The sequence below is a fragment of the Methylosinus sp. Ce-a6 genome (assembly GCF_009811655.1).
GTDB lineage: Bacteria > Pseudomonadota > Alphaproteobacteria > Rhizobiales > Beijerinckiaceae > Methylosinus.
Genome location: NZ_BGJX01000004.1, coordinates 55,112 through 109,201, shown reverse-complemented (window position 1 = coordinate 109,201; position 54,090 = coordinate 55,112). Strand labels below are relative to the sequence as shown.

55 protein-coding genes, 2 tRNA genes, 1 pseudogene and 1 riboswitch (2 of these 59 only partly in view) are annotated in these 54,090 nt (G+C 66.7%); of the genes and pseudogenes, 31 read left to right on the top strand and 27 right to left on the bottom strand.

Features of this window, described 5'->3' with window-relative positions; all coding sequences use genetic code 11:
• The 5 genes and pseudogenes from Mspo_RS04220 to Mspo_RS04200 form a co-directional block, all read left to right on the top strand.
• On the top strand, window positions 1-838 hold the 3' portion of the coding sequence (locus Mspo_RS04220; protein WP_159727151.1) for a S10 family peptidase. The gene continues 671 nt to the left of window position 1, outside the view; the window shows 838 of its 1,509 coding nt (coding positions 672-1,509); its start codon lies beyond the left edge, outside the window; the stop codon is at window positions 836-838.
• 386 nt (window positions 839-1,224) lie between these two features.
• Window positions 1,225-1,594: pseudogene (locus Mspo_RS04215) on the top strand (hypothetical protein).
• The gene (exbB, locus tag Mspo_RS04210) at window positions 1,591-2,385 is read left to right on the top strand and encodes a tonB-system energizer ExbB (RefSeq protein ID WP_159727149.1); all 795 of its coding nucleotides are present in this window, start codon (window positions 1,591-1,593) and stop codon (window positions 2,383-2,385) included. The pseudogene Mspo_RS04215 and the gene exbB overlap by 4 nt, the downstream one beginning before the upstream one ends.
• A gap of 6 nt (window positions 2,386-2,391) precedes the next feature.
• A complete protein-coding gene (exbD, locus tag Mspo_RS04205; RefSeq protein ID WP_159727147.1) occupies window positions 2,392-2,838 on the top strand; it encodes a TonB system transport protein ExbD in 447 nt (148 codons plus the stop codon).
• On the top strand, window positions 2,835-3,626 hold the full coding sequence (locus Mspo_RS04200; protein ID WP_159727145.1) for an energy transducer TonB: 792 nt from the start codon (window positions 2,835-2,837) through the stop codon (window positions 3,624-3,626). Before exbD ends, Mspo_RS04200 begins: the two co-directional genes overlap by 4 nt.
• 7 nt (window positions 3,627-3,633) lie before the next feature.
• On the opposite strand, the gene Mspo_RS04195 is transcribed toward Mspo_RS04200, so the two are convergent.
• Window positions 3,634-4,002: a VOC family protein gene (locus tag Mspo_RS04195; protein WP_159727143.1), complete on the bottom strand. Its 369-nt coding sequence runs from the start codon at window positions 4,000-4,002 to the stop codon at window positions 3,634-3,636.
• 201 nt (window positions 4,003-4,203) lie between these two features.
• On the opposite strand from Mspo_RS04195, the gene Mspo_RS04190 reads away from it, so the two are divergent.
• Together Mspo_RS04190 and Mspo_RS04185 are read left to right on the top strand one after the other, a co-directional pair.
• Window positions 4,204-5,649 (top strand): amino acid permease, encoded by a 1,446-nt coding sequence (locus Mspo_RS04190; protein WP_159727141.1) that lies wholly within the window; start codon window positions 4,204-4,206, stop codon window positions 5,647-5,649.
• A 92-nt stretch (window positions 5,650-5,741) separates the two neighbouring features.
• Window positions 5,742-6,422: a sensor histidine kinase gene (locus Mspo_RS04185; RefSeq protein WP_159727139.1), complete on the top strand. Its 681-nt coding sequence runs from the start codon at window positions 5,742-5,744 to the stop codon at window positions 6,420-6,422.
• Between the two features lie 88 nt (window positions 6,423-6,510).
• On the opposite strand, the gene Mspo_RS04180 is transcribed toward Mspo_RS04185, so the two are convergent.
• From Mspo_RS04180 to Mspo_RS04160, 5 genes are all read right to left on the bottom strand, one after another.
• Complete coding sequence (locus Mspo_RS04180) at window positions 6,511-8,961, bottom strand: glycoside hydrolase family 2 protein (RefSeq protein ID WP_159727137.1); 2,451 nt, start codon at window positions 8,959-8,961, stop codon at window positions 6,511-6,513.
• 115 nt (window positions 8,962-9,076) lie between these two features.
• The gene (locus Mspo_RS04175) at window positions 9,077-10,006 is read right to left on the bottom strand and encodes a DUF1839 family protein (protein WP_244613123.1); all 930 of its coding nucleotides are present in this window, start codon (window positions 10,004-10,006) and stop codon (window positions 9,077-9,079) included.
• A gap of 139 nt (window positions 10,007-10,145) precedes the next feature.
• Entirely contained in the window at window positions 10,146-11,057 is a 912-nt protein-coding gene (locus Mspo_RS04170) for an amino acid--[acyl-carrier-protein] ligase (RefSeq protein ID WP_159727133.1), read from the bottom strand.
• Window positions 11,058-11,060: 3 nt separating this feature from the next.
• Entirely contained in the window at window positions 11,061-12,218 is a 1,158-nt protein-coding gene (locus Mspo_RS04165) for an acyl-CoA dehydrogenase family protein (protein WP_159727132.1), read from the bottom strand.
• A complete protein-coding gene (locus Mspo_RS04160) occupies window positions 12,218-12,466 on the bottom strand; it encodes an acyl carrier protein (RefSeq protein WP_159727130.1) in 249 nt (82 codons plus the stop codon). The genes Mspo_RS04165 and Mspo_RS04160 overlap by 1 nt, the downstream gene beginning before the upstream one ends.
• Window positions 12,467-12,960: 494 nt before the next feature.
• On the opposite strand from Mspo_RS04160, the gene Mspo_RS04155 reads away from it, so the two are divergent.
• On the top strand, window positions 12,961-15,117 hold the full coding sequence (locus Mspo_RS04155; RefSeq protein WP_159727128.1) for a GumC family protein: 2,157 nt from the start codon (window positions 12,961-12,963) through the stop codon (window positions 15,115-15,117).
• Window positions 15,118-15,280: 163 nt separating this feature from the next.
• Here the strand turns inward: Mspo_RS04155 and Mspo_RS04150 are convergent, their stop codons facing one another.
• On the bottom strand, window positions 15,281-16,414 hold the full coding sequence (locus Mspo_RS04150) for a glycosyltransferase (RefSeq protein ID WP_159727126.1): 1,134 nt from the start codon (window positions 16,412-16,414) through the stop codon (window positions 15,281-15,283).
• A gap of 79 nt (window positions 16,415-16,493) precedes the next feature.
• Window positions 16,494-17,576, bottom strand: a complete 1,083-nt coding sequence (locus Mspo_RS04145) for a polyamine ABC transporter substrate-binding protein (RefSeq protein WP_159727124.1) — start codon at window positions 17,574-17,576, stop codon at window positions 16,494-16,496.
• A gap of 110 nt (window positions 17,577-17,686) precedes the next feature.
• On the opposite strand from Mspo_RS04145, the gene Mspo_RS04140 reads away from it, so the two are divergent.
• Window positions 17,687-18,142, top strand: a complete 456-nt coding sequence (locus Mspo_RS04140) for an MmcB family DNA repair protein (protein ID WP_159727122.1) — start codon at window positions 17,687-17,689, stop codon at window positions 18,140-18,142.
• Window positions 18,143-18,159: 17 nt separating this feature from the next.
• On the opposite strand, the gene Mspo_RS04135 is transcribed toward Mspo_RS04140, so the two are convergent.
• From Mspo_RS04135 to yajC, 7 genes are all read right to left on the bottom strand, one after another.
• Entirely contained in the window at window positions 18,160-18,702 is a 543-nt protein-coding gene (locus Mspo_RS04135; RefSeq protein WP_159727337.1) for an ActR/PrrA/RegA family redox response regulator transcription factor, read from the bottom strand.
• 94 nt (window positions 18,703-18,796) lie between these two features.
• Window positions 18,797-20,176 carry an ActS/PrrB/RegB family redox-sensitive histidine kinase gene (locus Mspo_RS04130; RefSeq protein ID WP_159727120.1) on the bottom strand — a complete coding sequence of 460 codons (1,380 nt, stop codon included), beginning with the start codon at window positions 20,174-20,176 and terminating at the stop codon, window positions 18,797-18,799.
• A gap of 94 nt (window positions 20,177-20,270) precedes the next feature.
• On the bottom strand, window positions 20,271-21,146 hold the full coding sequence (locus Mspo_RS04125; protein WP_159727118.1) for a squalene/phytoene synthase family protein: 876 nt from the start codon (window positions 21,144-21,146) through the stop codon (window positions 20,271-20,273).
• A 138-nt stretch (window positions 21,147-21,284) separates the two neighbouring features.
• Entirely contained in the window at window positions 21,285-21,665 is a 381-nt protein-coding gene (locus Mspo_RS04120) for an Mth938-like domain-containing protein (protein ID WP_159727116.1), read from the bottom strand.
• Between the two features lie 14 nt (window positions 21,666-21,679).
• A complete protein-coding gene (gene secF / locus Mspo_RS04115) occupies window positions 21,680-22,660 on the bottom strand; it encodes a protein translocase subunit SecF (RefSeq protein ID WP_159727335.1) in 981 nt (326 codons plus the stop codon).
• A gap of 11 nt (window positions 22,661-22,671) precedes the next feature.
• Window positions 22,672-24,264 carry a protein translocase subunit SecD gene (gene secD, locus Mspo_RS04110; RefSeq protein ID WP_159727114.1) on the bottom strand — a complete coding sequence of 531 codons (1,593 nt, stop codon included), beginning with the start codon at window positions 24,262-24,264 and terminating at the stop codon, window positions 22,672-22,674.
• Between the two features lie 252 nt (window positions 24,265-24,516).
• Window positions 24,517-24,987: a preprotein translocase subunit YajC gene (gene yajC / locus Mspo_RS20180; RefSeq protein ID WP_306344935.1), complete on the bottom strand. Its 471-nt coding sequence runs from the start codon at window positions 24,985-24,987 to the stop codon at window positions 24,517-24,519.
• Window positions 24,988-25,241: 254 nt separating this feature from the next.
• Here yajC and Mspo_RS04100 point away from each other — a divergent pair, with 254 nt between their 5' ends.
• Complete coding sequence (locus Mspo_RS04100) at window positions 25,242-25,598, top strand: hypothetical protein (protein ID WP_159727112.1); 357 nt, start codon at window positions 25,242-25,244, stop codon at window positions 25,596-25,598.
• A gap of 25 nt (window positions 25,599-25,623) precedes the next feature.
• Here Mspo_RS04100 and argE read toward each other — a convergent pair whose 3' ends face one another.
• The 3 genes from argE to Mspo_RS04085 form a co-directional block, all read right to left on the bottom strand.
• Window positions 25,624-26,799 carry an acetylornithine deacetylase gene (gene argE / locus Mspo_RS04095; RefSeq protein WP_159727110.1) on the bottom strand — a complete coding sequence of 392 codons (1,176 nt, stop codon included), beginning with the start codon at window positions 26,797-26,799 and terminating at the stop codon, window positions 25,624-25,626.
• Between the two features lie 9 nt (window positions 26,800-26,808).
• Window positions 26,809-27,201 (bottom strand): Co2+/Mg2+ efflux protein ApaG, encoded by a 393-nt coding sequence (gene apaG, locus Mspo_RS04090; protein WP_159727108.1) that lies wholly within the window; start codon window positions 27,199-27,201, stop codon window positions 26,809-26,811.
• A gap of 399 nt (window positions 27,202-27,600) precedes the next feature.
• Window positions 27,601-28,794 carry an O-succinylhomoserine sulfhydrylase gene (locus Mspo_RS04085; RefSeq protein ID WP_159727106.1) on the bottom strand — a complete coding sequence of 398 codons (1,194 nt, stop codon included), beginning with the start codon at window positions 28,792-28,794 and terminating at the stop codon, window positions 27,601-27,603.
• 55 nt (window positions 28,795-28,849) lie between these two features.
• Window positions 28,850-28,928, bottom strand: a riboswitch (SAM riboswitch).
• 157 nt (window positions 28,929-29,085) lie between these two features.
• Between Mspo_RS04085 and Mspo_RS04080 the strand changes: the two genes are divergently transcribed.
• The 9 genes from Mspo_RS04080 (at window position 29,086) to Mspo_RS04040 (ending at window position 36,703) form a co-directional block, all read left to right on the top strand.
• Entirely contained in the window at window positions 29,086-30,198 is a 1,113-nt protein-coding gene (locus tag Mspo_RS04080) for a 2'-deoxycytidine 5'-triphosphate deaminase (RefSeq protein ID WP_159727104.1), read from the top strand.
• Window positions 30,199-30,350: 152 nt separating this feature from the next.
• Window positions 30,351-31,475, top strand: coding sequence for a 4Fe-4S dicluster domain-containing protein (locus Mspo_RS04075; protein ID WP_244613121.1), 1,125 nt, complete (start codon window positions 30,351-30,353; stop codon window positions 31,473-31,475).
• The gene (locus Mspo_RS04070) at window positions 31,472-31,936 is read left to right on the top strand and encodes a cyclic nucleotide-binding domain-containing protein (RefSeq protein ID WP_201281620.1); all 465 of its coding nucleotides are present in this window, start codon (window positions 31,472-31,474) and stop codon (window positions 31,934-31,936) included. Before Mspo_RS04075 ends, Mspo_RS04070 begins: the two co-directional genes overlap by 4 nt.
• Window positions 31,929-32,771, top strand: coding sequence for an FAD/NAD(P)-binding protein (locus Mspo_RS04065; RefSeq protein ID WP_244613119.1), 843 nt, complete (start codon window positions 31,929-31,931; stop codon window positions 32,769-32,771). The genes Mspo_RS04070 and Mspo_RS04065 overlap by 8 nt, the downstream gene beginning before the upstream one ends.
• 3 nt (window positions 32,772-32,774) lie before the next feature.
• Entirely contained in the window at window positions 32,775-33,554 is a 780-nt protein-coding gene (locus tag Mspo_RS04060) for an oxidoreductase (protein WP_159727098.1), read from the top strand.
• A complete protein-coding gene (locus tag Mspo_RS04055) occupies window positions 33,544-34,836 on the top strand; it encodes a Ni/Fe hydrogenase subunit alpha (RefSeq protein WP_159727096.1) in 1,293 nt (430 codons plus the stop codon). Before Mspo_RS04060 ends, Mspo_RS04055 begins: the two co-directional genes overlap by 11 nt.
• A gap of 1 nt (window position 34,837) precedes the next feature.
• Window positions 34,838-35,359, top strand: a complete 522-nt coding sequence (locus tag Mspo_RS04050) for a hydrogenase maturation protease (protein ID WP_159727094.1) — start codon at window positions 34,838-34,840, stop codon at window positions 35,357-35,359.
• Between the two features lie 35 nt (window positions 35,360-35,394).
• Window positions 35,395-35,469, top strand: a tRNA-Gly gene (locus Mspo_RS04045).
• Window positions 35,470-35,578: 109 nt separating this feature from the next.
• The gene (locus Mspo_RS04040; protein WP_159727092.1) at window positions 35,579-36,703 is read left to right on the top strand and encodes a diguanylate cyclase; all 1,125 of its coding nucleotides are present in this window, start codon (window positions 35,579-35,581) and stop codon (window positions 36,701-36,703) included.
• 60 nt (window positions 36,704-36,763) lie between these two features.
• Here the strand turns inward: Mspo_RS04040 and Mspo_RS04035 are convergent.
• Window positions 36,764-36,848, bottom strand: a tRNA-Leu gene (locus Mspo_RS04035).
• Between the two features lie 162 nt (window positions 36,849-37,010).
• Between Mspo_RS04035 and Mspo_RS04030 the strand changes: the two genes are divergently transcribed.
• The 3 genes from Mspo_RS04030 (at window position 37,011) to Mspo_RS04020 (ending at window position 38,502) form a co-directional block, all read left to right on the top strand.
• Window positions 37,011-37,592: a YqaA family protein gene (locus Mspo_RS04030; protein WP_201281619.1), complete on the top strand. Its 582-nt coding sequence runs from the start codon at window positions 37,011-37,013 to the stop codon at window positions 37,590-37,592.
• Window positions 37,589-38,089, top strand: coding sequence for a disulfide bond formation protein B (locus Mspo_RS04025; RefSeq protein WP_159727090.1), 501 nt, complete (start codon window positions 37,589-37,591; stop codon window positions 38,087-38,089). The genes Mspo_RS04030 and Mspo_RS04025 overlap by 4 nt, the downstream gene beginning before the upstream one ends.
• Window positions 38,090-38,250: 161 nt before the next feature.
• Window positions 38,251-38,502, top strand: coding sequence for a hypothetical protein (locus tag Mspo_RS04020; protein ID WP_159727088.1), 252 nt, complete (start codon window positions 38,251-38,253; stop codon window positions 38,500-38,502).
• Window positions 38,503-38,739: 237 nt separating this feature from the next.
• On the opposite strand, the gene rlmN is transcribed toward Mspo_RS04020, so the two are convergent.
• A complete protein-coding gene (gene rlmN / locus Mspo_RS04015; protein ID WP_159727086.1) occupies window positions 38,740-39,912 on the bottom strand; it encodes a 23S rRNA (adenine(2503)-C(2))-methyltransferase RlmN in 1,173 nt (390 codons plus the stop codon).
• 79 nt (window positions 39,913-39,991) lie between these two features.
• On the opposite strand from rlmN, the gene Mspo_RS04010 reads away from it, so the two are divergent.
• A complete protein-coding gene (locus Mspo_RS04010; protein ID WP_159727084.1) occupies window positions 39,992-41,311 on the top strand; it encodes a glycosyltransferase in 1,320 nt (439 codons plus the stop codon).
• A 5-nt stretch (window positions 41,312-41,316) separates the two neighbouring features.
• Entirely contained in the window at window positions 41,317-41,685 is a 369-nt protein-coding gene (locus Mspo_RS04005) for a protease inhibitor I42 family protein (RefSeq protein WP_159727082.1), read from the top strand.
• 227 nt (window positions 41,686-41,912) lie between these two features.
• On the opposite strand, the gene Mspo_RS04000 is transcribed toward Mspo_RS04005, so the two are convergent.
• Entirely contained in the window at window positions 41,913-42,800 is an 888-nt protein-coding gene (locus tag Mspo_RS04000) for a methyltransferase domain-containing protein (RefSeq protein ID WP_159727080.1), read from the bottom strand.
• Between the two features lie 223 nt (window positions 42,801-43,023).
• On the opposite strand from Mspo_RS04000, the gene Mspo_RS03995 reads away from it, so the two are divergent.
• The 4 genes from Mspo_RS03995 to Mspo_RS03980 all read left to right on the top strand — a co-directional run bounded on the left by Mspo_RS03995 (window position 43,024) and on the right by Mspo_RS03980 (window position 46,157).
• On the top strand, window positions 43,024-43,560 hold the full coding sequence (locus tag Mspo_RS03995) for a L,D-transpeptidase (RefSeq protein WP_159727078.1): 537 nt from the start codon (window positions 43,024-43,026) through the stop codon (window positions 43,558-43,560).
• Window positions 43,561-43,946: 386 nt separating this feature from the next.
• Complete coding sequence (locus Mspo_RS03990; RefSeq protein WP_159727076.1) at window positions 43,947-44,450, top strand: YbjN domain-containing protein; 504 nt, start codon at window positions 43,947-43,949, stop codon at window positions 44,448-44,450.
• A gap of 5 nt (window positions 44,451-44,455) precedes the next feature.
• Complete coding sequence (gene proC / locus Mspo_RS03985) at window positions 44,456-45,280, top strand: pyrroline-5-carboxylate reductase (protein ID WP_159727074.1); 825 nt, start codon at window positions 44,456-44,458, stop codon at window positions 45,278-45,280.
• An 85-nt stretch (window positions 45,281-45,365) separates the two neighbouring features.
• Window positions 45,366-46,157, top strand: a complete 792-nt coding sequence (locus tag Mspo_RS03980; protein WP_159727072.1) for a TetR/AcrR family transcriptional regulator — start codon at window positions 45,366-45,368, stop codon at window positions 46,155-46,157.
• A gap of 22 nt (window positions 46,158-46,179) precedes the next feature.
• Here Mspo_RS03980 and Mspo_RS03975 read toward each other — a convergent pair whose 3' ends face one another.
• From Mspo_RS03975 to Mspo_RS03965, 3 genes are all read right to left on the bottom strand, one after another.
• Window positions 46,180-48,675 carry an esterase-like activity of phytase family protein gene (locus Mspo_RS03975; protein ID WP_159727070.1) on the bottom strand — a complete coding sequence of 832 codons (2,496 nt, stop codon included), beginning with the start codon at window positions 48,673-48,675 and terminating at the stop codon, window positions 46,180-46,182.
• A gap of 129 nt (window positions 48,676-48,804) precedes the next feature.
• On the bottom strand, window positions 48,805-49,119 hold the full coding sequence (locus Mspo_RS03970; RefSeq protein WP_159727068.1) for a hypothetical protein: 315 nt from the start codon (window positions 49,117-49,119) through the stop codon (window positions 48,805-48,807).
• Between the two features lie 111 nt (window positions 49,120-49,230).
• Window positions 49,231-49,422 carry a hypothetical protein gene (locus Mspo_RS03965; protein WP_159727066.1) on the bottom strand — a complete coding sequence of 64 codons (192 nt, stop codon included), beginning with the start codon at window positions 49,420-49,422 and terminating at the stop codon, window positions 49,231-49,233.
• Window positions 49,423-49,599: 177 nt separating this feature from the next.
• Here Mspo_RS03965 and Mspo_RS03960 point away from each other — a divergent pair, with 177 nt between their 5' ends.
• Window positions 49,600-50,289 (top strand): alpha/beta hydrolase, encoded by a 690-nt coding sequence (locus Mspo_RS03960; RefSeq protein WP_159727064.1) that lies wholly within the window; start codon window positions 49,600-49,602, stop codon window positions 50,287-50,289.
• 113 nt (window positions 50,290-50,402) lie between these two features.
• Window positions 50,403-50,615, top strand: coding sequence for a hypothetical protein (locus Mspo_RS03955; protein WP_159727062.1), 213 nt, complete (start codon window positions 50,403-50,405; stop codon window positions 50,613-50,615).
• 160 nt (window positions 50,616-50,775) lie between these two features.
• Here the strand turns inward: Mspo_RS03955 and Mspo_RS03950 are convergent, their stop codons facing one another.
• Genes Mspo_RS03950 through Mspo_RS03940 form a run of 3 tightly spaced genes read right to left on the bottom strand, consistent with a single transcriptional unit; the run spans window position 50,776 to window position 53,485 of the window.
• Window positions 50,776-52,143, bottom strand: coding sequence for an ATP-binding protein (locus Mspo_RS03950; protein ID WP_159727060.1), 1,368 nt, complete (start codon window positions 52,141-52,143; stop codon window positions 50,776-50,778).
• Entirely contained in the window at window positions 52,140-52,919 is a 780-nt protein-coding gene (locus Mspo_RS03945) for a response regulator (protein WP_159727058.1), read from the bottom strand. The genes Mspo_RS03950 and Mspo_RS03945 overlap by 4 nt, the downstream gene beginning before the upstream one ends.
• Window positions 52,916-53,485 (bottom strand): MarR family winged helix-turn-helix transcriptional regulator, encoded by a 570-nt coding sequence (locus Mspo_RS03940; protein ID WP_201281618.1) that lies wholly within the window; start codon window positions 53,483-53,485, stop codon window positions 52,916-52,918. The genes Mspo_RS03945 and Mspo_RS03940 overlap by 4 nt, the downstream gene beginning before the upstream one ends.
• A gap of 173 nt (window positions 53,486-53,658) precedes the next feature.
• Between Mspo_RS03940 and Mspo_RS03935 the strand changes: the two genes are divergently transcribed.
• A protein-coding gene (locus tag Mspo_RS03935; RefSeq protein ID WP_159727056.1) for a branched-chain amino acid aminotransferase crosses the window boundary here: on the top strand, window positions 53,659-54,090 show its 5' end (the start). The gene runs 456 nt beyond the window's last position; 432 of the gene's 888 nt are visible here — the first part of the coding sequence; the start codon lies at window positions 53,659-53,661; the stop codon falls past the right edge of the window.

Below are 54,090 nucleotides of genomic sequence, written 5' to 3'. Positions count from 1 at the left end.
CGCCTTGCGCGAGCGCGAGAGCGTCGGGATCGAAGGACTCGTGCTGATCTCGCCCGCGCTCGATTTCGCCTGGCTCGACAGTTCCCGCAATCTTCTCTCGCTTGCCGGCCGCCTGCCGTCCTATGCGGCGGTGGCGCGCGGCGCCAAGCAGCGCGCCGAGCTCGCCGATGTCGAGGGCTACGCCTCGGGCGAATTCCTCGTCGATCTGCTCAAGGGGCCGCGCGACAAGGAGGCGCTGGAGCGCCTCGACGCCAATGTCGCGCGCTTCACCGGGCTCGACGCGCGTATCGTGACGGAGGAGGGCGGCCGCGTCGCGCTGAAGACTTTTCTGCGTGATCGCCAGCGCGCCTCGCATCTCGTCTCGAGCGCTTATGACGGCGAGGTGACGGGCTTCGATCCGCGGCCGTTCTCGCGCGAGAGCGAATGGGCGGATCCCGTGCTCGACGCGCTCGCCGCGCCGCTCGGCGCCGCCATGACGCGCGTGACGATCGAGAAGCTGCAATGGCCGATCGGCGACGCGCGCTACGAGATTCTCAATCACAAGGTCGCGCGCGATTGGGACTTCGGCCGCGGCGGCCGCGCCAACGCCGAGGCGGTCTCGACGCTGCGCAACGAGCTCGCGCTCGACGCGCGGTTGAAAGTGCTCGTCGCCCATGGGCTCGCCGATCTGGTGACGCCCTATTACGCGAGCAAGCTGCTCATCGATCAACTGCCGGCCTTCGGCGAGGCGACGCGCGTGCGGCTCGTGACCACGCCGGGCGGGCATATGTCCTATATCCGTGACGATTCCCGCCGCCTGCTGCGCGACGAGGCGCGCAAGGCGATCGAAGGCAAGTGACGGTTCGCCTGTCGGCGGCGCTCTATGCGGCCGCCTGCCTGCGCCGGACATCATCTCGACCTACACGAAAAGTCATGCCGCGGGATGTTTCGTGGCGCGCGAGAGGCCGAGAAAATCGCTGGATTCTACACGCTTGCAGCGACGAGCGGCCTGCCGTCGCAGAGAAATATCACGGGCGAGGCCTCGGCCGCGCTCTGGCCGACGCAGCGAATTGCAATGTCGGCCTGCCACTCGGCGGCCGCCCGCACGGGGCTGCTCGAGCCCGTACGAAATTCTGAGACGCATCCGTCGTCGCGGGCGCCGGCCCCTTGGAAAAGTTTCAAACAAGGAGCCGGCGCCTTCCCTTGGCGCGACGAAACATGGAATGTGCGGCGATAGAGGGCATCATGCTGATTTGCGTCGCGGACGTAATGAGCAAGGAGACGGTCGCCCCATTCCGCGGCGTCATGGACGCGGCGCAATGGGAGGACGGCGCATCGACCGCGGGCGCGCAGCCGTGCAGCGCGCAGGACGTGAAGCTGTCCGCAGGCCATCTGGCGCTCTATTCATCGATCAGCCTGCATCTCGCGCAACGCGCGTTGCGCGCGCCGCGTCCTTCATCTGGCTTCAGAGCATGAGTTGCGACAATATGGTACGTTCGTTGCTAATTGAGCCGGACGATTCAATATTTCACGGGGGGCTCGGAGCGGGCGGCCGCGCTCGGCAAAGCCGACAGGCGTCTATCACAATCTCATTCGCATATGGGCGGAAGCATGAAACGATCATATCAGACGCTAGCGATCACGGCCTCGTCGCTCCTTTTCTCGACGTCCCTTTGCCTGGCCGAGGGGCGCGCGGATATCGTCAACCGTCCGCATGATCTCTCTGTGTCGAGCATGTTCCTCAACGCCGACATCGTCGTGAAGATCGTGATGCTCGGCCTCGTCGCCGCCTCCATCGGCACATGGACGGTGCTCATCGCCAAGACGATCGAGCTGCGCCGCGCCCGCGCCCGCGTCCGCGAATCGATCGAGAGGCTGCAGGAGGCGCGCGGGCTCGCCGAGTCGCGTCTCGCGCTCGGCGCCGCCGATCCTCTGGCGGGCGCGCTGATCGCCGAGGCGCTGCGTGAGTTCCGTCTCTCTTCCGATCTCTCTTTCGCCGGCGGACTGAAGGAGCGCGTCGCCTCGAGCTTCGCGGAGATCGAGCGCGCTGAAAGCCTCTCCATCCGTCGCGGCACGGGACTGCTCGCCTCGGTCGGCTCGACCGGTCCCTTCATCGGCCTGTTCGGCACGGTGTGGGGCATCATGAACAGCTTCATCGGCATTTCGAAAGCGCAGACGACCAATCTCGCCGTCGTCGCGCCGGGCATCGCCGAGGCGCTGCTCGCCACGGCGATCGGCCTCGTCGCCGCCATTCCCGCCGTGCTGATCTATAATCATCTCGCGCGCCAGACGAGCGCCTATCTCGAGCTCGTCTCCAATCTCTCGGGCGAGCTCTTGCGCATCGTCTCGCGCGACCTCGATCGCGGCGTCCAGCAGGCGCCTGCGGCCCTGCGCGCCGCGGAGTGAGCCGCCATGGCCGGCAATATCGGAGGATCGCCGCGCGGCGCGCTCGAAGAGACGCACGAGATCAATGTCACGCCCTTCATCGACGTGATGCTCGTGCTGCTCATCATCTTCATGGTGGCGGCGCCGCTCGCCACTGTGGATCTCCCCGTCGATCTGCCGGCCGCGAGCGCCGCGACGCATGCGAAGCCCGAAAAGCCGATCTATCTCACCATTCAGGCCGATCTCGCGCTGGCGCTGGGCGAGACGCCGGTCAAGCGCAATGATCTCGTCGCCTCGCTCGACGGGATCGCCGGCGGCGACAAGGAGAGGCGCATTTTCCTGCGCGCCGACACGGCCGTGCCCTATGGCGAGATGATGGCCATTCTCGAGCGCCTGCGCGCCGGCGGCTTCAGCAAGATCTCGCTCGTCGCGCTCGACGCCGGCGGGGCGACGACGAGCGGGTCTGCGAAATGAGCGTCGCCGCCGATCTCGGCAGTTCGGGGGCGAACAACCGCGTCTGGAGCGGGGCGGCGCTGGCCGCGCTGGCCGCCCATCTTCTCGCGCTGGCCGCCATTTTCGTCGTCTTCGAGATCGAGCCGGACGACGATTCGAGCGGCGCGCCGGCGATCGAGATCGGCTTCGCGCCGGCCGCGCCTCGCGTCGAGGATTCGTCCGACGCGCCGCCGGGCCCGCAGGCGGACGAGGCCGCCGCCGCCGCGCCCGCCGTCGCCGCCTCTCAGACCAAGGACAATGACGATCCCAAGATCGCGCGGGTCGAGGCCGACGACGCCGAATATGCGAATGTGCAAAAGCATGAGAAGCCGGTCGAGGAGCGGACCAAGCGCGAGGCGACGCCTGTGGTTTCCGCCGAATCCGCGGCTTCCGAGGCGGCTGCGCCGCCCAAAACCGACGCGCTCGCCGAGGCGCCGCGCGCCGTGGCTCCGGTCCAAGGCGCCGACAAGGCCGCCCGCGCGGCGAGGCTTACTTGGCAGAAGGCGCTGATGGCGCATCTCAATCGCGCCAAGCGCTATCCGAGCGGGGCCGGCCGGCGTTCCGCCGAGGTCGCCGTCGCTTTCATGCTCGACCGGCTCGGACATGTCGTCAGCGCCGGCGTCACGCGCCCGTCCGGCGACCGCGCCTTCGACGAGGCGGCGCTCGCCATGATGAAGCGGGCCGACCCCGTGCCGCCGCCGCCGCCGGCGGTCGCCGACGAAGGGCTCGGCTTCGAGGTGCCCGTGGTGTTTCGCGCCGACAAGCGCTGAAGGCGCGTCATTGGGGCGCGGTCATCAGCTCCATCAAATGGCCGTCGGGCGTCTCGAAATAGACGCCGCGGCCGCCGTTCCAATCATTGAGCTTTCGGTCGCTCCTGCTCCAGGGCGCGCTCCCATAGGGCCGCCCGGATGCGCGCACGCGTTCGAGAATCGCGTCGAATTCGGCGTCGGAAACATGGAAGGCGTAATGGCTCGCCGGGAAGGACGGCTCGTCGGCGAAGAGAAACGTCAGCGCCTCATTGACATGGACCGGGGCGAAATGACCCCCAGGCGGCTCGTATTCCAGCCCGAAGACCCGAGCGAACCAGCTGGCGGCCGCCGCCTTTTCGCGGGCCGGAACAATCGTGTGATTCAAGATGATCGTCATGAGCGTCGCGCCTCGGCGCGGTTGCGCCGTGGATAACGATCTCGTGAGCCTGCCGTTCCAGCCGCGGCGCGCTTCGTCGGCTTCGGCGTCTGGCGGGCAGGTCGCGTCCATGCTCGAGATTTCGACTGTTCGTCGCGACGTGGTAACGTTCTACGCGAGCCGCCGTTTGTTTGTTTTCGCAGGCGGATCGGAAAAGGGGGAATGGGCGTGCGGAGCGATGCGCTGCTGCGTGACCTCTCGAGGGTGAAGTCGATCGAAGCGCTGCAGTCGGAGGCCGGCGGGCGGAGCGAGCTGCGCCGCGTGCTGGGCCTGTGGCAATTGACCAGCATCGGCCTCGGCGGTCTGATCGGCGTCGGCATATTCGTTTTGACCGGCGTGGTGGCGGCGACGCAGGCGGGGCCGGCGGTCTCGCTCTCCTTCGTCATCGCCGGGGTCGCGAGCGCGGCCGCGGCGCTCTGCTACGCCGAATTCGCCGGCATGATTCCGGCGGCGGGCAGCGCCTATACTTACGCCTACGCCGTGCTCGGCGAGCTCGCGGCCTGGATCATCGGCTGGGACCTGCTGCTCGAATATGCGCTCGTCGTCGCCGTCGTCTCCATCGGCTGGTCCGGCTATCTGCAGACGCTGCTCGGCCAGCTCGGCCTCGCTTTGCCGGTGTGGGCCTCCGGCGCGGCCGGAACGGGAGAGGGGCGTGTCGTCGATCTCGCGGCCATATTGGGCGCGCTCTTCGTTGCTGGCGTGCTGGTGCTGCGCATCGAATGGGGCGCGCGCTTCAATGCGGCGATGGTGGTGGTCAAGACGGCCGCAGTCCTGCTCGTCGTCGCCGCAGGCCTGCCGCATGTGCGCGTCGAGAATTGGACGCCCTTCATGCCTTATGGCTTCGGCGGCGTCGTCGAAGGCGCGGCGGTCGTGTTCTTCGCCGTCTTCGGCTATGACACTCTGACGACCGCAGCCGAGGAGACGCGCGACCCGCAGCGTCAATTGCCCCGTGCGGTCCTGCTCTCGCTCGCGATCGCGCTCACGCTCTATGTGGTGATGTCGCTCGTGCTCACCGGCATGGTCCGCTACGACACGCTGAACAATCCGGCGCCTGTCGCCTCCGCCTTCACCGCCGTCGGCCTTCCTTGGGCGACCTTCGTGATTTCGGTCGCGGCGGTCGCGGGCATCGTCAGCGTCATGCTGGCCTTTTTGCTCGGCTGCGCGCGCATCTGCTTCGCCATGAGCCGAGACGGGCTCTTGCCCGCCTGGTTCTCGCATGCGCATCCGCGTTTCCATACGCCGCATCGTCCGACGCTGGTCATCGGCGCGCTGACGGCCGTCGTCGCCGGGCTCTATCCGATCCGCGAAGTGGCCGAGCTCGTGAATATCGGAACGCTTTCGGCCTTCGTGGTCATCTGCATTTCCGTGATCGTGATGCGGCGCACACGGCCGGACGCCAAACGCAGCTTTCGAACGCCGCTCGTCCCCTTCGTGCCGCTGGTCGGGGTCGCCTTTTCGCTCTGGCTGCTCTCCAAGCTGCCCGCCGTCGCCTGGGAGCGATTCGTGATCTGGATGGTCATGGGGCTGATCTTCTATTTCTCCTACGGGCGCGAGCGCAGCAAATTGGCGCGCGTTCCGGCCTTGCGCGCGCATTCCGCCGACATGTAGGTTGAAAACAGGGAAGTTGCGCTTCACATAGTTCTAAAAAGGGTCCGCGCGACCGCAGCTTTCTCCGACAACGCTCGGAGGGAACGGATTGCATGAGCGAAGTCGCGGGTGCAACCTCGGCTGCCGAGGACACGAACAAGATCGCCCGACTCGAGGTGGAGTTGGCCGAGGCGAGAGCGGAGCTGCGCGCCGAAAAGGATCGCTTTCGCGAGCTTCGCCACCGCGTCCGCAATGATCTTCAGGCGCTGGCGACTTTGATCTCCGCGCAATCGCGTCGCCTCGAGAAGCCGGAAGGCTGCAGCAATTGCGCCATGCGTCTGCGCAGCGCCATCGAGCTGCACAATGCGCTCGACGACGAGGACGACGCCGATATCTGCATGTCCTCCTATCTCTCGGCTCTTTCCGAAGCGCGGCGCAAGGCGTTCGACGATCGCATCGCCGGAGAGACGATCGCCGATGAAGATATTTTTCTCGATTATCGCCGCGCACAATGCGTCGGCTTGTTCTATGTCGAAGCCGTCACCAATGCGATGAAGCACGCTTTTCGAGGCGCAATGCGCGGAGAAGTGCATGCGCGCCTGCGCCGCATCGGCGACAGGCTCGTGTTCACGATCGCCGACAACGGCTGCGGCTTCGATCCCGCGAATGTCCCGAAAGGCGCCGGGCTGCAACTGATGCGCGGTCTCGCGCGTCAGCTGAAGGGCGAAGTCATCTTCGAGCGTCTGCCGAGAGGAGCTCTGGTGCGGCTCGACTTTCCGGAGCATGTGGGTTGAGCCACGCCTGCCTTTCGTCCGGAGCGAATTTCGGGAGTTCTAGAGCGTTTCCAGCCGAAGTGGACGCCGATTCGGCGCTGGAAAGACTCTAGCCGTAGCGGATCGCTTCGCCGTTCAGCGCTCTCACAATTCCGTTCGGGCGCCGCGCATCGGGCGATCGCGCGACGAGACGAATGCGCCGTGACGCGCCGGGCGAAAGATGCAGCCAATTTTCCGCAGGGAGAAAAGCCTCATCATCGATCGTCACCGATTGCGCGGCGACATCCGTCGTCAGGACGATGACGAAACCATTTTCATCTCGTTCGATCTTTGCGCGCAATCCGATCTGCGATTTTTTCGCGCTGCGTCCGAGCGGAAAATGGAACGCCTCGACCGCCGCGCCGTCTCTCGCGCCCACGAATCGCGCGACGGTGAGGTCATGCGAAGGAGGGCCGAAATTATAGGCGAGCGTCGTGTCGAAAAAGCCGCCCCAAAATTCCGCGTCGCGCAATGTCGTGACGCCATGCGGCGCGATGGAAACGTCGCGGCTCGCCTTCATCACCGGCACATGGCCCTCGCGGAAGCAGGCGAGCGATATCTCGCCCTCCACTCTTTCGGGACCGTCATTGCGCAGATGGACGAAGAGGCCGTTGACGCCTTCGTCGGTCAATATGAGCGACAGCGGGCGAAAGGCGCGCTTCAGCGCGTGATAGGCGGATTTCGGCTCGCCATGCGAGTCGAGGACGCCCCAGCCGGCGCCGGGCCACAGATCCTCGAGGAACCAGACGATGGCGCCATGCGTCGTCGAGCCGCCGCGACGCCATTCGCCGATCGCGGCCTCCATCGTCTCGGCCACGCTCGCGCGCGCTATGTCGAGATAGAGCTGCGGATCGCTCTCACGCAGCGCCGCCGGATCGCAGCCATAGAGCAGCCGCATGTAATGTTCGGTGACGTCGCCGAAGGTCTGCGTCGCCCCCATGTCGCGCGCGACGCGCGCCGCGAAGAGAGGCGAGGCGAGCGGCTCGTCTCCGAAATCGCGGCGCAACGATGCGTCTTCCGCAATATTGGCGAAGCCGAGACATTCGGAGGCGAAACGCACATCGGCGCGCCGCGCGTCCTCGACGCCGCGCCGATAGGCGCCGACGCCGTAATAATGCGAGACGCCCTTGTCGACATGGAACGGCGGCAGCCCGCCGGAAGGCGAATTCTCGACATAGATCGCATCGGGGCGCCGCTCGCGGACGAGCTTCGGCAAAGTTTCGTCGAACAGCGGGGAACGCCATTTGGCTTCCGCGAGGCCGAGCATGGAGGCCTGCTGATAGACCTCGCTGCCGCCGCAGAGAATGGCGAGCGACGGCGACGTCTGCGTGCGCGCCAGAAATTCCGTCGCCTCTCTCTCGACGCTCGCGCGAAAGGCGGCGTCTTGAAGAGGATAATCGAAATTGGCGAAGGCGAAATCCTGCCAAACCAGGATTCCGAGCTCGTCGCAGAGCGCGTAGAAATCATCGCTCTCATAGAGCGTGACGCCCGGGACGCGGACCATGTTCATGCCGGCTTCGCGCATGGCGTGAAGCAGCGGCGCGCAATCCTCGGCTCTGCCCGCGAGCGACACGGGGTCGGCCGTCGTCCAGCAGGCGCCGCGACAGAACAGAGGAATGTCGTTCACGCGAAGCGCGAAATCCGAGCCATCGGCGCCGCGATCGACGCTTACGTCGCGAAAGCCGGTGCGGCCGAGATCGATGCGGCGATCGCCGATCTGCGCCGCGACGTCATAGAGATGCGGCTCGCCATGCGTATGCGGCGTCCAGAGCCTCGCATCGGGAAGCGAGAGTTCGGCGACGATGCTTGTGTCGGATGCGCGCTCGAAGCGCGCCTCCACCTCGCCGCAGAGGAGGCGCGCGGGAGCGTCCACGATGTCGGAGAGCTCGAGCGCGACGCGCAGGCTCGCGCGACGCTCGCGGACGTTTGGACGAATATCGACCTCGAGCAGGCGCAGGGCGCCATGCTCGATCAATTCGATATCGCGCCAAGGACCGACAGGCGGCGTCGGCGGCGCGAAGCCGGGCAGGCGGCCGAGCGCGGTCGTGCGTATATGGCGCAGACCCGCCGGCGTGATCATGCGCGGCCGCCAGCGCGCGCGTCCGCTCTTCGTCGCGATCTCGCGCTCCACGGAGCGAAAGCGAATGTGAAGCTCATGCGCGCCGGGCGCTTGGATCTCTATTGTGTGCGCGTGGAACATATTGTCGGAGCGCAGCGCGAGCCGGCCGTCCAGAAAGACGTCGGCGAGGCTCGCGAGACCATGCAGCCGCAAGTCTCCCGGCGCCGAATTGACGAAGGAGGTCTTGTACCAGACGTCGAGCGCGTCGAGCGGCGGCAGATCGTCGAAGCTCGCGCCTTCCGCGATCAGCGCTTGCGCCAGCGTGCCGGGAACGCGCGCAACGCGCCAGCGCGCGGCGGCGGGAATGGCGGAGGGCTCCGTCCATTCGCCGGCCTCGTCGATCGCAAAAGACCAGGAGGCGTCGAGACGCAGGCGCTTTTCTCCTTCGACGCTGACGCGCATGAACGAAGCCTTTTAGAGCGCTTCCAGCCGAAGCGGGCGCCGGTTCGGCGTCCGGAAACGCGTCAAAACAAAAGTCTAGGGTCTTTCCGTGTTTCAATGAACCACGGAAAAGACTCTAGCGAAGCTTCGCCGAGAGACCCTCGAACAGACCGTCATAGACGGAGGCCAATTCGTCGAGCGTCTCGCGCGGATCATAGACGCGCTTGCGCGAGGAGGCGCGCGCCGCCTGGAACTGCATCGCCTTGGCGCCGGCGGAAATGCGCCGGCAGGCTTCCGACTCCGCCTCCAGATCGCCACTCGGCCGCAGCCAGTCGAGATGGCTGCCGAGCAGCTCGAAATTGGCGCCGAGCTGGCGGAAGGTGTTGAAGGCGAGGCTGTGGAAGAAGCACGGCGGACGCGCCTCGAGCACGCTCCACAGCGAAGGGAAGCGCGCGGCGAAGGCGCGGATCGGATTGTCGCTCGGGCGGCGGGCGAAATGCTCGCTCGCGAGCTCTTCCGCGAGGCCGCGCAAGTCGGCGTGCGCGCGCTCGCGGTCGAAGCGCGCGAATTCGGCGTATGGGAACAATTCCGACGGATCGCGCTTCTCGCCGGCGCGGCCGAAGATCGCGTCGAAATCCTCGCCGCCCAGCGCGAAATAGCCGTCATTGTGGAAATAGTCGATCCGCCGCGCGTCCAAATCGATCTCCGTGACGCCGATCGTCGTCTTGGAATGATCGATGCGATAGGTGACGCCGCGCGTGTCCGGCAGATGATAGCCGTCCACCTCCACCAGCGCCACGCGGCCGCGCGCCGTCTGGCGCGCGATATGCGCGTCGAGCCGGTCGTAGAGCGCGAGCTCCTCGACGCGCAGGCCGTAGAGACGCTCGAGATCGGCGAGGCGCGGCTTGAAGAAGGTGAACTGGTCTTCTTCATAGTCTTGCGCCAGCGTGAAGCCGAGCATGGCCTCGGGCTCGAAGCCGCGCATGGCGATGAGCTCGATCATGAGATCGACGTAGCAATTGGTCTGCGGCCAATCGCGCTCCGCATGATGGAGCGCATGGCGCAAATGCGGCTTCGCCGGCTCTAGACCAAGATCCGATGCGACTGGATCGGATTTTGGTCCGGCTTTGCTTGCTTGGAGCGAATTCTGGTCGCTCGAACCATTCCGTTCGAGCGGAAAGCGCTCTAGCGGCGAGGGCTCCGCCTCAGAGAGAGAGAGCGGAGCGGACTGAGTTCGGCCAGCCATCGGCGTCGATCCCGTGATGTTTGAACAAAGCGAGGGCGAGGCGCTCCATGCCGAAGCCGACGCAAGCGGTGTGCGCCGTCTCGCCGGTTGCGGTCTTGATATCCCAGAGCGCGCCGAAATGATCCTGATGATAGTTGAAGCTCTGGCAGGCGGTCGGATTTTCCGCGCTCTCGATCGGCACGAGCAGCTCGAATTTGAGCGCCTGCTCGCGCTGGCTCGACGCCATCATGCGTCCGGCGCGCCCGAAGAAGGGATCGTTCGCGACATCGATATGATGCGGCAGCTCGAGCGCCTCGGCGAAGTCGCGAGCGCGCTCCAGCCAGGATTCGCGGAAGGAGGCGGCCTGCTCCGGCGCGCCGATGCGGACGAACTCGCGCATGCGGAACATCTGCATCCGTGCCGGATCCTTCGACGGCTCGCGCCGGAAGCAATAGGATTGGATGTCGAAGAGACCGCCCTCGGCCGCGAGCGGCCCGCGCCGCGCGACGATCGGATAGAGCGGATAGCAGGCGGCCGGCGTCAGAACGATGTCCGTCGCCTCTTGTCCGCCGGTCCAATCGCCGCCGTTGTGAATGTTGTCGAGCAAAGCGAGATGGTCTTTCTCGCTTCCCGCGAAGCTGTGCACCGTGCCGGCGAGCTGCGGGAAGTTCTTCATATAGCCGCTCTTCTCGAAGAGCCCGCGATTCATGCCGGGCGGAAAGCGGATGACCTCGGCGCGGTCGCCCGCGGAAAAGCGCGTGATCAGCCGATCCATTCCCTCTATGACCGCCTCGAAGGCTTGCCCGCGGCCATAGAGTCCGTCGACGCCGGTCGCATGCAGGACGCCTTTGGCGAAGAGGCGATCGAGGAAGCTGTCGCAGGCCTGGCACATGAGTCAGTCTCCCAGTCGCTGGTCGATGCGCTGCGCGAGCAGCAGATTGGACAGATTGGTGAAGATGCGGTCGTTGGAGATCATCACCTGCGCCGAGAGGGCGTCGCGCATATGGCGGCCGACGCTGTAGGGCGTGTCGTTCTTGTAGCCGGCGATGCCGGCGATCAGCAGCGCATGATTGATGATCTCGATCGAGAGCTGCGACGAGCCGATCTTCACATTGTTCATCGCCACGGCGAAGCTCATCGAGTTGAGGTCGTCCTCGTTCTTCTGCGCCTTTGCGAAGCGCTTCAGCCCTTCGACGATATTGACGCGCATGAGCTGCAGCTTGTTCGTCGCCTCGGCGAGGCGCAGCGCGCCGGGAGCGGGGCCGTCCGGATGGCGGCGCGCGTCCTTGCGGACGAAGCCCTGAGCGCGGGCGAGCGCGTCGGAGGCGACGCCGAACCACACCGCGCTCCACAGGAGATGCGCCGTCGCGAGCATGGACTGCGAGGCGATCTCGGCGAAGTCATGGGCGAAAATCTGCTCGGTGGGCGCTTGCCCGCTGAAGGTGAAGCCCTCGCTGCAGGTGCCGCGCATTCCGAGCGCGTCCCAGCTTCCGGTGCGCTCGAGACGAAATTGACTCTTCTCGAGCACGGCCATCTGCTGATCGGAGGGCGGCGCATCGGCCGCGCGGCGCGCCGTCACGAGGATCGCGTCCGAATAGGCGCCGTAGGAGATGAGCGCGCCTTCCTTGGCGATGCGGAAAATGTCGCCGTCGCGCTCGAAGGCGCAGATGCTGTTGCGCAGATTGCCGCCGACGCCGCCTTCCGTCGTCGCCGAGCCGAGCAGCAGCTGCTCGTCGCAGACGCGGCGCATGAAGCTCTCGTGCCAGGCGGCGCCGCGGCCATGGGCGACGAGGCTCGCCACCTTGATCTGATGCATGGCGAAGATCATCGCCGTCGAGGCGCATTGCTGGCCGAGCGACGTGCAGAGCTCGGCGACATCGGCGAGAGCGGCGCCGCCGCCGCCGAATTCGACGGGGATCAGCAGCGCGAGCAGGCGCGCGTCCTTGAGCGCCTGGACAGCTTCGACCGGGAAGCGGCCTTTGCGGTCGACATCGTCGGCGTGGCGGGCGGCTGTCGCGACGACATTGGCTCCGCGATCGAGAGGCGCATTCATCAGGCGGCTTCCTCCGCTTTGATCTCTTGCAGGCAGTTGGCGATGGCCGCGATCGAGGAAAAGCTGCGGCGGTTGAGCATGCGATCGGGGAACTCGACGTCGAAGGTCTCCTCGAGCGCGAGCATCAGCTGAACGGCGGCGAAGGAGGTGAGGCCCGTGGCGTACAAATCGGCGTCGTCGCCGATCGTCGCCGCGGCGACGGAAAGTCGTCCTTGTTCGTCCACGAGTCGTCTAATCGTATCGAACATAATTTTCTCCATCGATCGAATCTGAAGTCTTTCCCTGTTTCACAGAAACAGGGAAAGACTTCCGGCTTTTATTTCGACGCGCTTCCAACGCCGAACCGGCGTCCACTTCCGCTGGAAGCGCTCTCGTTTCGATGCCACCATACGCTGTCGCGCATTATTTTCAGCTTGTTTGCTGCTCGTTGGTGAACGGTTTGCGCTTTCGACCGCTGCGAGATTCGTTCCATGGAATTTTGGCCGATTCGAAAAGAATTTTCCGGCGCTTTGCGCAAAAATGACACGCAGCTATGATGCTCTGGACGCAGACGAGACACCTGCGGCGTCCCGAATTCTGTCACGCCGGGAGCCGTCGATCGATTCGACGTCGTGAACCCTATTTTCGACATGAAGAGGCTGGATGAGATACAGGGGTTCAAGAAACGTTAACCATGAAATGGAACATTCGCGCTGGACGCGAATGCAGGGCCAACTCGTTCGACGTCGACGGAACGCGCGTGATGTTGGATTATGAATCGGGTTTGAAAAGCGTCGCAGAGCGCACGCCTCCGGCGATCGCCGAAGGGCCGCGCGCTCGCCCTTCGGTGACGCCGGCGACCCTGATCGCGCTCGCGCTTCGCAACAAGCTGTTCATCCTCGCCGTGGCGCTCCCCTGCGCGGCGGGCGGCTTCGCGCTGACCAAGCTGCTGACGCCGCGCTATGTCGCCGCCGCGCAAATCTATCTCGATCCGCGCGGTCTGCCCGGCCTCGAGGGCGACGCCAATCAGGGCCAGGACTCGACCGGCTTCATCAATTTCGTCGAGACGCAGACGCGCATTCTGACCTCGCAGGTCGTGCTGGAGCGCGTCGTCGAGGCGGAGAAGCTCACGCAAGATCCGGAGTTCGGCGCGTCGACCTCCTTTTTGGGCAAGCTTTTCGGGCGTTTGGGCCGCGCGCCGACGCAGGAGGAGATGGTCGCCGGCGCGGTGCGCGCGCTCGGCGCGAAGATCGTCGTGCGCCGTCCGGAGCGCACCTTCATCATCGATATCGCCGCGACCAGCGATAATGCGCAGAAATCCGCCCGCATCGCCAATGCGGTGGCGCAAGCCTATATCGACGTGCGCGCCTCCATGCATTCGGACGCCGCGCATCAGGCGGCGAGCTCCTTCACCGCGCGTCTCGACGGGCTGCGCGAGCGCCTGCTCGTCGCCGAAAAGGCGGTCGAGGCCTATAAGGCGGAAAACGGCTTCGTCGGCACGCGCGATTCCTATATCGACGAGCAGCGGCTGAAAGAGCTCAATCAGCAGCTCACTTACGCCCGCACGCGGCTCGAGGACATGCGCTCGCGCTTCGAGCAGGCGCAGCGCGCCGCGCGCTCCGACACCGAGCTCGCCGCCATAGCGGCGAGCATGAATCTCGTCACTTTGAACGCTTTGCGCGGGCAGCAGGCGGAGGCGTCGCAAAAGCTCGCCGACCTTTCGGCCGAGCTCGGGCCGCAGCATCCGGTCGTCAAGAATGCGACGGCGCGGCTCGCCGAGACCAAGCGCCTCGTCAACGCCGAGCTCGCGCGCGTCGCCGGATCGCTGCGCAAGGATTACGAGCGCGCCCGCAGCACGGAAGAAGCGCTGAGCCGCGAGATGCAGAAGCTCGAGGGCAAAGCGGTCGTCTCGGCGCAAGCTTCGGTCAAGCTTCGCGATCTCGAGCGCGAGGTCGAGGTCAGCCGCAGCATCTACGAATCCTTCCTCACGCGCTCCCGCCAGACCGGCGAGGCGCGTCAGCTCGACGCAGCCAGCACGCATATCATCACAATGGCGACGCCGCCGATCGCGCGCAGCTTTCCGCCCGGCGCGGGGCTCATGACGGGCGCGGGCTTCGTCGCCGGTCTCACATTCGGCCTCGGCCTCGCATTTTTGCGCGAGCGCGGCTTTGGCGGCTCCGGCCCGGAAGAAGGTTCGCGCCGGGATGCCGAAGCCGAGCCGATGCGCGTCGCCGTGACCGACGCGACAAAATTCACCGTGCGCGGCCCGACGGCGGGGCGGGACAGGCTCGAGCTGACGCGGCTCGGCATTCCCTTCGTGCGTCCCTTCGCCGATCGCCGCGAGCTCGAAGCCGTCGTGTCGCGCTTCTGCGCGCTCGTCGACGAGGGGGCGCGGCGGCCGGTCGTCGTCGGACTCGTCGGCGACGCGCCGGGCGCGATCCGCACCGTCATGGCGGTCAATATCGCCCTGGCGCTGCGGCTGCAGCAGCTCGAGGTGGCGCTCGTCGACGCCGATCGCGACGACGCCGCCTTGACCGTCCTCATAGAGGATGGCCTCCAGGCCTTCGGCGACGCCGACGATCCTTTCGTGCGCACCGACGACAGCGTGCTGCTGGCGTTGCCGGCGATCGATCGTCGCTCGCGCGCGGACGGCGCGGTCGAGCGGATCGTGGACGGTTTCCGCAAGGGCAGTCCGGCCGAGGTCGACATCGTGCTCTGCGACGGCGTCGGCGCGGATGAGGCGCTGTTCGCGCGGCTCGACTGGGTGGCGCCCGTGCTCGGCCGCGAGCAGGACGAGGAGCGGGCGATCGCCGAGCTCCCAGAGGCGCTGCGCGCCAAGATCGCTTTGATCCTCAGGGTCGATCATAGCGATCCCTGGCTGCCGCGGCGGGACCGCGCGGCGGCGCGCAAGACCGCCTGACCGGAGTCGCCGCCGCTTCGCTCGAACAAGCGATGACCGCCCCGGCCGTCATTGCGAGCGAAGCGAAGCAATCCAGAACCGTGGGGCGGCTCTGGATTGCTTCGTCGCTCCGCTCCTCGCAATGACGACCTTGCGGAATGCGAAGCATTCCACGCAAACCGTATCACTCGGTGGGAAGCGGCGCGGTCCCGATGGGCTGGACGTCGAGCGAAGCGGCGGCGATGGCGGCGGCGGCGTCGCGCCAGCATTGATCGTAGAGCCAAGAGAGCGGGCGCGACGTCGGGCGCTCGGAGCGCGCGAGACGATCGGCGTAAGCGCCCGCATCCGCGTCATTGGGAAGCAGCATCAACGCGCCACCGGCGACGGCGTTGCGATAGGCGCGGTGATGGTCGAATTCGTTCGTCTCGCGCGGCGCATTGACGATGACCGGCTTGCCGGACTGCAGGCAGGCGAGCACGCTGCCGCGGCGGGAGGTGAGGCCCTCCGGAAAACGATAGAGGAAGCAGTCGACCTCCGCGAATAGCGCATGCAGCGCATGCGCTCCGTCCACATAGCCGGTCACGAGACAATCTTCGGCAAGGCCGAGCGCCTCCGTCTTGGCCCGGAAGTCTTCCTCCACCCGATCGACGCCCTTGATGAAGCCGCCGATGAAGAGGCAGAGGACCGGCCGGCCCGAATCGCGCAGGCGGGCGGCGACATCCAGCACGAAGTCCGACTGTTTCTTGGGGTAGATCGAGCCGAAATGGCCGATGACGATCCGACCTTCGGCGCGCGCGTCGCGGATGCGCTCGGCGAGAGGGGAGGGCCTCTCGGGCTCGGCCGGCGGAATATTGGAAGGAATGGGCGCAATGACGCTGCGCGTGGCCAGTCGCCGCAGCGGGCCGCTTTTCGCGAAGCCGCCGCGCACAAAGGGCGAGGAGAAGACGAAACGCTGCGCGAAGAGGGCGTAGACGGAGATCAGCAGCCGGCGGCGCCAATCGAGATCGGCCCATTCATGCAGGACGAGGATCCGGCGACGCCCGCGCAGCAGCGCCAGGCACAGGGCGGCGAGGGGCGTCAGCACGACCTTCTTCCAGGCCACCACCGGGAGGTTGATCGCGAGCGCGTCGACCTCGCCCAGCGCGCGCCAGATCGCCGCCCAATCGCCCGCCTTGCCGGAGACCGCGAGGCTCCGGGCGTCGAGGCCGAGCTCGCCCCATCGCGCCGCCACATGGCGCGCGAAGGCTTCGACGCCGCAGGGCTGCGCGGTGGTCGAGACCAGGAACAGCGTCTTCTTGCGTTCGGTCGCGCGGATCATGAAGGGCTTCCGTCCTGCGTCAGAATGAGACAGTGGCGTTATCGCCGCCAGTCTCGGAGCAAGAGGCGAACCGCCACGCTCACCGGCCCGTCTTCACCCGCGTCCATTCGCGCGTGACGATCTTCTGGATCGGCTGGTCCGGGGCCGTGACGGTGAAGAGGCGCTTCATCGTCGCCGCATCCGGATAGATGGACGGATTTTCGGCGATCTCCTTGTCGACGAGCGGGCGCGAGGCGCCGACGCCATTGGCGAAATTGGTCACTTTGGTGTTGCGGGCGGCGATCTCCGGCCGCAGCAGATAGTCGATGAAGAGATGCGCTTCATCGGGATGCAGCGCGTCCTTCGGGATGGCGAGGCTGTCGAGCGACATCAGCGTCCCTTCCTGCGGGATCACATAATTGATCTCGACGCCGTTCGCCGCCTCGTGCGCGCGGTTGCGCGCCTGGAAACTGTCGCCTGCCCAGCCGATGGCGAGGCAAATGTCGCCATTGGCGAGCGCATTTATATATTCCGAGGAGTGGAATTTCTTGATGTAGCGCCGCAGCCCCGAGAGCAGATCGGCGGCGCGGCGTATGTCGCCCGGGTCCTTCGAATTGGGATCGAGCTTCAGATAGTTGAGCGTGATCGAGAAGAGGTCTTCGGGGCTGTCGAGCACATAGACGCCGCAATCGGCGAATTTGCGCAGATTTTCGGGCTTCAGCACCTGGTCCCAGGAGGCGAGCGGCTTGTCGCCGAGGCGCTCTTTGACCTTGGCGACATTATAGGCGACGCCGGTCGTGAACCACATATAGTTCACGGCGAAGACATTGCCCGGATCGTAGCGCGCGAGGCGCTGCGCGATCTCCGGCCACGCATTGCCGAGATTCTTCAGTCTGCTCTTGTCGAGCGGCTGATAGACGCCGGCCTTGATCTGCCGTTGCAGAAAGGTCGCCGAGGGGACGACGACGTCATAGCCGGCGTTGCCCGCGAGCAGGCGCGTTTCCAAAATCTCGTTGGAGTCATAAGTGTCGTAGACGACCTTGACGCCAGTCTCGCGGGTGAAGTCCTCGAGCACGCGCGCGTCGATATAGTCGCTCCAATTGAAGATATTGACGATGCGTTCCGCTCCTCGAGCGGCGACGGCGCCGCCGAGCAGAAACACACATGCGGCGAGGATTCTCATTCTATCCGCTCTCCCTCATCGGCCGGCGATCCGTCTCGCCGCTTGCGCGGCGCGCCGCCTTATAGGCAAAATGGCTTTCCCTTCGCACTCCCGCCGTTTCGAGAATCGCGATGGAGCCGGCGCCTCCGCTCGAAAGCCTGCGTGAACAAAACGCCCGTCTCGTGACGCGCGGCGCGCGCCGCTACCTGCGCGCGGCGGGCTTTTCCGTGCTCGCGGAGCTGCCGCTGCCCGGCGGGCGGCGCGCCGATCTCGTGGCGCTCGGGGCGGACGGCGCGCTGCGCATCGTCGAGGTGAAGAGCTCGCTCGCCGATTTTCGCGCCGATCGTAAATGGATGGACTATCGCCTCCATTGCGATCGCTTCTATTTCGCCATTCCCTGCGAGCTTTCCGAAGCAGCCTTTCCGGCGGACGCCGGGCTCATCGTCGCCGACGCGCATGGCGCGATGCTGGCGCGGGAGGCGCCGGTCCACAAGCTCGCCTCGGCGAGCCGCAAGGCCGTGCTGCTGCGTTTCGCCGGCGCGGCGGCGGAGCGGCTGCATTTCGCTCTGCATCGCGACGAGTTTTGAACCGCGCCGCGGCGGTCTCATCGCGGCGCGCGCTTGGCGAGTATGCGCTGCAGCGTGCGGCGATGCATGTTGAGGCGGCGCGCCGTCTCCGACACATTGCGTTCGCAGGATTCATAGACGCGCTGTATGTGCTCCCAGCGCACGCGATCCGCCGACATGGGATTGTCGACGGCGTCCGGCTTGTCGATCTTCGTCGCCATCAGCGCATGATAGATCTCGTCGGCGTCGGCGGGCTTCGCCAGATAGTCGAAGGCGCCGAGCTTCACCGCCGTGACCGCCGTGGCGATATTGCCATAGCCGGTGAGGATGATGCCGCGCGCGTCCGGCCGCTTGACCTTGAGCTTGGAGATGACGTCTATGCCATTGCCGTCGCCGAGCCGCATGTCGATGATGGCGAAGGCGGGCGGGGCGGCCTCGACGGCCGCGAGGCCTTCTTCGACGCTCTCCACGGCGGTGACGAGGAATCCGCGCGCCTCCATCGCGCGCGTGAGCCTGCCGAGAAACGGCTTGTCGTCCTCCACGATGAGCAGCGAGCGCTCCTGCGGGAGCTCCCCGATCATGGCCTCGACGGCCGCGTCGAATTCGGTGTGTTCGCCTGCGCCAGTGTCGTCGATCATGCGTCGTCGTCCAGGTTTGGGATCATTCAATATAGCATCACGCCGCGTCGGACGAAGGCGTTTGTTGCTCCGCCTCACGCTCGCGCCCGGGCGTCTCGCTATTGGCCGATGACCGCTCGAGGGCCGAGCGCGGCCAAGTGATCGTCACCTTGGCGCCCGTTCGCGGAGGCGTGACATTGGCCGTCGTCACCGTCGCGCCGGAGCGCTCGAGCAGCGTCTTGGCGATGAAGAGGCCGAGGCCGAGGCCGGAGCCGGGCTCGTTCTTCGTGCGCCGATCGGTCGGGCGTCCGCTCACATAAGGATCGCCCAGGCGGTTCAAGATCGCCTGCGAGAATCCGGGGCCGTCGTCCTCTATGACGACGACGACGAGATCCTTCGACCACAGCGCCTCTATGCGCACTTTCGAGTTGGCGAAATCGACGGCGTTCTCGACGAGATTGCCGAGGCCGTAGACGATGCCGGGATTGCGCGAGAAGGTCGGCTCGCCCGGCGGACCGCGCTGCATCACCTCGATCTCGACGCCGAAGGCGCGATGCGGCTCGACGACCTCCTCGAGCATGGTCTCGAGAGTCTGCATGTCGAGCAGCCCGCCCGTGTCGGCCTGGCCGAGCGAGACGAGCTTGCGCAAAATATCGCGGCAGCGCCGCGCCTCCTGAGCCAGAAGCGCCAGATCGTCGGCGAGCGCCGGCGCTGTCATGGGCGCGGATTTCTGCAGCTCCTTGGTGACGACGGCGATGGTCGCGAGCGGCGTGCCGAGCTCATGCGCGGCGGCGGCGGCGAGGCCGTCGAGCTGCGAGAGATGCTGCTCGCGCTCGAGCACGAGCTCGGTCGCGGCGAGCGCCGTCGACAATTGCCGCGCCTCGTCGGAGACGCGGGCGGCGTAGAGGCCGATGAAGGCGGCGCTCAGCACCAGCGCCGTCCACACGCCGGTGCGATAGAGCAGCGGGAAATGCAGCTCGACGCCTTCGTACCAGGGCAGCGGCTGATACTCGACGGTGAGGATCGTCGCCGCGGCGATCATCAGCACGCCGAGCAGGATCGTCAGCTTGCGCGGCAGCGACACGGCCGAGATCATCACCGGCGCGAGAAACAGCATGGCGAAGGGATTGGCGACGCCGCCGGTGAGATAGAGCAGGGCGGAGAGCTGCAATATGTCATAGGACAAGAGCAGCGCCGCCTCGCCGTCGTCGAGGCGGAAGGTGCGAGTCGTGGCGAGACGCAGCGCCGCGTTGAGGCAGGCCGAGGTGGCGATGGCGATGAAGCTCAGCCCGATCGGGAAGTCGAACTGGAAATAGAAGAAAGTGACGAGAGTCGCGAAGGTCTGGCCGGCGATCGCCAGCCAGCGCAGGATGATGAGCGTGTCGACGCGGAGCTGGCGGGCTTGATGGCCGAGATCGGCGTCGGCGAGATTGGTCATGCGGCGGTTGTCTCGACAATTGCAGCGGCGCGAGACGCGCGGCTTTCCGCTAGATAGGCGTTTCCGCCGCCGACCGCACGGCTTTTCCGTAGGACTATATGCCGCGGCCGCGCGCCGTGCGCCACAGCCGCCACTGTCTTCGCCATTGCGCGGGCTCGGCGATGGAGCGGAAAGGGTCGAAGCCTTTGCGCTCCATTTCAGCGAGATAGAGAGGGATCGTCGCCGCCGGCAGCAGCGCGGCCCGCGCCGGTCCGTCGCCGCTCACGGCCTGCCTCGCCGCGGCGTAATATTCGCGCGCCCGCCCACGCAACTCGCCGATCGCGGCCGAGACCGCGGGTGTCGCCTTCGTCTCGGCGAAATCCGCCTCGACGCGATGGCGCGCCAGCAGATCGGCCGGAACGAATCGCCGTCCCTGCGCCATATGGCGGGGCAGGGCGCGCAGAATCGCCGTCAGCCCCAAAGCGCGGCCGGCGCAGCGCAGCGCCTCTTCCTGAAGGCGCGCGTCCTGCGCGTCTATGGCCATGGCGCGCCAGCGCATGGGCGCGCCGAAGACGCGGTCGCAATAGGTCTCCAGCGCCTCGAGGCTCTCCATCGGCTCGTCATAGAGATCGAAACTATGGGCCTCGAGCAGCTCGACGACCTCCTCGCGCGGGATCGCATGACGCTCCAGCGTGTCGATGAGCGCGTCGGCGATGGGATGGGCGCGCGCGCCCTCGCTGTCGGCCGCCGCCTCCAGCGAATCGTACCACCAGCGCAGGCGCATCTCGCCGAGGATCGGCTGCGAGACGCGCGCGCGCACGCCGGCGATCTCGGCGGCGAAGGCGCCGATCGCATGGAGATGCGGACGCGCGCCCGCCGGCGCGAAGAGGCAGGCGAGCCAGAGGTCGAGGTCCTGCTCGCGCAGCGCCGCCTCGCAATGGCGATAGTGGTCGGCGAGCTCGGTCTCGCGTTTGCTAACGGCGTCGTCCATGGGCGAAAAAACCTCGTCGGCTTTCCGGCGGACGTCATTGCGAGCGGAGCGAAGCAATCTAGAGCCGTGGGGCGGCTCCTGGATTGCTTCGTCGCTCATGCTCCTCGCAATGACGGCCCCGCCGGACGCGAAACCGCATCACACCACGATCAGCACGGCGGCGACGCGCCGGTCTTCGTCGAGCAGCATATTATAGGTGCGGACCGCCGGCCCCGTCGCCATGGCCTCGACCATGATGCCCGCTTCCCTGAGCCGGGCGCGCAAGGCCGGCGGGATCGGCCGCAGATTTTCGCCGGAGCCGAAGATCAAGAGCTCCACCGCCCCCGCGGGCTCGGCGAAGAGCGGCGCGAGCGCCGCCTCGTCGACAGCCGCCGCGGTGGCGGTCTCGATCGCATGAACGCCGGAGGGCAGAGCGAGCAGCGAGCCGCGATGCGACATCTCCGCGAAGCGAAAGCCGCCGCCGCCATAGGTCTCGATCCTGTGACGGCCCGGAACGAAGCCGCGACCCTGCTCAGCCATGGCGGGCGGCGCCGTCAGGCCGTTTTCGGCTTGGCGCGCGTCGTCGCCTTGGCGGCGGCTTTGCTCGGCGCCGGCGCGGTCTCGGGCGCATGGCCCGCATCCTCGTTGCGCAGGCCGAGATAGATCAGCATGGGCGAGCAGATGAAGACAGAGGAATAAGTCGCGACGAAAATGCCCCAGATCATCGCGAGCGAGAAGGAGCGGATCACATGGCCGCCGAAGATCGCCAGCGACAAGAGCGCGAGGAACACCGTCGTCGCCGTCATGATCGTGCGCGGCAGCACGGCGTTGATCGACAGATCGATCATCTGATCGGTCGGCATCTTCTTATATTTGCGCATCATCTCGCGAATGCGGTCGAGCACGACGACGGTCTCGTTCAGCGAATAGCCGACGATGGTCAAAATCGCCGCTATGGACGTCGTGTTGAATTCGAGTTGGGTGATCGAGAAGAAGCCGACGGTGAGCAGAAGATCATGCATGGTCGCTATGACCGCGCCTATGGCGAATTGCCATTCGAAGCGGAACCACAGATAGGTCAGCACGGCGATGATGGAGAGCACCACGCCGAGCGTGCCCGACTGCACCAGCTCGCCGGAAACGCGCGGGCCGACCACCTCGACGCGGCGCAGATCATAATCGGAGCCGACGGAATTGCGGACCTTCTCCACCGCCGCCTGCTGGGCGGCGTCGCCGCCCGTCTGCGGTCCGAAGCGCAAGGTCGCGTCCGACTCATTGCCGAAGGACTGCACCTCGACGTCGCCGAGATCGAGCTTCTCGAGGCCCGCGCGCAGCGTGGCGATCTCGGCGTGGCCGGATTTGGCGCGCAGCTCGATGACGGTGCCGCCCGCGAAATCGATGCCGAAATTCATGCCGCTGAAGATGAACAGCAGCACGGAGCAGATCGAGAGGAAGGCGGAGAAAGGGTAGCTCACGCGGCGGAACCGCATGAACGGGAATTTGGTGTTCTCCGGGGCGAGACGCAGCAGCTTCATCGGTTTCACCCTCAGATCGGCAGGCGCGTCGGCCGCGCGTAATGATACCAGATCGCGATCATCATGCGTGTCATGGTGACGGCGGTGACGATCGTCGTCAGAATGCCGAGCGCGAGCGACACGGCGAAGCCGCGCACCGGGCCGGAGCCCAGGAAATAGAGGATCGCCGCGGCGACGAACATTGTGACGTTGGAGTCGACGATCGTCGCGAAGGCGCGGTTGAAGCCCGCGTCGAGCGAAGCGAGGATCGAGCGGCCGCCATGCTGTTCCTCGCGAATGCGCTCGTAGATGAGCACATTGGAGTCGACCGCCATGCCGATCGTCAGCACGATTCCGGCTATGCCCGGCAATGTCAGCGTCGAGCCGAGCAGCACGAGGCCGGCGAAGATGAAGGCGATATGGACGAACAGCGCCAGATTGGCGAAGATTCCGAACACGCCATAGGTGACGAGCATGTAGACGACGACCAGGGCGGCGCCGACATAGGCCGCGCGCTTGCCCGCGTCGATCGAATCCTGGCCGAGGCCGGGGCCGACCGTGCGCTCCTCGATGATGTCGAGCTTGGCCGGCAGCGCGCCGGCGCGCAGCAGGATCGAGAGATTATTGGCCTGCTCGACGGTGAAATGGCCCGAGATCTGGCCCGATCCGCCGGTGATCGGCTGCAGGATGCGCGGCGCGGAGATCACCTTATTGTCGAGCACGATGGCGAAGAGCCGGCCGACATTCTTCGAGGTCACTTCGCCGAACTTCTGCGCGCCGCGGATGTTGAAGCGGAAGTTGACGACGGGCTCGCCGCCGCGCTGCTGGTCGAAGCTGGGCTGGGCGTCGGTCAGATCCTCGCCCTGCACCATGACCTGCTTCTCGATCGCGACCTTGCCCGATTCGTCGGCCTGGGCGAGCTCCTCGAGCTCGGATGGGTTCTGGCCCGGCTCGGCGACGAGGCGGAATTCGAGCTTGGCCGTCTGGCCGAGAATGGTCTTGAGCTGTTCCGGGTCCTGCAGGCCCGGGACCTGGACGATGATGCGGTCGTCGCCCTCGCGCTGGATGCTGGGCTCGCGCGTCCCGAGCGCGTCGACGCGGCGGCGGATGACCTCGATCGACTGGTCGACCGCGTGGCGGACCTTGTCGGTCACGCCGGCGTCGGTGACGACGATCTGGATGAGGCCGTCGCCCGAATCGCGCACGTCGAGCGGCGGCGCCCCGCCGAGCCGCGCGCCGGCGAAGCCCTGCGCCAGATTGCGGAACTTCGGCAGCACCTTGGCGCGGTCAGCGGCGTCCGGAATGCGCAGCTGCACGCCGCGCGCCTGAGCGCCGATGCCGCCGGTGATGGCGACCTTCTCCTCGCGCAGGATGCGGCGGACGTCGTCGCGCAGATTGGTCGTCTGCGTGTGCAGCACCGACGCCTTGTCCACCTCGAGCATCACATAGGAGCCGCCCTGGAGATCGAGGCCGAGCACGATGGTGCGCGGCTGCGCCCAGGCGGGCAGGGCCGAGGACAGCGCCGCAAGGCTCGTCGTCCCGAGCATGCTCGGGACGACGACGAGAACGGCGGCGAGCGTCATCGCCAGAATAGCGATAATCTTCCAGGTGGCGAAGCGCAGCATGGATCGTCGGTCCTGTGAGGCGGTCCGGGGAGGGGCCGGCCCGGCCCCGTTGGTCGGCGGGCCGGGACGGGGCGGGCATGCGTTCCGGCCAGAGTCTTTTCATGTTTCATTGAAACATGAAAAGACTCCAAGCTTTTGTTTCGACGCGTTTCCAACGCCGAACCGGCGTCCACTGCGGCTGCGAACGCCCTAGACCTATTTGAATTCGCATGTTCTTTTCCGAAAACCGCTGCACTTCTCGGAAAACATGCTCTAACGCGCGGCGGCCTGGTCCTTCACCGGCTCGCCCTTGGCGCGCACCTCGGCGATGGCCGAGCGCAGCACGCGCACGCGGATGTTCTGGGCGAGCTCGACCTCGACCTCGGCGTCGTCGACCGTCTTGGTCACCTTGCCGATCAGCCCGCCGCTGGTGACGACGGTGTCGCCGCGCCGCACATTCTTGAGCGACTCCTTCTGCTCCTTCGTGCGGCGGGCCTGCGGCCGCAGCACGATGAAATAGACGATCAGCGTGACCAGGATCAGCGGAACCAGCTGCGTGATCATGTCGGGAGCCGGCGCTTGCGGGCCAGCGCCCGCGTCCGGGGCGGTCTGCACCGTTGTGCTGGGCGGGACCGGCGGCGCCGCGGGGGCCGCGGGAACAGGCGGCGCGGCGGGGGCGGGCGGAGCAGGAGGCGTCGCCGCAGGGGCGTCGGTCTGGGCTTGGGCGGTCTGGATCAATTTCATGTTCGATCTCTTGGAAGCGGCGCGCGCGCCTTCGTGCCGGCAGGAACCCACCTTGCAACGGGCGCGGACTATAGCCGGCCGCAATCCGAAATCAATGCCGGCCCGCGCCCTGGGCGATTCGCCGCGACGTAAATTCGACACAGAGTGTGCGACAACTCACAGTTGGCGGCCCTCGGCGGGAACTATGTCGCTCATTCGAAGCGCAGGGATGGAGAGGCTCCGCGCGCTTCGCAGCGAAGGTGAGGAGAATTCCGATGTTGCACAAATTATCGCTCGTCGTCGCTCTGGGCGCCGCGCTCGCGCTGCCCTCCGAGGCTTTCGCTCAGCATCATGGCGGCGGCTGGCACGGCGGCGGTCATGGCGGGGGCTGGCATGGCGGCGGTCACGGCGACGGCTGGCACGGCGGCGGTCATGGCGGGGGCTGGCATGGCGGCGGTCATGGCGGGGGCTGGCACGGTGGCGGTCATGGCGGCGGCTGGCATGGCGGCGGTCATGGCTGGCATCGCGGCCACGGCTACGGACGCGGCCGCTACTGGCATGGGCGCTGGTGGGCCCATGGCGTCGGACCGTGCTGGCGTTGGGTCGGCTATTGGGTCTGGGCCTGCTACTGATCCCGCGAACATCGCTCGGCGCCGTTCAGGCGCCGAGCTCGCGGGCGAGGCCGCGCATGAATTCGACGCAGGCCGCGAGCTCGCCGACCTCTATGTATTCGTCGGGCTGATGCGCCTCGTCGATGCGGCCGGGGCCGCAGATGACGCTCGGGATTCCCGCTTCCTGAAACCGCCCTGCCTCGGAGGCGTAGGGCACGGCTACGGTGCGATTGGCGCGGGCGAGCCTGAGCGCCAGCGTCTCCGCCGGCGAGCCGGGCTGCGGCGCGAGCCCCGGAACCTCCACCTCCATGCGCGTTTCGATCCCGGTTCCGGGAAAAGCGGTGAAATATCGCTGCGTCAGCTCCGCCGCATAGGCCGCGAGCCGCTCCTCCACGATGCGGGGCGCGTCTGTTCCGGGCACGCCGCGCACTTCCCAATGGAAGGCGCAGTCCTTGGCGACGATATTGCGGGCCGTGCCGCCCTGGATCACGCCGATATGCAGAGTCGAATAGGGCGGATCGAAGCGGCCGGTCGGATCGCCCGCCGCGACCAATTCCTCGCCGATTCGCAACAGTTCCGCGCCGAGCAGCAGCGCGACATGCACCGCGCTGACGCCGCGATGCAGATTGGCGGAATGGATCTCGTGGCCGCGGACCGTGGTGACGAAAGTCGTCACGCTCTTATGCGCGTCGGCGACCTGCATGGAGGTCGGCTCGCCGATGACGGCCGCCGCCGGCCGCGGCAGGTCGAGGCCGAGGCGCCCGAGCAGGTCGAGCGGCCCGAGGCAGGTCGTCTCCTCGTCATAGCTCAAGAAAATATGGATCGGGCGCGTGAGCCCGGCCGCCTTGAATTCCGGGACCATGGCGAGGCAGACGGCGCCGAAGCCCTTCATGTCGACGGCGCCGCGACCGAGCAGGCGGTCGCCTTCCCGCCGCAGGGTGAAGGGATCGGCGGTCCAATTCTGGCCGGTGACCGGCACGACGTCGGTATGGCCGGAGAGCACGACGCCGCCTTCGATCGGCGGCCCGATGGTCGCGAACAGCGCCGCCTTGTCGCCCTTCGCATTGGGCGCGCGCACAAAGGGCACGCCCTCGTCGCGCAAATAGGATTCGACGAAATCGATCAGGGCGAGATTGGACTTCGAGCTCTCCGTGTCGAAAGCGACGAGCCGGCCGGTCAGCTCGATCGCGCGCTCGATCGTCGACAGGTCGCGATACGACATGCGTCCGGCTCAGTTCAGCGTGGGCTTGGAGAGCGGGCTGTCCAGCGAGAAGGCCGGCACTTCTATGTCGAAGGTCTCGCCCTCGGCGGTCATCATCGTATAGCTTCCCTTCATCAGTCCCGATGGCGTCGAGAGCGGACATCCCGAGGCGTAGCGGAACGTCTCGCCCGGCTCGAGGATCGGCTGCTCGCCGACGACGCCCGGCCCTTTCACTTCCTCGCGACGCCCATAGGCGTCGATGACGATCCAATGGCGTGACAGCAATTGGACACGCTCCTGGCCGAGATTGGCGATCTCGATCGTGTAGGACCAGACGAAACGATCGCTGGCGGGGTCCGACTGCTCGGGCAGGAAATCCGGCAGCGCCGTGACCTGAATGTCTCGGGTGATGGCTATATACATGGGGCCCTACTCTAGGACGCGTCGCGTCGAAGGGGAATGCGGATTAACGTCGGCGCCCGCCGTGCGAGCCGCCGACGCAATCCGCAAAGCAAAATCTGTGACATGATCGACACGGATCAAGGAAAAGCTTCGTCGACGCGCATGAGCTCGATCGCCCGCGTCGCGGCTCCTCTCCCATTCATGGGGCCGGCCCGATCATGCGCTCGCGCGGAGGGCGCCGGAGCCGCGGCCGGCGCCTATTGTCGCGGCGCGGCGCTCGCCTCATAGACCTCGAGCGCCGCGGCCGGCTCGGCTCCTGACAAGCGCATCCAGCCGAAGTGGACGCCGGTTCGGCGTCCTGAAACGCGTCGAAACAAATGCGTAGAGTCTTTTCGTGTTTCAATGAAACATGAAAAGACTCTAGCCGCGCGCGGCGGCGAGGCCACGCGCGAGATCGTCGAGGAGGTCGCCCGTGTCCTCGAGGCCGACCGAGAGACGCAGCAGTCCGTCGCCGACGCCGATCAGCGCCCGCGCCTCCGGCGTCAGCCGCTGATGCGTCGTCGTCGCCGGATGGGTGATAAGGCTCTTGGCGTCGCCGAGATTGTTGGAAATCGTGACGATCTGGAGCGCATTGGCGAGGCGGAAAGCCGCCGCCTTGCCGCCCGCGACGTCGAAAGTCACCAGAGTGCCGCCGCCCGCCATCTGCCGCCGCGCCAGCGCCGCTTGCGGATGATCGTCGCGGAAGGGATAGAGAACGCGGGCGATTTGCTTTTGCTCGGCGAGGAAATCGGCGATTTTCGCCGCGCTCGCCGTCTGCTGCGCGACGCGCAAGGGGAGCGTCTCCAGCGCCTTCAGCATGGTCCAGGCGTTGAAGGGCGACAGCGCCGGGCCGGTCTGGCGCAGGAAATTGTGGATATTCTCCTCGATCAGCGCCTGCGACGCGAGAATGACGCCGCCGAGGCAGCGGCCCTGGCCGTCGACATGCTTGGTCGCCGAATAGACGACGACATCCGCGCCCAATTCGAAGGGCTTTTGCAGCAGGGGCGTGGCGAAGACATTGTCGACGACGAGCCGCGCGCCGGCCGCATGGGCGATATCGGCGATGGCGCGAATGTCATAGACCTCGAGGCCGGGATTGGTCGGGCTCTCGAGGAAGAAGAGCTTGGTCTCCTCGCGGACGGCGGCCTTCCATTGCTCGAGATCGGCGCCGTCGACCAGCGTCGAGGCGACGCCGAAACGCGGCAGCAGCTCTTCCACCACATAGAGACAAGAGCCGAACAGAGCGCGGGCCGCGACGATATGGTCGCCGGCCCTGAGCTGGGCGAGCAGGGCGGCGGTGACGGCGGCCATGCCGCTCGCCGTGGCGCGCGCGGCTTCCGCCCCCTCGAGCAGGCACATGCGCTGCTCGAACATGGCCACGGTCGGGTTGGAGAAGCGCGAATAGATGAAGCCCGGGTCCTCGCCCTTGAAGCGCGCCTCGGCGGCCTCCATGGTCGGATAGGCGAAGCTCTGCGTGAGGAACAGCGCTTCGGACAATTCGCCGAATTGAGAGCGCAGTCCCCCGCCGTGGACGAGCTGTGTCGCGGGCCGCAGTTTCTTCTTGTCGTCGCTCAATTTTTGTCTCCCGAGCGGCGCGCGGAACGCGCCACGGCGGCAAAAGAAACGGATTTCACGAGGAAACCCGGCCTTTTAGCGCCTTGTTTTACGTGGCGGCAAGCCGGCCGGCTCAAAGAACCACGTGTTCGATAAACAGAATGAACCGAAGGACGCGGCCAAGTCAACCTTCGCCAGGATTCCTTCGTGTCCTTTGTGTCTTCGTGGTTTTTTCGCCACTAAGACACAAAGGACACGAAGGCGCGGGGCGTGTAAGGTCGCGCGATGAGCGACCGAGTGATAGGAGTTTGGATGACGCCCGCGCCGACCGCCGCCTGTGGCGTGCTCTCCTGCGAGCAGATTCGCGAATTGGCGGCCGCGGGCGCGATCGTCGCGACGCGGCCGATCGAGGATGGGCAGCATCAGCCGGCGAGCCTCGATCTGCGCCTCGGGTCCAAGGCCTATCGCGTGCGGGCGAGCTTTCTGCCCGGCAAGGGCCGCAGCGTCGAGGCGCTGCTCGCCGAGCTCACCTATGACGAGATCGGCCTCGAAGGGGCGGGCGCCGTGCTCGAGCGCGGCTGCGTCTATGTGATCCCGCTGCAGGAGAGCTTGCGCCTGCCGCTGGATGTCTCCGGAGTCGCGAACCCCAAGAGCTCGACCGGAAGGCTCGACATTTTCACCCGCCTCATCACCGACGACACGGAAATCTTCGATCATGTCGCCGCGGGCTATCGCGGGCCGCTCTATGCGGAGGTCTCGCCGCGCAGCTTCAGCGTGCGCGCGCGGCAGGGCTCGCGCCTCGATCAGCTGCGCTTCCGCCGCCGCGATCCGGGGGCGGAGCCGACGCTCTCCGACGCGGCGCTCGCCGCCGAGCACGCAGCCGCGCCGCTCGTCGACGGCGAGCTCACCTTGCGCGACGGCGTGATCCTGCGCGTCGCGCTCGACGGGCTCGGCGACGTCGTCGGCTATCGCGCGCAAAAACATGCGGATGTGATCGACGTCGATCGCGTCGATCATTATGCGGTCGAAGATTATTGGGAGCGGCTGACGCGGCGGCGGGGCGATAAGCTCATTCTCGATCCGAACGAATTCTACATTCTCGCCTCGCGCGAGCGCATCCGCATCCCTTCGCATCTCTCGGCCGAGATGATGGCGATCGATCCGGCCATGGGCGAGTTCCGGGTGCATTACGCCGGCTTCTTCGATCCCGGCTTCGGCTGCGGCGAATCTGGCCGGCCGGGCAGTCGGGCGGTGCTGGAAGTGCGCAGCCATGACGTGCCCTTCATTCTGGAGGACGGGCAGGTCATCGGCCGGCTCGTCTACGAGCCCATGGCCGCGCAGCCGAAGATTCTCTACGGCCAGGGCGGCGTCTCCAACTACCAGGGCCAGGAGCTGAAGCTCTCCAAACATTTCAAGGCGCCTTGACCGCGACAGGACCGCCGCGAGAAGGCGCCTTGTCGATTTTCGTCGAGAAACTGCAATAGTTCGGTGAGATCAGAAGGGCGGCGCGTTTTCCTCCCTCACCGCGGGCGAGACGCTCCTCTTTCGAACGCTAGATTCGGCACATGGACAAAGGCATGACCGAGGCCCGCTCCATCGTCGACGCCGCAGGCATCGAGGCGCTGCTCGAGGCTCTGCGCGGGCAGGGCTATTCGCTCATCGGCCCGACCGTGCGCGACGAGGCGATCGTCTATGACGAAATTGCCACGCTGAACGATCTGCCGCGCGGCGTCGGCGACGAGCAGGAGGGCGGCCATTATCGCCTGACGCGCCGCAACGACGAGGCGCTGTTCGGCTACGTCGTCGGCCCGCAATCCTGGAAAAAGCTGCTGCATCCGCCCATGCTGCGCTTATGGAGCGCGCGGCGCGAGGGCGACGAGCTGCGCGTCGAGGCCGAGCCCGAAGCGCGCGAGAAATTCGCCTTCATCGGCGCGCGCTCCTGCGAGCTGCACGCTATCGCCATTCAGGATCGCGTCTTCCTCGGCGGCCCCTACGTCGACCCGCATTATCGCGCGCGGCGCGAGGATGTCTTCGTCGTCGCGGTGAATTGCGGCGTCGCCGGCGGCGCCTGCTTCTGCGTCTCCATGGATACGGGGCCGAAGGCGACATTCGGATTCGATCTCGCGCTCACCGAGATCGTCGCCGGGCGCTCCTTCCTCGTGGAGGCGGGGACGGAGGCGGGCAGCGCGCTCGTCGAGACGCTGCCGCATCGCGCGGCGACGAAAGCCGAGATCGAGGAGGCCGAGGCGATCCTCGCGCGCACGGCGGAAAATATGGGCCGCAGCCTCGAGGCCGGCGACGTGCGGCAATTGCTCGCGCGCAATCTCGAGCATCCGCGCTGGGACGAGGTCGCCTCGCGCTGCCTCGCCTGCACCAATTGCACCATGGTCTGCCCGACCTGCTTTTGCGCCAGCGTCGAGGACACGAGCGATCTCGCCGGCCTCGAGAGCGCGCGCTCGCGGCGCTGGGATTCCTGCTTCACGCTGGATTTCTCCTATATGCACGGCGGCAGCGTGCGGCAAAGCGTGAAATCGCGCTATCGACAATGGATGACGCATAAGCTCTCTACCTGGCGCGACCAGTTCGGAACCTCGGGCTGCGTCGGCTGCGGGCGCTGCATCGTCTGGTGTCCGGTCGGCATAGACATCACCGAGGAAGCGCGCGCCATACGCGAGAGCGACGGGCAGAAAGGCGCGACATGATCGAGACCATCGAGCATATCGTCAAAGAACATCCGTTTTTCGCCGGAATGGACGCGGGCTTCGTCGCGCTCGTCTCCGGCTGCGCGAAAAACGCGCGTTTCGAGGCCGGACAATATCTCTTCCGCGAAGGCGACAGCGCCGATTGGTTCTATCTGCTGCGCAACGGCCGCGCCGCGATCGAGATTCGCGATCCCGCGCGCGGCGCGGTGACGCTGCAGACGCTGCGCGAGGGCGATGTCTGCGGCCTCTCCTGGCTCGTGCCGCCCTATCGCTGGACCTATGACGCGCGGGCGCTGGAGCTCGTGCGCGCCATCGCCGTCGACGGCGCCTGCCTGCGCCGCAAGAGCGAGGCCGATCCGCGTCTCGGCTATGAGATGATGAAGCGATTCACGCCGCCGTTGCTCGAGCGGCTGCAGGCGGCGCGTATGCAGATGATCGACGTCTATGGCGCTCATGGCTGACGCATTCGTAGCGGCGCGCGCCGCCGACCCTATGGTTCCCCGCGTCGCGCGCATCGCCGAGCGAAAACGCGAGATCGAGGACGTCGTGACCTTGGCGATAGAGGGCGGCGCTTTCGATTTCGCGCCGGGGCAGTTCAACATGCTCACCGCTTTCGGCGTCGGCGAGGCGGCGATCAGCGTCAGCGGCGATCCGGCGAATGGCGCGCGGCTCATTCATACGATCCGCGCGGTCGGCGCCGTTTCGCGCGCGCTCGCCGAATTGCGTCCGGGCGAGCCGATCGGCCTGCGCGGGCCCTTCGGCCGCGGCTGGCCTTTGCTCGAGGCCGAAGGCCATGACGTCGTCGTCCTCGCGGGCGGACTCGGCCTCGCGCCGCTGCGCCCGGCGCTCTATCGCCTCTTGGCCGAGCGCGAGAAATATGGCCGCATCGTGCTGCTGTTCGGCGCGCGCAGCCCGCAGGACATTCTCTTTCGCGACGAGCTGGAGGCCTGGCGCGGCCGGCTCGATCTCGAAGTCGAGGCGACGGTCGATCACGCGCGCGGCGACTGGCGGGGCAATGTCGGCGTGGTGACGACGCTGATCGCGCGCGCGAGCTTCGATCCCGCGCGCACGCTCGCCATGCTCTGCGGGCCGGAGATCATGATGCGCTTCGTCGCCAATGCGCTGCACGACATGGGCGTCGCCGAGGAGCGCATCCATCTTTCCATGGAGCGCAATATGAAATGCGCGATCGGCTGGTGCGGCCATTGCCAGTTCGGGCCGGTCTTCGTCTGCCGCGACGGGCCGGTGTTTCCCTATTCGCAATTGCGCGGCCTCATCGCGAAGAAGGAAATCTAGACAATGGCGGAGCGACATGCGCCGCGGCTCGCGGTGTGGAAATTCGCCTCCTGCGACGGCTGCCAGCTCAGCCTGCTCGATTGCGAGGACGAGCTGCTCGCGCTCGCGCAGGCGCTCGACATCGCCTATTTTCTCGAGGCGACGCGCGCGCCGATCCGCGGGACTTACGATCTCTCGCTCGTCGAAGGCTCCATCACCACGCCGCATGACGCCGAGCGCATTCAGGAGGTGCGGCGGCGCTCGCGCGCGCTCGTCACCATCGGCGCCTGCGCCACCGCGGGCGGGATACAGGCCTTGCGCAATTTCGCCGATGTGCGCGAATACGCCTCGATCGTCTATGCGCGGCCGGATTATATCCACACGCTCGCGACGTCGACGCCCATCGCCGATCATGTGAAGGTCGATTTCGAGCTGCGCGGCTGCCCGATCGACAAGGGCCAGCTGATCGAGGTGATCTCTAGCTTTCTCGCCGGCCGCAAGCCGGCGACGCCGGCGCATAGCGTCTGCCTGCAATGCAAGCTGAAGGGCAATGTGTGCGTGATGGTCGCGCATGGGACGCCCTGCCTCGGGCCCGTCACCCACGCCGGCTGCGGCGCATTGTGTCCGTCCTATGATCGCGGCTGCTACGGCTGTTTCGGCCCCATGGAGACGCCCAATGCGCCGTCGCTGAGCTTGCGTCTCGCGACGCTCGGCATGGACGAAGACGCTCTGCGGCGCGTCTATCGCACTTTCAATGCGCAGGCGGAGGCCTTCCGCGAGGAGAGCGAGCGCCATGACGACTAGAAGCATTTCGGTCGGCGCGCTCGCGCGGGTCGAGGGCGAAGGCGGGCTCGAGATCGTCCTTCGCGACGGCGTGGTGAAGAGCGTGGCGCTCAAAATCTTCGAGCCGCCGCGCTTTTTCGAGGCGCTGATGCGCGGGCGCGCCTTTTCAGAGGCGCCGGACATAGCCGCGCGCATCTGCGGCATCTGCCCTGTCGCCTATCAGATGAGCGCGGTCCATGCGATGGAGGACGCGCTCGGCGTCCGCGTGACGGGGCCGCTGCGTGATCTGAGACGCCTGCTCTATTGCGGCGAATGGATCGAGAGCCACATGCTGCATGTGCATATGCTGCATATGCCGGATTTCCTCGGCTATGCCGGCGGCGTCGAAATGGCGCGCGACCATGGCGATGTCGTGCGGCGGGGCCTTGCGATCAAGAAGGTCGGCAATGAGATCATGACATTGATCGGAGGACGCGAGATTCATCCGATCAATGTGCGCGTCGGCGGCTTCTATCGCGCGCCGCGCAAGCGCGAGCTGGCCGCGCTCGCGGAGCGGCTGGAGCGCGCGCGCGACGCCGCGCTCGAAGTCGTGCGCTTCGTCGCCGGCTTCGATTTTCCAGATTGCGCGCGCGACTATGTCTTCGTGTCGCTGCGCCAGCGGGACGAATATCCTCTCAACGAGGGCCGCATCGTCTCGAGCGGCGGGCTCGACATCGCCGCGCGGGAGTTCGAGACGCATTTCGAGGAGTTTCACGTCGAGCGCTCGACGGCGCTGCATGCGCGAATGCGCCACGGCGACGGCGCCTATCTCGTCGGTCCGCTCGCGCGTTTCGCGCTCAATTTCGACCGATTGTCGCCGCTCGCGCAGCAGGCCGCGCGCGAAGCGGGCCTCGGGCCGCTCTGCTCCAACCCCTATCGCAGCATCATCGTGCGCGCGGTGGAGACCGTCTATGCGCTGGACGAGGCGCTGCGCATCGTCGAAAGCTATGAGGAGCCGGGCGCGGCCTGCGTTCCGATCGAGCCGCGCGCTGGCGTCGGCCATGCGGCGACGGAAGCGCCGCGGGGGATGCTCTATCACCGGTACCGTCTCGAGGCGGACGGAACGATCGCCGAGGCGGTCATCACGCCGCCGACCTCGCAGAATCAGGGAATGATAGAGGAGGATTTGAAGAGCCTCATCGGCGGCTTTCTCGATCTGCCGGAGGATGATCTGCGCCATCGCTGCGAGCAGACGGTGCGCAATCATGATCCCTGCATCTCGTGCTCGACGCACTTCCTGCGGCTCGAGATAGATCGGGGCTGAGATGGGGCGTCGCCTGGCGCTCTGCGTCGGCAATCCGGATCGCGGCGACGACGCCGTCGGCCGCCGCGTCGCCGCTTTGCTCGAAGAGAGCGCAATAGCCGGGTTCGAGGTGGTCCGATGCTGCGGCGAGGCGACCGCCGTGCTCGACGCGCTGGAGGGGGCGCGCGCGGCGATCATCGTCGACGCCGCTCTCTCCGGCGCGCCGCCCGGGACCGTGCGCCGTTTCGACTTGCACGCCGAGAGGCCGCCGCTCGCAAAGGAGCGCGGCTGGTCGAGCCATGGCTTCGGCCTCGCCGAGGCGATCGATCTCGCGCGCGCGCTCGGCGGCCTTCCGCCCGTTTGTGTTCTGTTCACGATCGAGGCCGAGAGCTTCGCGCCGGGCGCGCCCCTGTCGACCGGGGCGCAGGCCGGCGCCGCAGAAGCCGCGCGCTCGATTCTGGCCGAGCTGGCGGGTGATCTCGGGCCCGGCGAGCCGCGGTTTTCCACGGATGGGAAGAGCCGGCGAGCTTGCCGAAAGGAGTGAAAAATCCTATAGGAATAGAAATCTGCAGGCGGTTCGCGGGCGTAGTTCAGTGGCAGAACGACAGCTTCCCAAGCTGTATGTCGTGGGTTCGATTCCCATCGCCCGCTCCATTTCGCGCAGTTGGTTTCGACTTCGCGCGCCTTTCGACCGCCTCTCTCCAATGCGTCGTAGATTTTCGGGGCGGAGACGGTCAAAGAGTGTCATCCGGATCATGTGACCATGGCGGATTGTCTCCCGACGTTGCTGCTGATGCATTCCTTTGTCTTCACGGTTCTGGCCGGCTTCTTCTGTCTCGTCTGGCTCGAAGATGGGGAGGCGCGGGAATATGGCTGGTGGTGCGGGGCGCTGTTGTGCACCGGCGCCGGTTTGTCTCTGCTGTCGCTTCGCGAAACCTATCCTCTTCTCGCCATCGGCCTCGGCAATGCGCTGACGCTCTGGGGCGGCGGGCTCGCCTGGGGCGGCGCCCGCGTCTTCGGCGGCCGGCCGGTGGATCGGCGGCTGGTGTTCGCCGGCGGCGTGATCTGGCTCTTGTTCTTCTCTTCGAGCGTCGATTCCGTCCGCATCGTCGATCGTTGCGCGATCTCGGCCGTCTACGCCTTCCTGCTGGCCGACGAATTCTGCGCCTGTCGCCGCGAAGGGAGCTGGACGCTGCCGGCGACGACCGCGCTGGCCGCCCTGCATTCCTGTTTCGGAGCGATTGTCGCCCTCGTCGTGGTCGCGAAGATGGCGCTCGGCGGCTTCGTCGATCCGAGGCCTTTCGTCGTCGGCGTCTCGCTCGAGGGGGTGACCTATGCGCTCTTGCTCGGTTTCGGCCTGTTGGCGGTGACGAAGGAGCGGGCCGTGGCGCGCCAAAAATCCATGGCGGCGACGGATCCGCTGACCGGCCTCTTCAATCGGCGCGGCTTCGATCACAACGCCGACGCCGTGATTCGCAATTCCCGCGGGCAGGGCGACAACGCCCTGTTGATCTTCGACCTCGACCGGCTGAAGGCGATCAACGACGGCTTCGGCCATTCGATGGGCGACCGCGCCTTGACGACCTTCGGCGAGGTGGCGGCCAAGAGCATTCGCAGCGAGGATTTTCTGGCGCGCATCGGCGGCGACGAATTCGCGCTTCTGCTGACTCGCGTCGACCGCGCGCGGGCCGTGGCGGTGGCCGAGCGCATCCGCGCCGCCTATATCTCCGCGGCGGCGGCGCTCGGCGACGGCCTGTCCTCCGTCAGCGTCGGCATCGCGCTCGCGGAGCGCGAGACCGATCTCTCCGCGCTGAAGGAAGCCGCCGACAAGGCGCTCTACGCCGCCAAAGCGAGCGGCCGCAACCAGGTCTTCGTCGCGCAGGGATAGAGCGCCGCGCCGTCGGATCGCGCCGCCCGTCCCCGGCGACGGTCGCGGGACGGATGTCGATGGTGCCCCTGGCCGGAGTCGAACCAGCACTCCTTGCGGAACTCGATTTTGAGTCGAGCGCGTCTACCAATTCCGCCACAGAGGCGCAGGCCGGCGGGGCCGGCGCGCGGCGCGGATATTAGCCGGGCCGAAGCCTCCGTCAAGGCGACCTCGACAGGCGACCTGCCGTTCTTTGCGCCTCGAGCCTCGCTTCCGGCCCGCCGAAATGATAAGCGAGGGGCGCTTCGCCCTCCGAGCCGGTTGGAAAATGATCAAAAAGCTCTACGACTGGACCATGTCGCTCGCCGCCAGCCGGCACGCGCCTTTCGCGCTCGGCGCCATCGCTTTCGCGGAAAGCTCCTTCTTTCCCGTGCCGCCGGATGTGATTCTCGTGCCCATGTCGCTGGCGGAGCCCAAGCGTTCCTGGCTCTACGCCGCGATCTGCACCTTGGCCTCGGTCGCCGGCGGCGCGCTCGGCTACGCCATAGGCGCGCTCTTCTATGACACGATCGGCCTCTGGCTCATCGATCTCTATGGCTATGCCTCCAAAATGGAGGCGCTGCGCGCCTTCTACGCGCAATGGGGCGCGATTTTCATTCTGGTGAAAGGGCTCACCCCCATTCCCTATAAGCTCGTCACCATCGTGTCCGGGCTGATGGATTATAATTTCGGCTTGTTTCTCGCGCTCTCGCTCATCACGCGCGGCGCGCGCTTCTTCATTCTCGCGGCGGCGATCAATCATTTCGGCGATTTTCTCCGCGACAAGCTCGAGGCGCATTTCGGCCTGTTCATGGGCGCGCTCGCCGGCATCGTCGTCGTCGGCTTCGTCGTGGCGGCGAAACTTCTGTGAGCGGGCTCCTCGCGACCCCCTCTCGCGCGGCGCTCGTCATTCTCGGCGTCGCCGTCGCGACCATAGGCGGCGCCTGGATCATAGAGGGGCTGGGCTTCGCGCCTTGCGAATTATGCCTGAAGCAGCGCATTCCCTATTACGCGGGCGTTCCGCTCGCCGCTTTGGCGGCGATCGCCGCGCGGCGGGGAGGAGAGGGCGCCGCGCGCATCGCGCTGGCGCTGCTCGGCCTCCTCTTCGCGGCGGGGACGGCGCTCGCGCTCTATCATTCCGGCGTCGAGCTGAAGCTCTTTCCCGGTCCCTCCGAATGCACGGGCGCGTTGCGTAAGGCCGGCTCCTTCGACGATTTCCGCTCCTCGCTCGACAGGATGAAGGTGGTGAGCTGCGACCGGCCGGCGCTGCGCATTTTCGCGCTCACGCTGAGCAATTGGAATGTGCTGATCTCCGCCGGTCTCGCCGCCATGGCGTTCCGCGCCTGGCGCGGGACCCGCGCCGCATAGGGCGTCTCCAGCCGAAGCGGACGCCGGCTCGGCGTCAAAAACGCGTCCGATATTCTCCGAACGACCTTGTCGAAGGAAATGCTCGCGCCATCCTCTGCCCGATGGAGACGTGACTATTCCTCTTTGGGCGCGCGGCCGCTCGCGACAATTCGGAGAATTCGATGAGAAGCTTCCAGCAGCACGACATGCAGACACAGGGCGTTCAGACCAGCCCCGACGGCTCGCCCAACACGCGGGCGCTCGGCCGTCATCTCATCATATTGGAGAATCGCTTCAACGAGCTGGCGAGCGACGTCAATCTCATGCAGGACAAATTGACGAAGATCCTCGCCGCGCTCGACAAGCTCGCCGATAAGGGCGGCCCCGCCGATAAGAGCGCGCGCGAAGAGACGCTGCGCCGGCTCTTGAGCTGACGGCGGGGCGCGTCATGCCGACGCGACAAAAGCGAGCCTGAAGGCTCGCGGTCCATGACGCGCGTCGGAGCGCGAGCCTGAAGGCTCGCATCGAAATCCCATCATACGATTTCCGGTTGCGTCATCGCGAGAAGCGCAGCGACGAAGCGATCCAGGAGCCGCCCCATGGCGCTGGATCGCTTCGCCTTCGGCTCGCGATGACGCCCGTGTTTAGGAAGTAATCGGCCGGAAATCGTATCACTCCACCGCGAGCCGCGCTCTCGCGCGCAGCTTCTCGGTCTCGCTCTTCAACTGTCCGCAGGCGGCGAGAATGTCGCGGCCGCGCGGCGTGCGCACCGGGCTCGCATAGCCCGCATTGAACACGATGTCGGAAAATCGCTCGATCGTCTCCCAGTCGGAGCATTCATAGGGCGCGCCGGGCCAGGGGTTGAAGGGGATCAGATTGATCTTGGCCGGTATGCCCTCGAGCAGCCGCACCAGCGCGCGCGCTTCGGCGGGGCTGTCGTTGACGCCCTTCAGCATCACATATTCGAAGGTGATTCGCCGCGCGTTGGAGGCGCCCGGATAGTCGCGGCAGGCGGTGAGCAATTCGCGGATCGGATATTTCTTGTTGAGCGGCACCAGCTCATTGCGCAGATCGTCGCGCACGGCGTGCAGCGAGATCGCGAGCATGGGCCCGCATTCGGCGCCGAGCCTCTCGATCTGCGGCACGACGCCCGAGGTCGAGACGGTGATGCGCCGCTTCGACAGCGACAGTCCGTCGCCGTCGGACATGATGTCGATCGCGTTCTCCACCTGCTCGAGATTATAGAGCGGCTCGCCCATGCCCATGAAGACGATGTTGGAGACGGCGCGCACATCGGGCCCCGAGGGCACGAGCCCGTCGGTCGGCGGCTCGAGGCCGGGAAAATCGCCGAGCCGTGAGCGCGCCACGAGAAGCTGCGCGACGATCTCCCGCGTCGTCAGATTGCGCACGAGCTTCTGCGTGCCCGTATGGCAGAAGCTGCAATTGAGCGTGCAGCCGACCTGGCTCGACACGCATAAGGTTCCGCGGTCGCTCTCGGGAATATAGACGCATTCGATCTCCGCGCCCTTGTCCTTCTCGTCGACGGGGTCGAGCCGCAGCAGCCATTTGCGCGTGCCGTCGGCGGAGACCTGCTCCGCCGCGATATTCGGCAGGGCGAGGGTGAAGCGCTCGGCGAGCCTGCCGCGCAGAACCTTCGAGATGTTGAGCATCTCCGAAAATTCCCGCGCGCCGCGGAAATAGATCCAATGCCACAGCTGCGAGACGCGCATCTTGATCTCGCGCTCGGGTATGTCGAGGGCGCGCAGCGCCTCCGCGAGCTCGGCGCGCGTGGCGCCGGCGAGCGAGGGCCGAACGGAGATGGCGGAGGCGGAAGCGGCGGTCATCAATTCCTCTTTTCTGCGGAGAAATCAGTATAACATGCGCGCCGGACGACTCCATGGGCGCGAGGGGCGAAGGGCGGACATGGGAGATGGACGGAAAATCGTCATCGCGACTTTCGGCTCGCTCGGCGACCTCAACCCCTATGTGGCGCTCGCTCACGCGCTGAAGCGCATCGGTTTTCGCCCGGTCATCGCCGCCAGCGCCTTCTATCGCGATTGGATCGAGGGCGAGGGGCTCGATTTCGCCGCCGTGCGGCCGGACGTCGCCGAGCTCGCCGAGCGGCTCGGCATGGACATTGGCGAGATCGCCGACCGAGTCGCCCGCGACGGCGGCGGCTTCATGTTTCGCGAGCTGATCTTCCCTTATCTCGGCCAGAGCTTCGAGGATGTGGCGGCGGCGAGCGAAGACGCGGCGGCGATCGTCGCGCACAGCATTTGCTTTTCGGCCAAGCTCGCGGCGGAGCGGCTCGGCCTGCCGCTTTTCGATGGCGTCGTCTCGCCGCTCTTTCTCTGGTCGGCCTATGATCCGCCGCTCGGCGCGCGCTCGCCCTTTCTGGCGCAGCCGCGCTCGGCGCTCGCGCGCGCCTATAACAGAGCGCTGGCCATCGCGCTGATGCATCTCCTCGCCTATCGGGCGGCGCCGATCGCGCGGCTGCGGCGCGAGCTCAGCCTGCCGCCCCGCCGCGGGCGCGATCTTCTCGCTGGCGGCCCTTATGCGCAGGGGACGATCGCGCTGGTCAGCCCCTTGCTCGCGCCGCCGCAGCCGGATCATCCGGCCGGCCTCTATCTCGCCGGCCACACATTCCACGATCGCTTCACCGACACGGCCGAAAGCCTGCCGGCGGCTCTCCTCGACTTTCTCGACGCCGGCGAGCCGCCGATCGTGGCGACGCTCGGCAGCTTCGTCGCGCGCGGCCAGCCGGAATTCTATCGCGCCGTCGGCCATGCGGCGCTGCGCCTGCGCCGCCGCGCGGTGCTGCTCGTCGCCGAGGAGGAGCGGGACGCGCTCGCCGAGGGCGCGGCGCCGCAGCTCTTCGTCGCCGGCCATATCCGCCATTCGCTGATTTTCCCGCGCGCTGCGGCGATCGTGCATCATGGCGGCTCGGGCGCTTGCGGACAGGCGCTGCGCGCCGGCCGGCCGCAGCTCGTCGTTCCCGTCTTCGGCGATCAAAGCGACAACGCCGCGCGCGTGGCGCGTCTCGGCGTCGGGCGGGTTCGGCCTTTCGAGCGCTGCTCCGCCGATCGGCTCGCGGAGGAGCTCGGCGCGCTCTTTGCCGACGATCGCTATGCGCGGGGCGCCAGCGAGGCGGCGCGGCGCATCCGGACGGAGGATGGCGCGGCGGCGGCCGCGGCGAAGATCGCCGAATTCGTCGGATGCGCGGCAGTTTCGGCAAAGGCGTAAGGTTGATGAAGTCGATTCTTGCCGCGATCGCGATGATTTGGCTCGAATTGTCGGCGGTTCGGGCGGGGGAGGGAAGGCTTTCGCTCGCCGTCGGCGAGACGCGGACGATCGACTTCGGCGAGAACCCCTCGACCGGTCATGTCTGGCGCTTCGATCGCGCGGCGAGCGAAAATCCATCCATCGTCCGGGTCGGCGAGGGCGGCTTCACGCCGTCGGGCGGCGAGCCGGATCGGCCGCTCGTCGGCGCGCCGGGCCGGCGCCGTTTCCGCATCGAGGCCCTCGCCGCCGGCAGAGCCCGGCTCGTCTTCGCCGAAGAGCGGCCTTGGGAGAAGCGGGCGGTCCAGCGCCGGACGGTCGAGATCACTGCGCGTTAGAGCATGTTCCCGAAAAGTGCGAAGCGGTTTTCGGAAAAGAACATGCGAATTCAAATAACTTTAGAGCGCATTCGGACATGATTTGTCCGAATGCGCTCTAGCCCCCTCCCCAGCCCTCCCCCGCTGCGCGGGAGAGGGGGCAGATTCGGCCTTTCATCAAAGATTTGCGTAACGTCGGCCGCCTCCGTCTCCCGCGGAACGCGGGGGAGGGTGAGGGAGGGGGCGCTCTACTCCTCGTCCGAGGCGTCGCTCCCGCGCGGCTTCAGCGCATCCGCGAGCCGCATCTGCGCGGAGCCCGGCGCGAGCGGCTTCTGCTGGCTCTCATGCGGCGCCCAGCCGGAGAGCCAGACGAGCTCCATCGTCGCGCGCACGCGGCCGTCCGCGTCGGCGAAGCGCTCGCCATAGATTTCCGCCGCCCGCATGAGCACCGCGCGTCGCAGCGGTCGGCGCGCGCGCTCGGTCAGCACATTGGCCGCGCCCATGGCTCTGAGCTCGGCGCAGAGCGAGAGCATCGAATCATAGCGCAGCGTGAAGGAATCGACGTCGGTGACGGGCAGAGCGAAGCCCGCCCGCTGCAGCAGCCCGCCGAGATCGCGCAGATCGACGAAAGGCGACACGCGCGGGCTCGCGCCGCCGCAGATCTCGTCTTCCGCCTGGGCGAATGCGGCGCGCAGCTCTATGAGGCTCGCGCCGCCCGGGAAACAGGCCAGAAACAGCCCATCGGGCGCCAGCATTCGCCGCGCCTGGGCGAGCGCGCCGGGGAGATCGTCCACCCATTGCAGCGCAAAGCCGGAGACAATGAGATCGAAGGCGCCGGCCGCGAAGGGCAGCGCCTCCTCCTCGGCGACGAGATCGACGCCGGGCCCGAAGAAGCGCCCCGCCCGCAGCGGCGCCGGCCGCCCGCTCGCGGCGACGATGTCCGCGAAATGGGCCGAGGGCGTGCAGAGATCGAGCGAGCGGGGGAAGGGGCGTCTTATGCCGGCGAGCCGATCCGCGAGATCGTCGGCGGCGCGCGCCAATAGAAAATCCGGCGCGCCGCGCGCCGCCGCGCGGGCCAGCCGGCGGCGCAGCAAGCCGCGGTCGAAGATCGCCGGCGCGGAAAGACCTCTCTCCATGCCCTGTCATGCCTCGAACCTTCGCCGCGCGCAACCGTCGCGTCGGATGGCGGAAATAAGGCGGGGATTTTTTCGCTTCTGTCGCGCTTTAGCGAGACAGGTAAGCAAATCTTAGTGTTAAACCGTAACCGCAACTATGGGGTGGCTGGCGCGAAATATGGCCGAAGCTAGAATGCGCGACATGTTCGAAAGCGACGCCGGCCATTCGGAGAAGGTGTGAGCCATGAGCATTTCGTTTCGTCAGCGTATTTCGAGTCTCGCCGCGGGCGCGGCGCTCGTCTGCGGTCTTCTCGCCATGCCCGGGACGGGAAGCGCGGCGCATAATGTCGTCGCCTACAACGCCCAGGTCCAGCCGGGCACTGTGGTCATCAGCGCCCGCCAGCGCAGCCTGTTCCTCGTCCTGGGCGACGGCGCCGCCATTCGCTATCCGGTCGCCGTGCCCAAGGCGGGCAAGGAATGGTCCGGCTACGCCCATATCGACGGGAAATATGTGAACCCGGATTGGGTTCCCCCGGCGGTCGTCAAGCAGGACCATCCGGAGCTCCCCAATTTCATCCATGGCGGCTCGCCGCATAATCCGATGGGCGTTCGCGCGCTGACGCTCGACCGCAATCAGGCCGCGATCCACGGCACCACCGCCAAGATGCGCGCCTCCGTCGGCACGGCGGCCTCCTATGGCTGCATTCGGATGCTGAACGAGGACGTCGTCGATCTCTATGAGCGCGTGAGCGTCGGCACGACGGTCGTCATGACCCCCTGAGACGAAAGCGGAACCGGTCTCCTTCGTCGCGCAGCTTCGCGCAAGCCGCGCGACGCAGACTTGTCCCACGGTTTTTCGTCTCGTGAATGCCTCAGCTTGTGGACGTCGCCTCGCCGCCGGTAGACCGGCGGAAACGAATCCACCACTGTGCGGCAAATCCACGAACGCACATGAGGTTCGCGTCCACGAAGAGTTGAGCCGGCGGCATTTCAATCGTTTCGAGTAGAGTGAACGAGCAGGACGATTCGTTTCGTCGAGCGGTTTCCGAAGCACGGGAGCGCGGGGCTCGCAGTCAGCGTATGCGTCTCTGAATCAGAGTATGCGTCTCTGAAAAAGAGAAGCGTCCGTCGCCCTCGTCTGGCCGACCCTCACATTAGGTTTCGCTCATGCTGATCGCACCTGACAAAGACTTCGACCGTCCCCGGCATCCCGTCGACATCGTCGAACAATTGGCGGCCACCAACGACTGGAGCTTCGATCGCGACGACGAAGACGAGATCTCGATCTCTGTCGCCGGCGGTTGGACGGACTATCACGTGGCTTTCACCTGGCTCGCCGAGCTCGAGACGCTTCATGTGAGCTGCGCTTTCGATCTGCGCGTGCCGGAGCGCCGCCGCGCCGAGGCGCAGGCGTTGATCCGCACGATCAACGAGCAGCTCTGGGTCGGCCATTTCGATCTGTGGCCGACGGAGGGCGTCGTCATGCACCGCCAGGGCTTGCTGCTGACCGGCGGCGCGCAGCCCTCCGGCCCGCAATGCGCCGCGCTGCTGGACCATGCGCTCGAGACCTGCGAGCGCTATTATCAGGCGTTCCAATTCGTGCTCTGGGCCGGCAAGGGCGCTAAGGAGGCGCTCGAGACCGCGACCTTCGAGACCAAGGGAGAAGCGTGATCCAAATGTCCGCAGGGGCCGGACTGCCCGGCTCGATCACTCTGGTCGGGGCCGGAAAGATGGGCTTCGCCCTGCTCGAGGGCTGGGCGGCGCAGGGGCTTGTCGGCGAGGGCGTGACGATCGTCGAGCCGCAGCCCTCGCCGGCGCTCGTCGCGCTCGCGAAAGATCGCGGCTTTCGCTTGAACCCGGAACATCGCGTGGCGCCGCGGGCGCTGGCGCTCGCCGTGAAGCCGCAGGCGCTCGATGCGGTCGCGCCGATGATCGCGGCCGAAGCCGGCGCCGACACGCTCATCGTCTCCATACTCGCGGGGAAACGCGTCGCCGATCTTTCCGCGCGCCTGCCGCAGGCGCGCTTTTTCGTGCGCGCCATGCCCAACACGCCCGCTGCGATCGGCCGCGGGATCACCGGCGCCTTCGCCGCGCCCGCCGTCGATCCCGAGCGTCGCGCGCTGGCCGAGGCGCTGCTCGCCGCGGTGGGGGAGGTGGTCTGGGTCGAGAGCGAGGCGCTCGTCGACGCGGTGACGGCGGTTTCGGGCTCCGGCCCGGCCTATGTCTTCTATTTCGTCGAATGCCTGACGAAGGCGGGCGTCGAAGCGGGCCTGCCGGAAGAGACGGCGGCGCGGCTCGCGCGCGCGACGGCGGCCGGCTCCGGCGAATTATTGCGCCGGAGCGTCGGGATCACGCCGGAGACGCTCCGTCAGAACGTCACCTCGCCCGGCGGCACGACCGCCGCGGCGCTCGAGGTTCTGATGGCGAAGGACGGTCTCGAGCCTCTGCTCGAGCGCGCCGTCGCGGCGGCGAAGCGCCGGGCCGCAGAATTGTCGGGTTGAAAAAACCGAAATTCCTTCCGATCTCGGCGGAACGCCCTAAATTAAACGGGAAGCGGCTGGCTTCGAGCGATTTGGGGAGGCGGCGATGGCGACGAGCGGCAAAAGCACCGAGACAGGCAATGGAAGCGGATCGATCCGCGACCGGATCGTCGAATCCTTGATGCGGCTGGCGGCGCGCCGGGCCTTCGAGGACATAGCCATTTCCGACATCGCCCATGACGCGGATGTCTCGCTGGCCGATTTCCGCGACAATTTCCCGTCCAAGGGCGCGGTTCTCTCGGCCTTTTCGCGCAAGATCGACCGGCAGGTGCTCGACGATTTCTCGGGCCGCTACGCCTCCGAGCCCGCCAAGGAGCGGCTCTACGAGGTGCTGCTGCGTCGCCTCGAGGCGTTGGAGCCCTATCGCAACGCGCTGGAGTCGGTGTCGCAATGGGCGTCGACCGATCCCTTGGCCGCGGCCGCGCTCAATCGCGAGACGGTCAATTCCATGCGCTTCATGCTGGAGGCCGCCGACATAGACAGCGAAGGCGCGCTCGGCGCCTTGAAGCTGCAGGGCCTCGCCATCGCCTGGTGGCGCGTGCTCTCCGTTTGGTTCGAGGATCGTGACGCCGAGCTCTGCCGCACCAAGACGGCGCTCGACCGCGAGCTCTCGCGCAGCGAGGCGGTGATCGAGCGGATCGAGGATGTGAGCCGTCTCACCTCGCCGCTGCGCGGCTTGGCGCGCGCGGTGTTTCGCGGCGTGACCGGCCGCCGTCGCCATGCGCGGCATCACGCGCGCGACCGCGACGAGGATTTCGAAGAGGATCACGAGGAGGCCCGTCGGCGCCATCATCACGCCGAGGACCATCGCCGCCATCAGGACGACGCCACCGCCTGACGGCGGCGTCGCCCTTCCGCCGTCAGAAGCCGACGCGCAAGGCCGTCGTCACCGAATGGGCGACATTGCCGTAGCGCGTCGCAATGTCGGCGTCATAGCCGATGCGCCAGCCGATGTTCGGCGCGAAATCGCCCTGCGCGCCGACGCCGACCGTGACCGAATTGCGATCATAGGTCGGAATGAGGATCGATTGCGTCGCCATGGGGCTCAGCACGCCGGCGAGGCTGACCTGCACGCGCTTGGGATCGCGGTCGAGGGCCTGATTATAGGCTGCTCGCACCCAGGGATTGACGCCGAGCAAAGAGGCCGAGGCCTCCACGCCGTAACGCAATGTCGTCGCTAAGATCGAATGCTCCGGATAGACGACATTGCCGCCGGCGGCGCCGCTCTCCGTATAGCCGCGGATCGTCGCATGGGTCTGCGTCACGCCGAAGAAGGGCGTGAATTGGAAGGCGTCCAGATTCAGCTTCGCGCCGATCTCGCCGCCGAAGGCGTAGGAATCGACGCTGGTGCGGCCGACGCCGGTGAGACCGTAAGCGGCGAGGCGGCGAATGTCGGAGAAGCCGACATCCGGCGAGAAGGTCGCCGTTCCGTGGAGATAGAAGAGATCGCCGAAATAGCCGGCGTAGAGGCTCGGCGAGACGGTCGGCGAAATGTCGAAATAGCCGAGCGCGCCGCCGCCATATTGGCCGGCGCGCACCGTCGCCGCGACGCCCGCGCGCAGCTCCTTCCAGCCATAATCGAGGCCGAATGAGCCGCCATAGAGCGTGCGGTCGCCGTCGAGCCCGGGCCGCGTCGCCGTGGGACCGAAATCGACATTGCCGCCGAGCCAGGCCGAGAGGCCCTGCGCGGCGAAAACGCCGCTCTGCGCGCGACGAATCGAATGCAGCTGCGCGACGACCGGCGCCGCGGCGCTCGAGGCGAGGCCGAGAGCGCCGGCGTCGATACGGGCGAGCGTCACCGGCGCCGTGTCGCGCATGGATTTGAGGAAGAGCGGATCGACGGCGGTCGGCAAGGTGAGCCGATAGACGAGGACCATATTGTCGTTGTTCTCGCCGGCGTTGTAGCTCTGTCCCTGCATCACGCCATTGGTCGTGACAAAATCATTGTCGTTGGAGACGAAGAGGTAGAAGTCGTTCGGCCTTCCCTCGACGAGCGTCGGGACGAGCGCCATGCCCTCCCATTTCTCCGCCAGAGTGAGCTGCGACTGGGCCGGCTGGCCGGGCGCGCCATTGGCGAGAGTAAGGCCGAAGCGGGCGAGCTGCGTCGTGTTGAGAATGTTGACGAGCTCGACCGATTGCGCCGGCGTGATCGCCGGGTTCAGCACGCCACTGGGCGCGACCTGGCCGCCCGGCGTCGTATCGGCGGCCGTGCCGGCGATATTGGTCGCGCCGCCGATGTCGACGAGAAAGATGGATTTGACCACGATCGGATTGCCGGGCGACGAGCCCTGGCCGGTTCCGTCGCGCGCCAGCACCAGGAGCTGCCGATCATTGAGCGCCACCGTCTCGCTCTGCGCCGCGGTGCGGTTGGGCGAGCCGCCTTTGCCGTTTTGCGTGAGGGTCGGAAGCTGGAGCACATAGGATTCGACCGGCGCCGCCGGCGTCGGATTGGTCGAGATATCGTAGACGAGGATGCGCGTGTTGTTGCGCGTCTGCTGTCCGGAGGCCTGATCCTGAATCGTCGCGCTCTGCAGGATCGCGAACAGGCGGGCGCCGTCCGGGCTTACCGAGACCGCCTCGAGTCCCTGATTGTTGCGGCGTCCCGTCTGCGGCGCGCTGGTCGAGTTGAAGTCGATCGCGCCATTGTTGCGCGGCAGCAGCGCCGAGGGAATTCCGATCGAGCCGACGAGATTGCCATTGGCGTCGAAATAGAAGATCGACGGGCCATATTCGTCGCTGACGTAGAAGCTGCGGTCGGTCTTGAAGGCCAGCCCCTCGGCGTCGAGCGATATCTTGCCGGCGCCGACGGAGCCGGCGGCAGGGCTCGGCGCGGGGCGGCCGAAGAGATTGGCGGCTCCCGACCCCGCATCGGCGCCGGTGAATGTCTTGCCCTGATCGTCGCGCAGCAGGAGACCGCCGTCGGGCGTCATCCGCACCTGATTCTGCGAGCCGGTCGAGGCGGAGAGATTCGGGCCCGAATAGGGCGAGAAGGCGATGTTGAAACGAAGCAGCCGTCCCGCATAGTCGGAGAAGACGCCATTGGCCGGATCGTTGAGGCCGCGGTCCGGCAGGGCGAACATGGTCGCGACGAAGCTCGAGCCGACTTGCCGCCACGAATATGGGTCGATGGCGAGGCTCGAGAAGGAGCCAAGCGTGTCGCCGAGGAAGTCGATCGTCGCCGCCGGAAGCCGCCCGGTTCCGACGAGGCCCTGGTTCGTGAAGCTCACGCCTCCGAGGCTGATGGAAGAGGGGTCGTCATTGGCGACGACATTGGGCGTGCGATAGCTCTGCGCCGTAGCGGCGCCATGCAGCGCCAGCGTCGAGATCGACGCCAGCAACAAGGTACGGAAGGACATTTCTCGCTCCGGTTCTCAGCATGACCGGAGGCATAGGGGCGGCTCTTGACGTCCAAGTGACGATTGTGGCGCCCGAAGCAAGAAATGTGGCGGCAGTATGGCCTGCGCGCCACAATTGCCGCTGTCACGTCACAGCGACACATAGACGAATTTCGGACCTTTCAGCGTCGGATAATTCTCGCGCAGCGCCTTGGCGATCTTGCCGACGAGCTCCTTGTCGCCGGCGGCGGAAGGACCGACGAAATCCGTTCCCTGCATCCAGGTCTCGAGGAAGCAGTGGAGCTGGTTGTCATAGGCGTCGTCGGTCGGATGCGCCGTCTTGTCGGCGAGCGACGCGAGACCGTCGGCGCTGACCTCGAGCCGCCAGTCGCGGTCGTCGACGACCGCGCCGATGAGCTTCGCAATATCGGCGTCCGTCCACTCGCCCTTCAAATCAACCGCCATGATCGTGGCTCCATGCTGCGCGCGCGTGTCCGGCGCGGAATAAAATGGACGAAGGGCCGGGATCGCCTGTCGGATATCCGACAGGCGCGCATCGCGGCCCTTCCCGCTCGCTCACTTCTTGGTGAGCTTGGCGACCGCCATGTCGATCGCCGTCGTGGCTTCTCCGACGGTGAGCCAGGCCTCGGCCCGGTCCTCGTTCTTGAAGGTTTTGCCGAGATTATACGGCTCTTCTCCCGGCACATGCAGGAAGCAGGCCCATTTTCCGTCGGGCTGCTCCTCGACCGTCACCTTGTAGTCCGCCACGCGGTCCTCCTGTTGCTTTGCTGCGTCGGTTCTCACGGCGCGCCGGTCCGTCTCCGGCGCCGCTCGATGGAAGCAGATTGGGCGCCATGTGGCGGCGCATGTGGCGGCACGCTTATTGAACCTTCGTCCGATGCGCTCTAGGGCCGGCGAGCGCCGGCGCCGAGACGGAGGAACTCCATGACCGATATTGTCGAAGGGCCGGCGCTGGCCGCTCTCTCCTGCGGCAAGCCCGCTTTTCTCATCGTGATGCTGCATGGGGAGGGCGCGGACGGGCAGTCCATGGTCGACCATGCGCTCAATTGGGCGCCGACCATGCCCAAGGCCGAATTCCTCTCCGCCGAGGCGCCGCTCGGCGCGGATGGCGTGCGGCGCTGGTTCGATCCTTCCGATCCGGAGGGGCTCTCGAAGGGCGGCGCGGCGCTCGAACGCTTCCTCGAGGCGGCGCTCGCCAAGCGCCGCCTGCCGCCCTCGCATCTGGCGCTGGTCGGCTTCTCGCAAGGGGCGACGCTCGCTCTCCTCGCGGGTCTCGCGCGTTCCGGCCCCGCCAAGGCGATCATCGTTTTTTCGGGCGGACCCTATGGCGCCCTACCGCCCGCCGGCGCCGATGGCGCGCCGCCGATCCTGCTCATCCATGGCGACGCCGACGAGATCGCGCCGCTTTCCGCCGCGCGCGAGACGAAAGCCGCCCTCACGGCGCGCGGCGCGCGGGTCTTCTCGATGACGCGCAAGGGCCTCGCCCATGCGATGGACGATGACGGGGTGATCGCGGCGGGCGATTTCCTCACCGAGCATGTCGTCCATAAGAAGGGCGCAGCCGAGGACGATCATGATCATGATCACGACGATCACGATCACGAGGCGCATTGAGGCCCCCGGCGCGGCCCTCGGCGCCGGCGCGGCTCTTGCGGCCGGCGCGGCTCTTGCGGCCGGCACGGCTCTTGCGGGAGGAGGGCAGGCTCTATGCGAGAGGAGATCGGACGATGGCGCTCACCGCCGAGGACATAAAAGAAGGCAAATGCTACGCGACGCGCGGATCGGAGCGATACAAGGTGATCGCCATCAATCCGCGCGGGATCGTCAGCTTCCTGACCTTCGAAGGCAATAAGAAGCCGGGCCCGTTGCGCGCCAATTGCGGCATGAAAGCCTTTCTCGAAGGCGTGACCAAGGAAATTCCCTGTCCGGCGGAAGGCTGAGGTTTCATACGGTTTCTGGATGATCTGCGCGCAAGCCGCAAGGTCGTCATTGCGAGGAGCGAACGCGACGAAGCAATCCAGGAGCCGCCCCACGGCGCTGGATTGCTTCGCTTCGCTCGCAATGACGGCCGGGAAATATCCCGCGAATCGATCGCCCGCGTCACACCGGCAAAGTGACGGTCGCGCGCAGGCCGCCGAGCGGCGAGCCCGCGAGCGTCACCTCGCCGCCATGCGAGCGGACGATGTCGCGCGCGATGGCGAGGCCGAGCCCGGAATGGCCCTCGTCCTGATTGCGCGACTCGTCGAGCCGGTAGAACGGCCGGAAGGCGTCCTCCCGCTTCTCGACCGGAATGCCGGGGCCGTCGTCGTCTATATGGATGGTGAGGGTCTTGCCGTCGTTGAGGCCGGCGAGCGCGATCGTCTTCGCATAGCGCTGGGCGTTGCCGACGAGATTGGCGAGGCAGCGGCGGAAGGCCGCCGGCCGCACGGCGACGAGCCTGCGGCCGGCGAAGCTCGCCTTTGCGCCGAGGCCGCTACGCTCGCAATCGCTCTTCAGCTCGTCGAGAATGGCGGCGATGTCGGCGTCGGCCGTCGCCTCGCCGCCGTCGCCGCGCGCGAAGGCGAGATAGGCCTCGACCATGCGCTCCATCTCGTCGACATCCTTCTTCAGCTCCACCGTCTCCGGCGATTCGCCGAGCAAGGCGAGCGAGAGCTTGAAGCGCGTGATGATGGTGCGCAGATCATGCGAGACGCCGTTCAGCATCGTCGTGCGCTGCTCCATGGCGCGCTCGACGCGGCGCTTCATCTCGAGAAAGGCGGCGCCCGCCTGCCGCACCTCGCGCGCGCCGCGCGGGCTGAAGGCGACCTCGCGGCCCTTGCCGAATTCCTCCGCCGCGCGGGCGAGCCGCAGGATCGGGCGAATCTGATTGCGCAGGAAGGAGGCGGCGATGGCGATGATGACCAGCGAGGCGATGACCGTCCAGATGAAGAAGATTTCCGAATTGGACGCATAGGCCTGGGTGCGATGGGCGAGCAGCAGCATCACCGAATCGTCGAGCGCGACTCTGATCTCGACGATGTTGGAGCGCCCGACCGTGTCGATCCAGAAGGGCCGCTTCAGGCGCAGCGACAATTCCCGCGACAGCGTGTGGTCGAGCAGCGAGAAGAAGGGCTTGGCGGCGGGCGGCGGCAACGGCTCCTTGGGCAGGAAATGCACGTCGATGCTCAAATCCTCGCCGGCGATGCGCTGGATGATGTCGCGGTGATCTCCTCTCGGAAAGGCCTCGTAGAAATCGGTGAGCGCGGCGACGTCGCGCGCGACGGCCGCGGAGAGGCGCGACGTCACCGCCTGCCAGTGCCGCTCCATGAAGAAATAGGCGACAGCCGATTGCAGCAGCACGATCGGCAGAATGACGATCAGCAGCGAGCGGGCGTAGAGCCCCTTGGGCATCCGCTCATGCAGCCAGCCGGCGAAGCGCCGCCAGAGCTGGCGAGGGGCGTCGAGCGCGGCGGGGAGGGCTGGGGTCATTGCGGCTTTCCATATTCCTCGTCCGGGCCGACGACGGCGTCCACCAGCAGTCGATATCCGCGGCCGCGGATCGTCTGCAGATGGCGCGGGCCGCCCGCCTCGCCCTCGATCTTGCGGCGCAGCCGCGCCACCTCGACGTCGACGCTGCGCTCGCCGGCGCTCTCGACTTTGCCATTGACGAGGCGTTGCGCCAACCTTTGCCGCGACACGATCTCGCCTGCATTCATCGCCAGCACCCGCAGCATCTCCTCTTCGCGCGTCGTCAGATGGACGATTCGATCCTGTTCGCGCAATCGGCCCTTTTCGAGGTCGAAGCCGAAAGCGCCGAAGCGCACGCCGGCGATGGTTGCGGCGGCGCGCCGGACGCGGCCGGCGCGGCGCAGAATGCTGGCGATGCGAAGCGAGAGCTCGCGCGGCTCGAAAGGCTTGGCGAGATAATCGTCGACGCCCGCTTCGAGCCCCGCCACGCGGTCGCGCGCTTCGCCGCGCGCGGTCAGCATGAGGATGGGGGAGGAGCGCAGCGGCTCCGCCTCGCCGCGCAGCTTGCGCGCGAATTCCGGGCCGCTCTCGCCCGGCATCATCACATCGAGCACTATCAGGTCGAAGGTCATGTCGGCGAGGCGGGCGCGGGCCTGGGCGGCGTCGGCGGCGGCGCTGACGAGATAGCCCTCGGCGGCGAGATAGCGCGACAAAAGCGAGCGTATGCGCCTGTCGTCATCGACGACGAGAATATGGGGGCCGGGCTCTTTCGCGGCCTGCGGCGCCGGCGCGCTCATGCGGCGTCGTCCTCGGGGAGCTGCCGCCGGCGGCGGCGCGGCGGCAGATGCGCGCGCACCCGCTCCCGATCCGAGGCGTTGATCATGGCGAGCAGAAAATCCGCCGTCGCCTCGCGCGCCTCCGGCGGCAGCTCGCCGAAGACGCGGCGGAAGCGCTCGGATTGCAGAATTGCGAGCTCCTGGGCGAGCTTGGCGCCCTTCGGCGTCGGGAACAGGAGGCGCTGGCGGCGGTCGGTCGCGCCCGCGCGCGCCTCGACGAAGCCGGCGTCGAGCAATTGCTTGAGCACGCGGTTGAGGCTCTGCTTGGTGATTTTCAGAATGTCGAGCAGCGCGGCTATGGCGAGGCCGGGCCGGCGATAGACGAAATGCAGCACGCGGTGATGGGCGCGGCCGAATCCGTAATTCTCGAGCAGCCGGTCGGCGTCGCCGACGAAATCGCGATAGGCGAAAAAGAACAGCTCGATGAGATCGAACATCGGTTCGCTCTCGGGCGCCGCCGGCTCGCGTCCGACGAGCGCCTGAGTCGAGGCCGGCCGCAACGGCTTGCGTTCGATGGATGTCTTCACGTCGGGGACCGCTATATGTCGGTTGGAACGAAAAAGCCGTAAGCCATGCCCGCGGAACTTATACGTCAGCTATATTGACATATTTCTGACCGATGGCTAGTGGTTTGCGGAAGGCCGGCTCGAGACCGGCCGGCCGGGACGGCCCTTTCGCCTCGAACTCATTGGAGTGTCGGATGTCTGTTTTGCCCTTCGACCAGCGCGACGGCCACATCTGGTACAATGGCGCGCTCACGCCGTGGCGCGACGCCAAGCTCCATGTTCTCTCGCACGGGCTGCATTATGGCTCCTGCGTGTTCGAGGGCGAGCGCGCCTATGGCGGCGTGATCTTCAAGTCCACCGAGCATTCCGAGCGCTTCCGGCGCTCCGCCGAAATTCTCGATTTCGAGATTCCCTATAGCGTCGCCGAGCTCGACGCGGCCAAGGCCGCGGTGGTGAAGGCCAATGGCTTCGACAGCTGCTATGTGCGGCCCGTCGCCTGGCGCGGCAGCGAGATGATGGCCGTCGCCGCGCAGAATTCGACGATCAATGTGGCGATCGCGGTCTGGGATTGGCCGAGCATGTTCGACGTCGCCACCAAGATGAAGGGCATTCGGCTCGACATCGCC

Bases quoted from the DNA above. Each gene is read 5' to 3' on its own strand.
- exbB (WP_159727149.1), top strand. From the start codon at position 1,591: ATGAAACGATCATATCAGACGCTAGCGATCACGGCCTCGTCGCTCCTT.
- exbD (WP_159727147.1), top strand. From the start codon at position 2,392: ATGGCCGGCAATATCGGAGGATCGCCGCGCGGCGCGCTCGAAGAGACG.
- Mspo_RS04200 (WP_159727145.1), top strand. From the start codon at position 2,835: ATGAGCGTCGCCGCCGATCTCGGCAGTTCGGGGGCGAACAACCGCGTC.
- Mspo_RS04195 (WP_159727143.1), bottom strand. From the start codon at position 4,002: ATGACGATCATCTTGAATCACACGATTGTTCCGGCCCGCGAAAAGGCG.
- Mspo_RS04190 (WP_159727141.1), top strand. From the start codon at position 4,204: ATGGGCGTGCGGAGCGATGCGCTGCTGCGTGACCTCTCGAGGGTGAAG.
- Mspo_RS04185 (WP_159727139.1), top strand. From the start codon at position 5,742: ATGAGCGAAGTCGCGGGTGCAACCTCGGCTGCCGAGGACACGAACAAG.
- Mspo_RS04180 (WP_159727137.1), bottom strand. From the start codon at position 8,961: ATGCGCGTCAGCGTCGAAGGAGAAAAGCGCCTGCGTCTCGACGCCTCC.
- Mspo_RS04170 (WP_159727133.1), bottom strand. From the start codon at position 11,057: ATGTGCCAGGCCTGCGACAGCTTCCTCGATCGCCTCTTCGCCAAAGGC.
- Mspo_RS04165 (WP_159727132.1), bottom strand. From the start codon at position 12,218: ATGAATGCGCCTCTCGATCGCGGAGCCAATGTCGTCGCGACAGCCGCC.
- Mspo_RS04160 (WP_159727130.1), bottom strand. From the start codon at position 12,466: ATGTTCGATACGATTAGACGACTCGTGGACGAACAAGGACGACTTTCC.
- Mspo_RS04155 (WP_159727128.1), top strand. From the start codon at position 12,961: ATGTTGGATTATGAATCGGGTTTGAAAAGCGTCGCAGAGCGCACGCCT.
- Mspo_RS04150 (WP_159727126.1), bottom strand. From the start codon at position 16,414: ATGATCCGCGCGACCGAACGCAAGAAGACGCTGTTCCTGGTCTCGACC.
- Mspo_RS04145 (WP_159727124.1), bottom strand. From the start codon at position 17,576: ATGAGAATCCTCGCCGCATGTGTGTTTCTGCTCGGCGGCGCCGTCGCC.
- Mspo_RS04140 (WP_159727122.1), top strand. From the start codon at position 17,687: ATGGAGCCGGCGCCTCCGCTCGAAAGCCTGCGTGAACAAAACGCCCGT.
- Mspo_RS04135 (WP_159727337.1), bottom strand. From the start codon at position 18,702: ATGATCGGGGAGCTCCCGCAGGAGCGCTCGCTGCTCATCGTGGAGGAC.
- Mspo_RS04130 (WP_159727120.1), bottom strand. From the start codon at position 20,176: ATGACCAATCTCGCCGACGCCGATCTCGGCCATCAAGCCCGCCAGCTC.
- Mspo_RS04125 (WP_159727118.1), bottom strand. From the start codon at position 21,146: ATGGACGACGCCGTTAGCAAACGCGAGACCGAGCTCGCCGACCACTAT.
- Mspo_RS04120 (WP_159727116.1), bottom strand. From the start codon at position 21,665: ATGGCTGAGCAGGGTCGCGGCTTCGTTCCGGGCCGTCACAGGATCGAG.
- secF (WP_159727335.1), bottom strand. From the start codon at position 22,660: ATGAAGCTGCTGCGTCTCGCCCCGGAGAACACCAAATTCCCGTTCATG.
- secD (WP_159727114.1), bottom strand. From the start codon at position 24,264: ATGCTGCGCTTCGCCACCTGGAAGATTATCGCTATTCTGGCGATGACG.
- yajC (WP_306344935.1), bottom strand. From the start codon at position 24,987: ATGAAATTGATCCAGACCGCCCAAGCCCAGACCGACGCCCCTGCGGCG.
- Mspo_RS04100 (WP_159727112.1), top strand. From the start codon at position 25,242: ATGTTGCACAAATTATCGCTCGTCGTCGCTCTGGGCGCCGCGCTCGCG.
- argE (WP_159727110.1), bottom strand. From the start codon at position 26,799: ATGTCGTATCGCGACCTGTCGACGATCGAGCGCGCGATCGAGCTGACC.
- apaG (WP_159727108.1), bottom strand. From the start codon at position 27,201: ATGTATATAGCCATCACCCGAGACATTCAGGTCACGGCGCTGCCGGAT.
- Mspo_RS04080 (WP_159727104.1), top strand. From the start codon at position 29,086: ATGACGCCCGCGCCGACCGCCGCCTGTGGCGTGCTCTCCTGCGAGCAG.
- Mspo_RS04075 (WP_244613121.1), top strand. From the start codon at position 30,351: ATGACCGAGGCCCGCTCCATCGTCGACGCCGCAGGCATCGAGGCGCTG.
- Mspo_RS04070 (WP_201281620.1), top strand. From the start codon at position 31,472: ATGATCGAGACCATCGAGCATATCGTCAAAGAACATCCGTTTTTCGCC.
- Mspo_RS04065 (WP_244613119.1), top strand. From the start codon at position 31,929: ATGGCTGACGCATTCGTAGCGGCGCGCGCCGCCGACCCTATGGTTCCC.
- Mspo_RS04060 (WP_159727098.1), top strand. From the start codon at position 32,775: ATGGCGGAGCGACATGCGCCGCGGCTCGCGGTGTGGAAATTCGCCTCC.
- Mspo_RS04055 (WP_159727096.1), top strand. From the start codon at position 33,544: ATGACGACTAGAAGCATTTCGGTCGGCGCGCTCGCGCGGGTCGAGGGC.
- Mspo_RS04050 (WP_159727094.1), top strand. From the start codon at position 34,838: ATGGGGCGTCGCCTGGCGCTCTGCGTCGGCAATCCGGATCGCGGCGAC.
- Mspo_RS04040 (WP_159727092.1), top strand. From the start codon at position 35,579: ATGGCGGATTGTCTCCCGACGTTGCTGCTGATGCATTCCTTTGTCTTC.
- Mspo_RS04030 (WP_201281619.1), top strand. From the start codon at position 37,011: ATGATCAAAAAGCTCTACGACTGGACCATGTCGCTCGCCGCCAGCCGG.
- Mspo_RS04020 (WP_159727088.1), top strand. From the start codon at position 38,251: ATGAGAAGCTTCCAGCAGCACGACATGCAGACACAGGGCGTTCAGACC.
- rlmN (WP_159727086.1), bottom strand. From the start codon at position 39,912: ATGACCGCCGCTTCCGCCTCCGCCATCTCCGTTCGGCCCTCGCTCGCC.
- Mspo_RS04010 (WP_159727084.1), top strand. From the start codon at position 39,992: ATGGGAGATGGACGGAAAATCGTCATCGCGACTTTCGGCTCGCTCGGC.
- Mspo_RS04005 (WP_159727082.1), top strand. From the start codon at position 41,317: ATGAAGTCGATTCTTGCCGCGATCGCGATGATTTGGCTCGAATTGTCG.
- Mspo_RS04000 (WP_159727080.1), bottom strand. From the start codon at position 42,800: ATGGAGAGAGGTCTTTCCGCGCCGGCGATCTTCGACCGCGGCTTGCTG.
- Mspo_RS03995 (WP_159727078.1), top strand. From the start codon at position 43,024: ATGAGCATTTCGTTTCGTCAGCGTATTTCGAGTCTCGCCGCGGGCGCG.
- Mspo_RS03990 (WP_159727076.1), top strand. From the start codon at position 43,947: ATGCTGATCGCACCTGACAAAGACTTCGACCGTCCCCGGCATCCCGTC.
- proC (WP_159727074.1), top strand. From the start codon at position 44,456: ATGTCCGCAGGGGCCGGACTGCCCGGCTCGATCACTCTGGTCGGGGCC.
- Mspo_RS03980 (WP_159727072.1), top strand. From the start codon at position 45,366: ATGGCGACGAGCGGCAAAAGCACCGAGACAGGCAATGGAAGCGGATCG.
- Mspo_RS03975 (WP_159727070.1), bottom strand. From the start codon at position 48,675: ATGTCCTTCCGTACCTTGTTGCTGGCGTCGATCTCGACGCTGGCGCTG.
- Mspo_RS03970 (WP_159727068.1), bottom strand. From the start codon at position 49,119: ATGGCGGTTGATTTGAAGGGCGAGTGGACGGACGCCGATATTGCGAAG.
- Mspo_RS03960 (WP_159727064.1), top strand. From the start codon at position 49,600: ATGACCGATATTGTCGAAGGGCCGGCGCTGGCCGCTCTCTCCTGCGGC.
- Mspo_RS03955 (WP_159727062.1), top strand. From the start codon at position 50,403: ATGGCGCTCACCGCCGAGGACATAAAAGAAGGCAAATGCTACGCGACG.
- Mspo_RS03950 (WP_159727060.1), bottom strand. From the start codon at position 52,143: ATGACCCCAGCCCTCCCCGCCGCGCTCGACGCCCCTCGCCAGCTCTGG.
- Mspo_RS03945 (WP_159727058.1), bottom strand. From the start codon at position 52,919: ATGAGCGCGCCGGCGCCGCAGGCCGCGAAAGAGCCCGGCCCCCATATT.